General features: G+C 29.9%; 46 protein-coding genes (2 of these 46 only partly in view). 35 read left to right on the forward strand and 11 right to left on the reverse strand.

Going from position 1 to position 57671, the window contains the following annotated elements:
• Window positions 1-280, forward strand: the 3' end of a protein-coding gene (locus tag BVC87_RS03540) for a methionine aminotransferase (RefSeq protein ID WP_075340966.1). It extends 848 nt beyond the left edge of the window; the window shows 280 of its 1128 coding nt (coding positions 849-1128); its start codon lies off the left edge, out of view; the stop codon is at window positions 278-280.
• Between the two features lie 143 nt (window positions 281-423).
• Entirely contained in the window at window positions 424-2175 is a 1752-nt protein-coding gene (locus BVC87_RS03545) for an AraC family transcriptional regulator (protein ID WP_075340967.1), read from the forward strand.
• On the opposite strand, the gene BVC87_RS03550 is transcribed toward BVC87_RS03545, so the two are convergent.
• Window positions 2176-3015 (reverse strand): T9SS type A sorting domain-containing protein, encoded by an 840-nt coding sequence (locus tag BVC87_RS03550; protein ID WP_075340968.1) that lies wholly within the window; start codon window positions 3013-3015, stop codon window positions 2176-2178.
• A 291-nt stretch (window positions 3016-3306) separates the two neighbouring features.
• Here BVC87_RS03550 and BVC87_RS03555 point away from each other — a divergent pair, with 291 nt between their 5' ends.
• The 5 genes from BVC87_RS03555 to BVC87_RS03570 all read left to right on the forward strand — a co-directional run bounded on the left by BVC87_RS03555 (window position 3307) and on the right by BVC87_RS03570 (window position 9237).
• Window positions 3307-3990 (forward strand): hypothetical protein, encoded by a 684-nt coding sequence (locus BVC87_RS03555; RefSeq protein WP_143569705.1) that lies wholly within the window; start codon window positions 3307-3309, stop codon window positions 3988-3990.
• Between the two features lie 205 nt (window positions 3991-4195).
• A complete protein-coding gene (locus BVC87_RS23835) occupies window positions 4196-4321 on the forward strand; it encodes a hypothetical protein (RefSeq protein ID WP_262509518.1) in 126 nt (41 codons plus the stop codon).
• Between the two features lie 608 nt (window positions 4322-4929).
• Window positions 4930-6855 carry a prenyltransferase/squalene oxidase repeat-containing protein gene (locus BVC87_RS03560; protein ID WP_075340970.1) on the forward strand — a complete coding sequence of 642 codons (1926 nt, stop codon included), beginning with the start codon at window positions 4930-4932 and terminating at the stop codon, window positions 6853-6855.
• The gene (locus BVC87_RS03565; protein WP_143569707.1) at window positions 6848-8908 is read left to right on the forward strand and encodes a MauE/DoxX family redox-associated membrane protein; all 2061 of its coding nucleotides are present in this window, start codon (window positions 6848-6850) and stop codon (window positions 8906-8908) included. The genes BVC87_RS03560 and BVC87_RS03565 overlap by 8 nt, the downstream gene beginning before the upstream one ends.
• A 65-nt stretch (window positions 8909-8973) precedes the next feature.
• Entirely contained in the window at window positions 8974-9237 is a 264-nt protein-coding gene (locus BVC87_RS03570; RefSeq protein WP_075340972.1) for a heavy-metal-associated domain-containing protein, read from the forward strand.
• Window positions 9238-9615: 378 nt separating this feature from the next.
• Here BVC87_RS03570 and BVC87_RS03575 read toward each other — a convergent pair whose 3' ends face one another.
• Both BVC87_RS03575 and BVC87_RS03580 read right to left on the reverse strand, forming a co-directional pair.
• Entirely contained in the window at window positions 9616-9963 is a 348-nt protein-coding gene (locus BVC87_RS03575) for a hypothetical protein (protein WP_075340973.1), read from the reverse strand.
• Between the two features lie 108 nt (window positions 9964-10071).
• Window positions 10072-10482 carry a hypothetical protein gene (locus tag BVC87_RS03580; protein WP_075340974.1) on the reverse strand — a complete coding sequence of 137 codons (411 nt, stop codon included), beginning with the start codon at window positions 10480-10482 and terminating at the stop codon, window positions 10072-10074.
• A 111-nt stretch (window positions 10483-10593) separates the two neighbouring features.
• On the opposite strand from BVC87_RS03580, the gene BVC87_RS03585 reads away from it, so the two are divergent.
• The 13 genes from BVC87_RS03585 (at window position 10594) to BVC87_RS03645 (ending at window position 25840) form a co-directional block, all read left to right on the forward strand.
• Entirely contained in the window at window positions 10594-11841 is a 1248-nt protein-coding gene (locus BVC87_RS03585; RefSeq protein WP_075340975.1) for a PAS domain-containing sensor histidine kinase, read from the forward strand.
• Window positions 11838-12887, forward strand: coding sequence for a response regulator (locus BVC87_RS03590; protein WP_075340976.1), 1050 nt, complete (start codon window positions 11838-11840; stop codon window positions 12885-12887). The genes BVC87_RS03585 and BVC87_RS03590 overlap by 4 nt, the downstream gene beginning before the upstream one ends.
• A 61-nt stretch (window positions 12888-12948) precedes the next feature.
• Window positions 12949-13812 carry an RsiV family protein gene (locus BVC87_RS03595; RefSeq protein WP_075340977.1) on the forward strand — a complete coding sequence of 288 codons (864 nt, stop codon included), beginning with the start codon at window positions 12949-12951 and terminating at the stop codon, window positions 13810-13812.
• A gap of 71 nt (window positions 13813-13883) precedes the next feature.
• A complete protein-coding gene (locus BVC87_RS03600; RefSeq protein ID WP_075340978.1) occupies window positions 13884-16253 on the forward strand; it encodes a heavy metal translocating P-type ATPase in 2370 nt (789 codons plus the stop codon).
• A 1-nt stretch (window position 16254) separates the two neighbouring features.
• Complete coding sequence (gene hemN, locus BVC87_RS03605) at window positions 16255-17616, forward strand: oxygen-independent coproporphyrinogen III oxidase (protein ID WP_075340979.1); 1362 nt, start codon at window positions 16255-16257, stop codon at window positions 17614-17616.
• A gap of 779 nt (window positions 17617-18395) precedes the next feature.
• Window positions 18396-18563, forward strand: coding sequence for a cbb3-type cytochrome oxidase assembly protein CcoS (gene ccoS / locus BVC87_RS03610; protein WP_075340980.1), 168 nt, complete (start codon window positions 18396-18398; stop codon window positions 18561-18563).
• 20 nt (window positions 18564-18583) lie between these two features.
• Window positions 18584-20782: a cytochrome-c oxidase, cbb3-type subunit I gene (gene ccoN, locus BVC87_RS03615; RefSeq protein ID WP_075340981.1), complete on the forward strand. Its 2199-nt coding sequence runs from the start codon at window positions 18584-18586 to the stop codon at window positions 20780-20782.
• A gap of 4 nt (window positions 20783-20786) precedes the next feature.
• Window positions 20787-20954, forward strand: a complete 168-nt coding sequence (locus tag BVC87_RS23755; protein ID WP_075340982.1) for a cytochrome C oxidase subunit IV — start codon at window positions 20787-20789, stop codon at window positions 20952-20954.
• A gap of 10 nt (window positions 20955-20964) precedes the next feature.
• Window positions 20965-21834: a cbb3-type cytochrome c oxidase N-terminal domain-containing protein gene (locus BVC87_RS03625; RefSeq protein WP_075340983.1), complete on the forward strand. Its 870-nt coding sequence runs from the start codon at window positions 20965-20967 to the stop codon at window positions 21832-21834.
• Between the two features lie 471 nt (window positions 21835-22305).
• Window positions 22306-23727: a cytochrome c oxidase accessory protein CcoG gene (gene ccoG, locus BVC87_RS03630; protein WP_075340984.1), complete on the forward strand. Its 1422-nt coding sequence runs from the start codon at window positions 22306-22308 to the stop codon at window positions 23725-23727.
• A gap of 19 nt (window positions 23728-23746) precedes the next feature.
• A complete protein-coding gene (locus BVC87_RS03635) occupies window positions 23747-24193 on the forward strand; it encodes a FixH family protein (protein WP_075340985.1) in 447 nt (148 codons plus the stop codon).
• Window positions 24194-24895 (forward strand): sulfite exporter TauE/SafE family protein, encoded by a 702-nt coding sequence (locus tag BVC87_RS03640; protein ID WP_075340986.1) that lies wholly within the window; start codon window positions 24194-24196, stop codon window positions 24893-24895.
• A 111-nt stretch (window positions 24896-25006) separates the two neighbouring features.
• Entirely contained in the window at window positions 25007-25840 is an 834-nt protein-coding gene (locus BVC87_RS03645) for a universal stress protein (RefSeq protein WP_075340987.1), read from the forward strand.
• 186 nt (window positions 25841-26026) lie between these two features.
• Here BVC87_RS03645 and BVC87_RS03650 read toward each other — a convergent pair whose 3' ends face one another.
• Complete coding sequence (locus BVC87_RS03650; protein WP_075340988.1) at window positions 26027-26437, reverse strand: CBS domain-containing protein; 411 nt, start codon at window positions 26435-26437, stop codon at window positions 26027-26029.
• A gap of 160 nt (window positions 26438-26597) precedes the next feature.
• Between BVC87_RS03650 and BVC87_RS03655 the strand changes: the two genes are divergently transcribed.
• The 3 genes from BVC87_RS03655 (at window position 26598) to BVC87_RS03665 (ending at window position 28291) form a co-directional block, all read left to right on the forward strand.
• Window positions 26598-27443: a universal stress protein gene (locus tag BVC87_RS03655; protein ID WP_075340989.1), complete on the forward strand. Its 846-nt coding sequence runs from the start codon at window positions 26598-26600 to the stop codon at window positions 27441-27443.
• Between the two features lie 44 nt (window positions 27444-27487).
• A complete protein-coding gene (locus tag BVC87_RS03660; protein WP_075340990.1) occupies window positions 27488-27907 on the forward strand; it encodes a CBS domain-containing protein in 420 nt (139 codons plus the stop codon).
• 159 nt (window positions 27908-28066) lie between these two features.
• Window positions 28067-28291: a hypothetical protein gene (locus BVC87_RS03665; RefSeq protein WP_075340991.1), complete on the forward strand. Its 225-nt coding sequence runs from the start codon at window positions 28067-28069 to the stop codon at window positions 28289-28291.
• Between the two features lie 206 nt (window positions 28292-28497).
• Here the strand turns inward: BVC87_RS03665 and BVC87_RS03670 are convergent, their stop codons facing one another.
• Both BVC87_RS03670 and BVC87_RS03675 read right to left on the reverse strand, forming a co-directional pair.
• The gene (locus BVC87_RS03670; RefSeq protein ID WP_075340992.1) at window positions 28498-29463 is read right to left on the reverse strand and encodes a sodium-dependent bicarbonate transport family permease; all 966 of its coding nucleotides are present in this window, start codon (window positions 29461-29463) and stop codon (window positions 28498-28500) included.
• Between the two features lie 9 nt (window positions 29464-29472).
• Complete coding sequence (locus tag BVC87_RS03675; protein WP_075340993.1) at window positions 29473-29775, reverse strand: hypothetical protein; 303 nt, start codon at window positions 29773-29775, stop codon at window positions 29473-29475.
• Window positions 29776-30014: 239 nt separating this feature from the next.
• Here BVC87_RS03675 and BVC87_RS03680 point away from each other — a divergent pair, with 239 nt between their 5' ends.
• Window positions 30015-30938, forward strand: coding sequence for a LysR family transcriptional regulator (locus tag BVC87_RS03680; RefSeq protein ID WP_075340994.1), 924 nt, complete (start codon window positions 30015-30017; stop codon window positions 30936-30938).
• 83 nt (window positions 30939-31021) lie between these two features.
• Here BVC87_RS03680 and BVC87_RS23325 read toward each other — a convergent pair whose 3' ends face one another.
• Window positions 31022-31189, reverse strand: coding sequence for a hypothetical protein (locus BVC87_RS23325; protein WP_159439311.1), 168 nt, complete (start codon window positions 31187-31189; stop codon window positions 31022-31024).
• A 313-nt stretch (window positions 31190-31502) separates the two neighbouring features.
• On the opposite strand from BVC87_RS23325, the gene BVC87_RS03690 reads away from it, so the two are divergent.
• From BVC87_RS03690 to BVC87_RS03705, 4 genes are all read left to right on the forward strand, one after another.
• Window positions 31503-32906, forward strand: a complete 1404-nt coding sequence (locus tag BVC87_RS03690; protein ID WP_075340996.1) for a YfcC family protein — start codon at window positions 31503-31505, stop codon at window positions 32904-32906.
• A gap of 1 nt (window position 32907) precedes the next feature.
• Window positions 32908-34074, forward strand: coding sequence for an acetylornithine deacetylase (gene argE / locus BVC87_RS03695; protein WP_075340997.1), 1167 nt, complete (start codon window positions 32908-32910; stop codon window positions 34072-34074).
• A 169-nt stretch (window positions 34075-34243) separates the two neighbouring features.
• On the forward strand, window positions 34244-37474 hold the full coding sequence (locus tag BVC87_RS03700) for a WD40/YVTN/BNR-like repeat-containing protein (RefSeq protein WP_075340998.1): 3231 nt from the start codon (window positions 34244-34246) through the stop codon (window positions 37472-37474).
• Between the two features lie 218 nt (window positions 37475-37692).
• Window positions 37693-39570, forward strand: coding sequence for a hypothetical protein (locus BVC87_RS03705; RefSeq protein ID WP_075340999.1), 1878 nt, complete (start codon window positions 37693-37695; stop codon window positions 39568-39570).
• 198 nt (window positions 39571-39768) lie between these two features.
• Here the strand turns inward: BVC87_RS03705 and BVC87_RS03710 are convergent, their stop codons facing one another.
• On the reverse strand, window positions 39769-42909 hold the full coding sequence (locus BVC87_RS03710) for a VPS10 domain-containing protein (RefSeq protein ID WP_075341000.1): 3141 nt from the start codon (window positions 42907-42909) through the stop codon (window positions 39769-39771).
• 284 nt (window positions 42910-43193) lie between these two features.
• Between BVC87_RS03710 and BVC87_RS03715 the strand changes: the two genes are divergently transcribed.
• Window positions 43194-44378: a hypothetical protein gene (locus BVC87_RS03715; RefSeq protein ID WP_075341001.1), complete on the forward strand. Its 1185-nt coding sequence runs from the start codon at window positions 43194-43196 to the stop codon at window positions 44376-44378.
• A 177-nt stretch (window positions 44379-44555) separates the two neighbouring features.
• Here the strand turns inward: BVC87_RS03715 and BVC87_RS03720 are convergent, their stop codons facing one another.
• Both BVC87_RS03720 and BVC87_RS03725 read right to left on the reverse strand, forming a co-directional pair.
• Window positions 44556-45248 (reverse strand): LytR/AlgR family response regulator transcription factor, encoded by a 693-nt coding sequence (locus BVC87_RS03720; protein WP_075341002.1) that lies wholly within the window; start codon window positions 45246-45248, stop codon window positions 44556-44558.
• Window positions 45245-46033 (reverse strand): sensor histidine kinase, encoded by a 789-nt coding sequence (locus tag BVC87_RS03725; protein ID WP_075341003.1) that lies wholly within the window; start codon window positions 46031-46033, stop codon window positions 45245-45247. The genes BVC87_RS03720 and BVC87_RS03725 overlap by 4 nt, the downstream gene beginning before the upstream one ends.
• A gap of 208 nt (window positions 46034-46241) precedes the next feature.
• Between BVC87_RS03725 and BVC87_RS03730 the strand changes: the two genes are divergently transcribed.
• From BVC87_RS03730 to BVC87_RS03745, 4 genes are all read left to right on the forward strand, one after another.
• Complete coding sequence (locus BVC87_RS03730) at window positions 46242-47108, forward strand: ABC transporter ATP-binding protein (protein ID WP_075341004.1); 867 nt, start codon at window positions 46242-46244, stop codon at window positions 47106-47108.
• Window positions 47109-47120: 12 nt separating this feature from the next.
• Complete coding sequence (locus BVC87_RS03735; protein ID WP_075341005.1) at window positions 47121-50411, forward strand: ABC transporter permease/M1 family aminopeptidase; 3291 nt, start codon at window positions 47121-47123, stop codon at window positions 50409-50411.
• A gap of 503 nt (window positions 50412-50914) precedes the next feature.
• Window positions 50915-51862 (forward strand): hypothetical protein, encoded by a 948-nt coding sequence (locus BVC87_RS03740; protein WP_143569708.1) that lies wholly within the window; start codon window positions 50915-50917, stop codon window positions 51860-51862.
• A gap of 531 nt (window positions 51863-52393) precedes the next feature.
• Window positions 52394-54247, forward strand: a complete 1854-nt coding sequence (locus BVC87_RS03745) for a carboxypeptidase-like regulatory domain-containing protein (protein WP_075341007.1) — start codon at window positions 52394-52396, stop codon at window positions 54245-54247.
• Between the two features lie 87 nt (window positions 54248-54334).
• Here the strand turns inward: BVC87_RS03745 and BVC87_RS03750 are convergent, their stop codons facing one another.
• Window positions 54335-55540 (reverse strand): FG-GAP repeat domain-containing protein, encoded by a 1206-nt coding sequence (locus BVC87_RS03750; RefSeq protein WP_075341008.1) that lies wholly within the window; start codon window positions 55538-55540, stop codon window positions 54335-54337.
• A 153-nt stretch (window positions 55541-55693) separates the two neighbouring features.
• Here BVC87_RS03750 and BVC87_RS03755 point away from each other — a divergent pair, with 153 nt between their 5' ends.
• Window positions 55694-56293 carry a DUF6642 family protein gene (locus BVC87_RS03755; protein ID WP_075341009.1) on the forward strand — a complete coding sequence of 200 codons (600 nt, stop codon included), beginning with the start codon at window positions 55694-55696 and terminating at the stop codon, window positions 56291-56293.
• Window positions 56294-56516: 223 nt separating this feature from the next.
• A protein-coding gene (locus tag BVC87_RS03760; RefSeq protein WP_083629239.1) for a S41 family peptidase crosses the window boundary here: on the forward strand, window positions 56517-57671 show its 5' portion. Its footprint extends 168 nt past the window's final position; 1155 of the gene's 1323 nt are visible here — the first part of the coding sequence; its start codon is at window positions 56517-56519; its stop codon lies beyond the right edge, outside the window.

The following is a 57671-nucleotide window of genomic DNA, read 5'->3' on the forward strand; positions in this document are numbered from 1 at the left end:
GTACGCTCAAAAAAGAACTTTATTTCAGGAAGCTTTGGCAAATAGTCGCTTTGAAGTATTACCTTCAGAAGGTACGTATTTTCAAATTGTAAATTATAAAGAAATTAGTGATAAAAATGATTTAGATTTTGCTAAAGAACTCATTACTAAACACGGTGTAGCAGCAATTCCTATTTCTGTATTTTATAATGATGGCACTGATAGAAGAATGCTTAGGTTTTGCTTTGCTAAAACTGATGAAACTTTATTAAAAGCTTGTGAAAAATTAGCAGTAATATAAATTAAAACTTTAGGCATTTAATCTCCTTAGTGAATTGTATATACCATTTTCATTTCTAAAAAGTTATTGATTTATATAAATCTATAATGTATATTTACAATTGACCGCACACCTAAAAAAGCATTACTCTAAAATACAACCGATTGATAATCAAAAAAATAAACTTCAAATACTTTGTTATAATTATATGTAATCTTCTGTTTTTTCTTTCTAATAAAACAATATATAGTCAACAAAATATTGCAAATCAGATATCTATAATAACTAATGAAGAACGTAATTTTATTTTAAATACCGATACTAATAAAGTAGAAGATGTACTTTTTGATGTATGGTTAAAAGAACCAAACAAAGTAGTTACCTACAATACACTGTATTTAAAGAGAGGAAAAAATACAAATAACGAAAACATAAAATATGTTAGTTATTACTATTTAAGTCTTTATTATAAAAATCGGTTATCAAAATTTGAAACTGCTATTTCTTATGCAGATTCTGCATTTACTGCAGCAAAAAAAGTTGGAATTCCAAGTAAACTGATAAAAGTACTTAACCTAAAAGGAAATTCTGAGTTTCAACGAGGAAGCTACCAAAATGCATTGGAAGTATATTTACAAGCTCAAAAAATGGCTAAGGAATTTAACCTTTATGAGGAAGAAATTTATTCGATAGGACATATTGGACATATTAAAAAAGAATTAAAAGAATATAAGGAAGGAATTGAATTATATAATGAAATATTGCAGCTATTAACTTTAGAGAAGTATAAAAGTATTAACTCATATAATGGAGCTTACACTAATGCAATTAACGTGTTATCAATTTGTCATAGAGAATTAGGAAATACTCAAAAAGCAATTGAATTATGTAAAGAGGGACTATCATTTATTAACAAATTAGATATTACTACAACAACTAAAATGGATAAAGCGATGTTATTATCTAATATGGGAAGGGCATACACTTTTCAAGGAGATTATAAGACAGCTTTGAATAATTTATATTTGGCACAAACAATCTTTTCAAGTGAAAATATAACAAAAAATCATATTTACTTTCATAATCAATTGTTTATTGCTGAAGTGCTTAACAACCAACATCAGTATAAAGAAGCACTTGTTACACTTGAAGAGACGATTGCACAAGCTAAAGGTGAAATCTATTCGGATATTTTTTTAGACATATGCGACTTGGCTGTTGAATTGAGTAATAAAATTAAAAACAATGAAAAAGAACTGAATTACAGCAGATTAAGAAATAAGATTAGCGACTCTATACATACTGAAAACATACGTACTAGAAAACTTTTTAATAAAGAACTTAAAAAAAAGAATCATGAACTATCTTCTGACAATAGTTTACAATCAAAAAGGTTAGGAAGAACAAAAATTATAATCATTGTATTATTAATAAGTCTACTGGGGATAGTAATTGTTTATGTATACAACCATTTAAAAAATAAAAAGAAATTTACAGAATTGCTAGATAAAATAGAGCATATAGAGCAAAACAAATCATCCGCTCAACTTTCCATTTCTGATGAAAAGGCAGCCAAAATATTATTAAAATTAGAAAGTTTAGAGCAGAAAGGATTCTTTCTTCAGAAAGATTGTAGCTTACATAAAACGGCCACAAAATTGAAGACTAATACCACTTATTTATCTAAAATTATCAACTCCTATAAGCACAAAACATTCAAGGAATACATTAATGAAATAAGAATAGCATTTATTTTACATCAAATAAAAGAAAATCCACGCTTCCGCCATTATACTATCAAAGCTATAGCAGAGGAAACGGGATATAAAAGTATTAATACATTAAATCAAGCTTTTAAAAAACAAACACAATTAAGTCTCTCATATTATATCAAACAATTTAATGTAAAGTCCTAATTATTTACGGATTAATTTTCCCTCTTTAATAGTATTCTTAGCTATAAGTTTGTAATAATAAATCCCAGGATTTAATTGATTATTATAATAAGACAACTGTTTTATATTTTCGTTTTTAAAGGTTCGAATGTCTTGTAATTCTCCTTTATCATTATAAAGTTCTAAAGAAATAGGAAAACTAAGCTCTTGTTTACTTATGTCAAATAATACGTTGTCATTAAATGGATTAGGATAAGTATATACATCTTCTAAATTATTAGTTGTTTTTGATACATACTCACAGCCATATCTATCTTTTTCTTTTGAAAAAATTACGTTTAAATTCATTTCTTTTTGAGTTCTCAACTTACCCAGACTATTATCTGAATTAAGCTGGTAAACCTTTAAATTATATAAATGTTTACCCGGAGATATAAGGCTTAATCGACCATCAGCATTAGGTGTTATAGTTTCGCTATAATAATCTGTATCTCCAGGATCTAAAGGTCTGATGACAACTCCTCCAACTCCTCCTTTAATTTGTTCACAAGTAGTAGGATTAACATAATATCCATTGATGTGTTCAATACAAAAGATAAATATGTCTTTTCCCTTTGATATAGTATGACTACTTTCATTAGATACAAAAAACTCTAATTCAATAGTGCTTAATTGAGAAACAGTATTTGGATCATCTTTGATGTAAAAGGAAAAATTAGGAGTGTTGTTTTCTAGATGACTATCAGTAATTACAAGTTTAATTTGCTTACGGAAATTTACGCCTGTATGTGCATGTTTAGTTTGAGCATTCACAAAAAAAGTGATTAGTAATAGCAATAAAAAGCTTTTAATTTTTTTCATAATTATAGGTTTATTTGATTGAATTACTAAATGTAAAAAACCTAAAGAAATATTACTAAAACTATACTATCAATTTTATAAAATTGAAACTTGTAAAACACACACAAACAACTGTTTTAAAGTTATTTAAGTTCTGTTTTTTGTTTCTGAATCTAACTATTGTTTTTCACTTTTAATTTTATAAAAATGACTTTCCTTCTTTTTTATAATAGCCGATTTACATATAATTTTAATAACGTATTCTAGTCGACCAGAATCTAAAATCATTTTTTAACTATGAATTTAAAAATCATGAAAAATATATTTATAAAAGCTGTATTTACATTACTACTATTAACTATTATTAGTTGTCAAAATAACGAAGACGAAATCATTCCTGCTGAGAATACCACTACAGAAGAAACACTTATAGATACTGAAAAGCTTATCGAAGAGAATGAATTAAAAAAGGAGAATCTTTCACCAGAGTTAAAGAACGATATTCTACAAGAAAGAAGTAGTATCAGACGCTTTTGTTCTATTTTTAATCCTATTATTCCTATTGGCTATAGAGTACTTTATTACGAAAACAGTGTTCCTTGTGATTTTACTACTTTTCCTGCTAATTTGTATTTAGGACTTTATAATACGGCTGTCTGTATACATGATCCTATTATTATTCCTCCATCAACTACGCCATTAATTAAAAGAGCAGGATCTGGCTGTGATGATCACTATTGTATCTGGATCTTAGGAAAGAATTTTGATGATAATTCTTATGTAGATGTTCGAACTAAAAATGGTTCTGAAATTATTGCAAGCTATAGAGGAGCTGATCGTGTTTTAACCACAAGTGGTGCTGATCAACTAATTACAGTACGATTTAAAACTGAGTTTGAAAGAAGGGAGTTTGCCACTAGAGGACTACGTATTTGGGTAGTGAATCCTGATCCTAGAAAATGGGCAGATGGTAGACTGATTAAAAGATTTCAATAACCTTTTAACTTAAACTTATTTTCATCAATGCACACAAACAAAGAATTCGACATCGAGGTCTTAGAAACTAGACTAGAAATGGCATCATGGTTACAAACGAAATGTAATCTAGGAGACCAAGAAGCATGTGAAATGTTAGAAAGGTAATAATAGTTATTTAGATCTAAATCAAACAATAATAACATAAACATTTAAAAAAATATACATGAATAATCATAAAGAGTTTAACATGGAAATATTAGAAGCCAGACTAGAAATGGTTTCATGGTTACAAGCACAATGTAACATAGGAATCGGAGATGCTTGTGCAGCTTTAAGAGTAGAAAAATAATAACATATTATGAATACCAATAGAGAATTTAATATTGAGGAATTAGAAACTAGGCTGGAACTATGTACATGGGTTTTCCAAGGACAACAACTGGATTGTGACACTGAGCCTAAATAATAATTCAAACCAAAAGGCGGAAACTGAAAAGCCTATAATAGAGTAAGTATATACTAAAATAAAGTAAAAATGAAAAACAACGAATTTAAAATTGAAGAACTAGAAACTCGATTAGAAATGGCTTGTCATTGGCAAAATGGAAGACCAGCAGATGGTTTTTATTGTGAAAGAGAATAATGTATAACCATATAACAACGAAAAATAAGTATAACCTTAAATTTTATAATGATGAAAAACAACGAATTTAAAATTGAAGAACTAGAATCTAGATTAGAAATGCTAACATGTAGTGGTACTTGGAATAGAATTGATTGTCCACCACAACAACAAGAATAGGCATAGTGTAAAACCCAAAAGGTTGTCTAATAAGTGTTAACTACAGTAAGGAACTACACTTTTAGACAGCCTTTTATTATAAATGAGTTATGAATAACATACTTAAGACAAAAATTTACGAAAATAATTCTTCGGATTTAAAGAGGAAGTTCATTATGCTATTAAACAAGTATCTTGAAAATCAAAAATTTCCTAAAAAGATCATATATGCGTTAGTTGACGAGAATTTTATTAATAGTAACCCTTCGTACTACACGTATTATCCTTTTTTATTCCATAAGGCTTTCAGAGTTAATGATAAAGATATTCTAGAAACACTAACATTAGCAGGTTTTTTCTATTATAAAGGGATTATAAGTATTGATGATATCTTTGATCAAAAAGCACCTGAAAATGTATTTAATAAGTATGTTATTGCTAATGTTTGTCAAGAAGAGACTATTAAATTATTATCAAGCCTTTTTCCTAAGACTCATCCATTTTGGGAACTATGGAATTTGAGAAAAATTGAATATATAAAGGCTTATGATATGGATAGAAATCCTGAAAAAATTATAAATCATGAGCAATTTGAAACCTTAGCAGATTACAAGTGTGCTTTTGGAAAAATAGCAATTGATAGTCTTTTTCACTTATCTACATCTAAAAATGAAAATTTATATAAAAAAATCTTAGCATCACATAAATTTTTCTATGTAGGCTTTCAACTTATTGATGATATCACAGATTTTATCGAAGATATGGAGAATGAACAATTCAACATATTACATTTTGAGTTGAAAAAGCTAAAAAATAAAGCTGTTATAGAAAAAGAGGGATTAAAAGATTTAAAAACAGAAATGTACTTAAATGGAACCATAAATAAAGTACAAGAAATGGCCATAAAAAACCTTGAAAAGTCGCTTTCTTTTGTTAATGATATAGCATTAGATCAATGGAAACAAGAGGTTCAAGGTTTATATAATACAGCTATTAGTCAATATTTAAATACTAGCGCATATGTATCTGTTTTTGAAACAAAGCAAATATTAGCTACTGAAGTAATTAAGCATAATAATCTAAAAATTGCAATAACAAAATCCATTGATTTCATAAATAAATCACAACAAAAGGACGGAAGTTGGAATGACTATTTTAATGAAGCCGGTGTTAGTAATTCTTGGACTACAGCATTTATGCTTACTTATTATTCAAAAGATATAACTATCGATCAAACTAATATTCTCAATCATGCTATAGAGTTTCTTAAGAAAACAAGAGGTAGTAACAAGCTTTGGGGATATAATAGTTCCTGGATACCTGATGCAGATTCTACTAGTTTTGTAATGCTAAGCTCTCTTAACCATAAAAATGCTATAGATCCACAAACAATAGCTAATTGGTTAACATATCAAAATGAAGATGGTGGTTTTTCAACATATAACAATCCAAAAGAGGTACTCATTTCATTAAATTCTACTGCAATTCAAAATGTGGAAGGCTGGACACAATCTCACTTTTGTGTTAGTGCTACGGCATATTACGTATTATCTAAACTAGCTATAAAAAATGATGCATTACATAAATTAAGAACGTATTTAATTCAAAAAATAAAGCAAGAAAAATCAATCCATTCTTACTGGTGGACCGATGCTATCTATGCCATAACTTTCTTAGTGAAAGGAGCTGAAATATATAAAGACACTGAATTACTAACAATCTGTAATCAATTTATTGATAATTATTTACAAGAAAAAAAAGAGTTAAATTACTTCTATCAAGGTTTATTATTAGACTGTATATGTAGTTCTGAACATCTATTTAAAATATATGAAAATGAAGCTCATAAAATAGTTATAGCACTGTTACAAAATCAATTTTCAGATGGATCTTGGAAGGAAAGTTATGCACTTAGAATACCTGAACCTAGCGTGAAATCTCCAGAAAATCAAAATATACTTTGGACTAAAGCTGATCAAGGAACAAATATTTTAGTAAATGATTATCACCGTTTATTCACCACAGTGGTTTGTCTATCAGGATTAAGCAAGTATATAAAAGTTAAAAATGAAACTGAAAAACAAATTGTTTTACATGGATAAAAATATACCTAGAATATCAAATGAAGTTGAAATTATGCCATTTGATAATGGTGGTTATTTAGTTCACCATAAGAAGTTAGGATATCGAATCAACATTAATACCATAACCTATCAATTATTAAGTTTAATAGATGGTAAACTCACTATTGAAGAAATAATTAGAGCTTTTAAGCAACGCTATGAAATCAATTTAAAAAAAGAGAATGTTCTTGATATTTTGTATCAAAAGTTAGCTAAATATCATATCATAGAAAACGAACATTTTGAATTTAAGCCTAAAGAAAAACCATCTTACTTAAAATTAAGCTTTACAGTGGTCAAAAAAGATTGGATTGATGGAATAGTTTCTAAAATGGGATTCCTGTTTTCAAAGAAAATATTTTATCCTACATTATTTGCCATGGTCATTTTTATGGCATTTGTTATACTCTTAAATATAAATACCGTAAAATCAGATTTAGCAACAATAAACACAGCCGATGGGAGCCTTTATTTTTTAATTTTTGGAATTGTTGTTGTATTACACGAACTCGGGCATGCCGCTGCTTGTAATAAGTTTGGCGCAAAGCATGGAGATATTGGATTCGGGTTTTATTTACTATCTCCAGTGATGTATGCAGATGTTTCTGATGCTTGGAAACTAAAGAAAAGTGAACGAATTATTGTAAATCTAGGAGGAATCTACATACAGCTGATCATTGCAAGTATTTTTGCATGTATTTATTTAATTACCAACAATAATTTTTTATTAATCCCAGCATTTAGTATAGGTGGACTGAGTATTCTATATAATCTAAACCCCTTCTTTAGAACAGATGGATATTGGGTATTATCAGATTATGTAGGAATAGCAAATCTTAGGGAGAATTCTAATATTGCATTAAGTAGCTTTTTTAAAAGAAAAAAGAATACAGTAACTAACCTTTTTTCTTTAAAAAACATTTTATTGGCCTTATATGCATTGATTAGTATAGGCTTTATTTTTGTATTTCTTTTTGTCATTCTCATACAAAACCCAAATTCAATTTTTAATTATCCTTACAATTTTATTCAGTACATAAAATTAGTGTTTACAACACAAGAAATACATTTAAATGAACTGAAAACATTAATATTACCTACTTTGTTTTTTATTATTTTGTTTAGGTTTTTAGTACGGTTTTATAAAACTAAAATCAGTTCATTATCTAAAGTAGAGAAAAAAAAGAGTATTATACTCGGTGTTAAAATCATTTTAGCAACTGTATTTTTTCTTTCAGCAGTTGGTAAAACACTTAGTTTTAATTCTTTTTCAAGAAATATTAATGAATTTGTATTTATTCCATATCAAATAATTCCATACGGAATATTACTAATAGAATATAGTTTAGCTATCGGTTTCATGACATTTATTTTTTCTAGACAAATAGCTAAAATCTCTTTTGTGTTTTTAATCTTAATGACAATATCCTATAGTTACGGTCATTTTACTCTAGACATAAAAAAGTGTGGTTGTTTTGGATACTTCAAATTTTTAACCCCAAGTAATTATTTTATTTATATAGTTAAAAATGTCTCATTAATTATAGCTTGTCTATATATTTTAAAATATACTAAGAATATAACTATCAACAAGCGATTACTAAAGACAACTATTTCAATATTCACTGTATTTGTATTGAGTTTTTTCGCTTATAAAACAGAAGTTAAATTTATTCGTGATTTTGCTAAAACAAACATAGGTAAAGTACTAAGTAATATTTTACCCGAAAAGGACCATGTAGTAAAAGAATATCAATATGTATTTTTGTTTTCTCCAAAATGTCAACATTGCTTAGATGTAATTCCGAAAATTGAAAAAATTAAGCATACAGTTGATTTAATTGGAATAACTTCAGTTAAAAATGAAAAAGAATTGAAAAATTTATCTACTGATTTTCAAGTAAGAATGATCAGTTCTGAAGGCATATCAAAATTGTCTAAAACTGTTCCTAAAATATTCGAAATAAAAAACGATACCATTCAAAATGTATTAAGCGTACAACAGTTTCTAAAAAACGTTAAACTAAAATAGTTTTAAGATTCGGATTACTGTATAATCTCATTTTAAATACTATTTAAATGTTGTACTTTTATACTATGAAAAGTACAATTATCATACAGAACTTAAAATGTTCAGGATGTTCAAATACAATTACTAAAAAAGTATCTCAACTTCATAATATATCTAATGTAGAAGTTAATGTGGAAGATTCAATGGTTAGTTTTGATCATACTACTGATAATGATTTAGATGTAGTAAAAGCAACTTTATTTAATCTTGGATATCCTGAAGAAAATGACAAGAATTCTATCTCTAGGAAAGTAAAATCCTTTATTAGCTGTGCTAATGGTAGAATATAACTGATTTTAATATTATAAAAATAAATGCAGGAGAGTTATAATTAACTTCTTCCTGCATTTTTAAAAAGATAATCCCCATTATCTATTATTTATTTTGCAATTTCTTGAGTTATAAATTCACGAAAACATACTCATCACTATTACGTATCTTGTTGTAATAATATTCATTTACAATTACGGGTACATTCAAATACGGAAATTTAATTTTGTAGTTTGATTTATCTCTCCCTAAGAACTTTAGTTTTGTCTTTTTTTTCATAATTCAATAATCTATTTTAAATTGTTAAACCATAAAAAACTTCTATAAAGTAATCAGCGAATTTTGTACCAAACCTAACCATGATTTATGAAAATACTAAATGGATATAATCACTCTTTTTAATAATTTAATATTCTTTTTAACCCCAACGTTACATTTCTTTCGAGTATAGAAAACTCATCATCAGAGTCAAAAACTGTTTTCATTTCAGTAAATAAATCTTGGATTTGTACTTTGTTATAATTTAAATCCTCTACAGTGTTACGAATCTTCTGAATACTTTCATAATCATTATCATTTTCAAATTCCTTAGACATTTTGTCATATATTTCTTGTCCTACAGATTCAATTATGATTTTTATTTCCTGCTCAGCTTCCTTCATATCAGCATTCATACAGTAAATTAAAGTATATGCCTTTAACTCTGTCTGATTCCAGTTCGTTTTTGTTCTTGTTAGCGTTGCCATAGTATTAGATTTTTAAATTAATTCAAAATAAAATTAACTAGTTAAAAGTTAGAATACTATGACAAAAGTCATGTTCGGAAAATATGTGGATTTATACAGATCTACTTATTAAGAGGTAATACTATTAAGTTCTAATTCCAATTTTTCAAGAATTAACTGTTCAGTTGTATTTGTTCCTCTAAATGCATTTGCAATACGTTTAGAAGTCTCCGTGATTAAATTTTTAATTTGATCTGTAAAGAAGTAATGATGGTTATGGTAATATTCAACAAAGTCTAAAAAGCAATCCTCAGAAGTTGCATTTTTACTGTATAACCAATCAAAAACAATTTCTATCTGATAAGCTGTATCTGTACCAAAAACATCAAAAGTTTCATCAATCATCAACCATTTGTCTTTAACTACTTTTTTTAAGGCCTTTATTTCATTAATATTAATGACATTATCAGATTTAGCAACTGCATAAAAAATCTTGGCAATATTCTGATAAAACTTTATGTTTAGCTTTTTTGTTTTCATTATAAATACTATTCAATTACAAAAATAAGATAGACCTCTGGGGTAAGAAATGATAAATATCAGCTGCAGTTTTTTTAATAAAATATATCTTTATCTCAAATTTCTAATTGAATGTTCGATAAAGAAGAGAGAATAATTTTTGACACCCTTTTTGAAGCTGTTTCTGAAGGCATAATTGTAGTGGATGATCATCAAAAAATTATGGTTGTCAACTCATCTGCTGAAGTAATGTTTGGATATAATAAAGGTGAATTGTTACACCAACAATTAAAGACTTTAATTCCTCAAAAATATAAAGGAACTCACGATGCACATTTTAATTCGTTTTTAAAAGTACAACAGAAAAGACAAATGGGGCATGGTAGAGACTTATATGCAGCACATAAGAATGGAAGTGTATTTCCTATAGAAGTGGGCTTAAATCCTTTCGAAATGCAAGGAAAAATGTATACAATGGCTCTAGTTGTAGACATTTCTTTACGAAAGCATCAAGAACTAGAAATTTTAGAGCTGAATACCAAACTAGAAAATAAAGTAAAAGAAAGGACTAAAAGTTTAAGTGAAACCGTTGATGAGTTAGAAAAAATGAATCAGCAACTAGATGAAGAAAACAAAAAAAGAATTGTAGCTGAAAATAAAGCTAATATTGCTTTAAAAAAAGAACGAGAACTAAATGAATTAAAAACCAAGTTTTTATCACTAGTCTCACATGAGTTTAAAACACCGTTAAGTGGAATTTTAACATCCACTATGTTGCTAACCAAATACAAACTCACAGAACAACAAGAAAAAAGAGAAAAACACTTGTCTATTATAAAGAACAAAGTTCATTATTTAAATAATATCCTAAACGACTTCCTATCTGTCGAAAAACTTGAAAAAGGAGAAATTAAATATAACCTGACATCTTTTCAGATTAAGAAAACAATAAAGGAAGCTATAAGCGGAGCAAATTTACTGTTGAAAAAAGGGCAGGAGATCATTTGTAATTCTGATATGGAAGATATTACGATTTATCAGGATGAAAAAATTATGGAGCTGACTTTTCTAAACCTTATGAGTAACGCAGTAAAATATTCTCCTGAAAACACAACAATAACTATTTCTGTCCGCCAAAATCACTCAGAAACTACAGTTCAAGTAGAAGATCAAGGGTTTGGAATTCCTGAGAAGGATCAAAAAAATATATTCCAACGTTATTTTAGAGCTGAAAATGTATTATTAAATGAAGGAACAGGAATCGGTTTAAACATTGTAAAAAGTCATTTAGAAAATTTAGGAGGAACAATAACTTTTACGAGTAAAGAAAATATAGGCTCAACATTTATAGTCACTATACCAAACAAAGCTGAATTATGAGAAAAATTCTATTAATTGAAGACGATATCACCTTAAGAGAAAACACAGCAGAATTACTAGAGTTAACAGATTACTACGAGGTAATTATGGCTGAAAATGGTAAAGTTGGTATAGAAAAAGCGTTGAGTGAATTACCTGATTTGATTGTTTGTGATATCATGATGCCAGAAATAGATGGTTATGGCGTGTTAGAAATCTTATCTAAAAACCCGAAAACACAATTTATACCTTTTATATTTTTATCAGCAAAAACGGAGCGTAGTGATGTACGAAAAGGAATGAATCTAGGTGCTGACGACTATATTACTAAACCTTTTACAGAAGAAGAATTAATTAGTGCAATTGAAAGTAGATTAGCAAAATCTTCGATATTAAAAGAACAAAAAACTGTTGTAATTGAAGAGCCTAATGAAAATGAAGTTAGAGATTTAAACGATCTAAAGAATTTCTTTGATGACAATGGAACTATTTTTTCATTTCAAGGAGAAGAGAAAGTGTATGAGGAAGGAGATAATTCCAATTACATTTATTTGGTAACTAAAGGCGGAGTAAAATGTTCCAAACTTAATGAACAAGGCAAAGTATTAACGACTTCATTATATAAAGAAGACGATTTATTCGGATACACTTCTTTCTCTCAAAATATTCCTTATCAAGAAACAGCTGTGGCCATGGAAGCAACAGAACTTGTCGGAATTCACAAATCGGAGTTGATTTCAGTTTTACATAAAAATCATAAGGTTGTATTAGATTTAGTTGATCTTTTAGCAGATAATTTAAAAGATGTAAAAGAACAATTATTGGATATGGCCTATAATTCTGTACATAAAAAAACGGCGGCAACACTACTAAAGTTTGCTGAACGCATGAATAGAAATCCAGATGATAGTATTAGAATAGCACGACATGATTTAGCTAGTGTAGCGGGTATTGCTACCGAAACTTTAATTCGAAGCATCTCTAAACTAAAAAAGAACGGAATTATAGAAATTGAAGGGAGAAATATTAAAATTGTTGATATGGAAGCTTTAAAATTAGTAGAATGATTTTTATCATTTTTTAGGAGTACTACGATACATACTTTTATCATAATTAAACATGTCGATTATGAGAATTGTATCTTTTTTAATAGTGGTATTGGTAATTACTAGTTGCAAGTTAGACAAAGAACCAATTCATACTACTACTGAAATTAGGAGTAAAGATTCATTAATTATTAATGATACTGTTATCATTCAACTTAATACGGAAGAATTACAACAAAATGTAAAAATTAACCCTATAAAATCAGATGAAGATGATAGTAACTTTATCAAAGATTATGTGGTGCATAAACAGCTGTATAAAGAAACAGATAATTATATAATTGATTTCTGTTATCCTCAGTTAGATGAAAATTACAATCCCAAATTTGAACTTTTCAATGATTTTATTGAAAATGAATTAATACAACTTTCTAGAGTAGAGCAAGATCTTTTAGAAAGTCAAGAACTATTGTGTGATACATTACATTATAAACCAATACGAGAACATAGAATAGCGGAATATAAAATTTATCAGCAAAAAGAAACCCACATAAGCATACTGTTTTATTTAGAAAATCACTATGCGCAAACCAAAGCAGCTTACTACACTTTTAAAACAGTAAATTTTGATAAGATAAAAGGAAAATTACTTCACTTCGAAGATTACTTTTTACCTGGAAGTTTATCAGAAGTTCATAACATTTTAAATTCAGAAATTAGAACACAGATAGCTGAAGGAGATTTATTTTACGAATGTTTCGAAGTAAGTTTAGATGATTTTAAAATAGCTAAAAATGACTTTGTAATCAATGATGATCATGTCATATTTTATTTTAATGATTGTATAATGTGTCCTTCATTTGTGGGAGCATACAGTATTGAAATTCCTTTAGAAAAATTAACACCAGTATTACAACAAAATTGGTCAGATCGCTTCATTTTATAATATCAAAACTGATTAATATCATAGTTTACTTTTCTTTTCATATGGAAATTTGCTTTACGTAAATCGTGTATATGAAAACAACATGTTATCACTGTGGAGATGAATGTAACGAACATCAAAAAATAGAATTTGATGATAAATCATTTTGTTGCAATGGTTGTAAAACAGTATATGAGATTTTTTCGCTAAACAATTTAACATGTTATTACGATCTGCAAGAAAGTCCGGGAGCTACACCATTAGACATTCAAGGAAAATACGATTATTTAGATGACGAAAGTATTATTGAAAAATTACTTTCGTTTAACGATGAAAATGTTCAGATTGTAGATTTATATATTCCACATATTCATTGTAGCTCATGTATTTGGGTGTTAGAAAATCTTCAGAAACTTCAAAAAGGAATCGTAACTACACAAGTCAATTTTCCTAAAAAAAGCATACGTATTACATACAAAGTTGATCAAATTAGTCTAAAGGAAATAGTAGTACTGTTGAGTTCCATAGGTTACGAACCTTATATTTCTTTAGAAGATTATGAATCAGGAAGTAAAAATGTCGATCGTAGTTTAATTTATAAGTTAGGTTTGGCTGGTTTTGCTTTTGGAAATGTAATGTTACTTTCTTTTCCAGAATACTTTGAAGTGAATGAATTTTGGTTAGAGAAGTATAAGCACACATTTCGTTGGTTAATGTTTGCTTTTTCCATTCCTGTAGTTGTGTATGCTGCACAGGATTATTTAATTTCTGCATATAAAGGTTTACGATCTAAATTATTGAATATAGATGTTCCTATAGCATTGGGGATTTTAGTGCTTTTTATTAGAAGTGCTGTAGAAGTACTCTTTGATTTAGGAAGTGGTTTTTTCGACAGCTTAACAGGTTTGATTTTCTTTTTATTATTAGGCAAATTCTTTCAGCAAAAAACATACAATTATCTATCCTTTGAACGTGATTATAAATCCTATTTTCCTATTGCTGTCACAAAAGTGAGTAAAAACGGAAATGAAGAAACGATTCAGATTTATAAGATTGAAAAAGGAGATCGCATTTTAATTCGAAATCAAGAATTAATTCCTGTAGATGGAATTCTAATCAATGGAAATGCTCAAATCGATTACAGTTTTGTTACTGGTGAAGCAAATCCGGTTCAGAAAAAATCAGGAGATAAATTATTTGCTGGAGGAAAACAATTGTCAGGAGCCATAGAAATTGAAGCAATCAATTCTGTAGAACAAAGTTATTTAACGCAATTGTGGAGTAACGCCGTTTTTGAGAAAGATAAAACCAGCAGATTTACAACCATTACCAATAAAATAAGCAAAAATTTTACTATTGCTATTCTTTCCATCGCTGCTCTAGCAAGTATGTTTTGGTTTTTTACAGATGCAACTAAAGTTTTAAATGTTTTTACAGCTGTGCTTATTATCGCTTGTCCGTGTGCAATTGCGTTAGCAGCTCCATTTACTTTAGGTAATATGTTACGAATTTTTGGTAAGCAAAAGTTCTATTTAAAAAACGCTACAGTTATAGAGCAGTTAGCAAAAGTAGATGCGTTGGTTTTCGATAAAACAGGAACCTTAACAACTAGAACAAATAGTGAAGTAAAATACACAGGTTCAGTCTTAAGTTTTAATGAAGAAAAAGCTTTAAAAGCAACATTACGGGCTTCTAATCATCCTTTAAGTAGAACAATTTATGAAACTATGACGAATATTCCTTTGGAAAAAGAAAGTCAGGTTTATGAGTATACTGGAAAAGGTTTACAAGCTACAGTGGCAGCTCTTGATGTCAAAGTTGGATCTGCTTCATTTGTAAAAAATGAAAAAGAACAATTCAGTTCTGACACTTCTGTTCATTTGAGTATTCAAAACGATTATAAAGGAAAATTCACGTTAAAAAATACCTATCGTAGACATGTAGATGAAGTATTTCAAACTTTTTCAGATTATGATCTTTCTGTTGTTTCAGGAGACAATGAAGGAGAAAAAACGTATTTGAAAAAAAGATTACCCGAAAACACGACATTATTATTTAATCAAAAACCAGAAGACAAATTAGCTTATGTTTCTCAACTTCAAAAGAAGCATAAAAATGTCGCTATGATTGGAGACGGATTAAATGATGCTGGGGCTTTAATGCAAAGTGAAGTTGGTATTGCAGTATCTGAAGATATCAACGTGTTTTCACCAGCTTGTGATGCAATTTTAGATGCAAATCAGTTTGAAAAACTACCAAAATTCATAAAAGCTACAAAACAAACCATGCGTATTATCGAATACTGTTTTGTCATTTCTCTGATATATAATAGTGTTGGATTGTATTTCGCTGTAACCGGACAATTATCACCTGTAATTGCTGCGATTTTAATGCCTTTAAGCTCAATAAGTATCGTCGTGTTTACCACGATAGCAACTACTATTTTAGGAAAAAAACTATAATATGAAATCACTAATTCAAAAATATAATATTCCAGGTCCAAGATATACGAGTTATCCCACTGTTCCATACTGGGATGCCGCTACTTTTTCAAAAGAAAAATGGCTTAAGAGTTTTAAAAAATCATTTGAAGAAAGTAATCAAACCGAAGGAATAAGTTTGTATATACATCTACCTTTTTGCGAAAGCTTATGCACATTTTGTGCTTGTCATAAACACATTACAAAACGTCATGAAGTTGAGATTCCATATATCAAAACTCTAATTAAAGAATGGGAGTTATATAGAGAAAAAATGACTCAAACTCCTATTATTAAAGAAATTCATTTAGGAGGAGGAACACCAACTTTTTTTGCTTCAGAACAATTAAAAGAATTGATCAATTCAATTTTAACAAGAAGTCAAAAACATCCTGATTTTGAATTTAGTTTTGAAGGACATCCAAACAATACAACAAAAGAACAATTAAAAGCCTTATATAATCTAGGATTTACACGTGTAAGTTTTGGTATTCAAGATTATGATACAACAGTTCAGAAAGCAATTCATAGAATTCAATCTTTCGAAAACGTAAAACAAGTCACAGAATGGGCTCGTGAAATTGGATATACATCTGTGAGTCACGATTTAATTTTCGGATTACCGTTTCAAACTAAAGAAAGTATTACTGACACAATTTTAAAGACAAAAGAATTACTTCCTGATCGAATTTCATTTTACAGTTATGCGCATGTGCCTTGGGTAAAAGGAGTTGGTCAGCGTGGTTTTAGTGAAGAACATTTACCTAAGTCAGATGAGAAAAGAACTTTATATGAATTAGGAAAAGAAATGCTAACCAATATCGGATACCATGAAATAGGAATGGATCATTTTGCATTGCCTTCTGATAGTCTATATAAAGCCACGGAATCACAAAAACTCCACAGAAATTTTATGGGTTATACATCGAACAAAACCAAACTTATGATCGGTTTAGGAATGTCGGCAATTAGTGATTCTTGGTATGGATTTGCACAAAATGTAAAAACCGTAAAAGAATATCAAGAACTAGTCAATAATGGTGAAATCCCTGTATTTAGAGGCCATATTTTAACTGAGGAAGATTTGGTGATCAGAAAACACATTCTAAATATTATGTGTCATTTTTCTACCAATTGGAAAACGAAAGAAATGTATTTTGAAGCATTACCTAAATCATTGGCATTACTTCAAGAAATAGCTTCTGATAATTTAATCAAAATTAACAGAAACTCTTTAAGTGTTACTCAAGAAGCTCGACCATTTATTCGAAATATTTGTATGGCTTTTGATGTTCGATTGCAACGTAAAAAGCCAGAGACAAAGTTGTTCTCAATGACAATATAATTTAACAAACATTCGATATTAGAATTTAAAATTATCAAAATTGTCAAATTCGATACTCCCAACAAAAATTTTGTGAAACGGCTGTAATATGATATTACTAAAAAAATGACCTATTGATAAGAATTTTTAAAAATCAAGGTAGCAGCGTTAGCTGTAAGATGAAAAGTTGTTTGAGCGTCAGCGAGTTCTTTTCATCTGTGGCTGGAGATACCGTAGTATTTTTTAAATTCTTATCATTTCAGTCTTGATTTTTGCTCCTTTGTATCAAGGCAAAGGAGAGGAAACATAAGTTATTACATATTTATAAACATTTGTTTTTCAGTGTTTAAAAAAGATGCTAATGATAGTGATTTTCTTTAGAAAATTGTACTTCGACTTCGCTATTAGTAGAGCTATCTAGAAAGGCAATTTTGATAACTAAAAGCTAGTTCTCGATACAATCCCGATTAGCATCGGGATCACTCGAACTGACATCTTTTTAGTCATTGCGAAGAAGTGTAACGAATGAAGCAATCTTTGTCTTAAAAAAACAAGATTTTTATTCTTAAATGAACAGATTACTTCATTACTTCACTATGTTTTGTTCATCGTAATGACCGTTTAAATTTGATGTCATCAAAATCCGTTTCACAAAATTTTTGTTGGGGATCTCGAACTGACATCTTTTTAGTCATGTATAACTCATATTACATAAAGAATAAAAACTTCAAACATGACCAATGTCATAGTATAAAAATCTTCTCAAAACTACTTTTGACTTATAATTAAAAAACAACAAGATGGGGGTAATTTATTTGTTGCTTACGGTAAGTGTGTTAGTAGCTATAGTCTTCTTTATTGCATTTATAATTTCAGTAAAAAAAGGGCAGTATGATGATACCTATACACCATCAATTCGAATGTTGTTTGATGACGAATTAGTAACCAAGAATACAAATAAAAAATAGATTTTAATTCAATTTAAATTATGGAAATGCAACAATTTTATTACGATAATAAAATCGTGAAAAAATTTATTTACGCTACCTTATTATGGGGAATCGTAGGTTTTTCAGTAGGGCTTCTCTTAGCTTTCATGTTTTTATTCCCAAATATAACCGATGGGATTTCATGGCTTAGTTTTGGACGTTTGAGACCGTTACATACTAATGCTGTAATTTTTGCTTTTGTTGGAAATGCAATATACGCAGGTGTATATTATTCGCTTCAGCGCTTGTTAAAAACAAGAATGGCTAGTGATCTTTTAAGTAATATAAATTTTTGGGGATGGCAGTTAATCATTGTAGCAGCTGCAATTACACTCCCTTTAGGGTATACAACATCTAAAGAATATGCCGAGTTAGAATGGCCTATTGATATTGCTATCGCTTTAGTATGGGTGGTGTTTGGAGTGAATATGATTTGGACAATCTTAAAACGTCGTCAACGTCATTTGTATGTTGCTGTTTGGTTTTACTTAGCAACCTTTGTTACTGTTGCTGTTTTACACATTTTTAATAGCTTAGAACTACCTGTAAGTGGATTAAAGAGTTATTCTGTATATGCTGGTGTTCAAGATGCTTTGGTGCAATGGTGGTACGGACATAATGCTGTGGCATTTTTCTTAACGACTCCTTTTTTAGGATTAATGTATTATTTCATTCCTAAAGCCGCAAACAGACCTGTATATTCTTATCGTTTATCGATCATTCACTTTTGGTCTTTAATCTTTATTTATATCTGGGCAGGACCACATCACTTATTATATTCAGCGTTACCTAATTGGGCTCAGAACTTAGGGGTAGTTTTTTCGATCATGTTAATTGCTCCGTCTTGGGGAGGAATGATCAACGGATTATTAACCTTAAGAGGAAACTGGGATAAAGTGCGCCAAGATCCTGTTTTAAAATTCATGGTAGTTGCAATTACAGGATATGGTATGGCAACTTTTGAAGGACCAATGTTATCGCTAAAAAATGTAAATGCAATAGCACACTTTACCGATTGGATTATTGCTCACGTTCACGTAGGAGCTTTAGCTTGGAATGGATTTATGACTTTCGGTATGATTTATTGGTTGGTCCCAAAATTATTTAAAACAAAATTATACTCTAGAACTTTAGCTAATTTCCATTTCTGGATAGGAACTTTAGGAATCATCATCTACACATTACCTATGTATGTTGCAGGTTTTGTTCAAGCTTTTATGTGGAAACAATTCAACCCAGATGGAACATTAACTTATGCAAACTTTTTAGAAACTGTTCAAGAAATTTTACCAATGTATTGGTTACGTGCTATTGGAGGTAGTTTATATATCGTAGGTGCTCTTGTAATGGTTTACATAATTGTACAAACAATCAGACAGGGTGAAAAAGTAACTGATGATTTGGCAGAAGCAGCTCCTTTAGCTAAAGTATCAAAATATAGAACAAAAGGAGAAACATGGCATACTTGGCTAGAGCGTAAACCAGTGAAATTAACCTTATATGCTACCATAGCAATTTTAATTGGTGGAGTAGTACAGATTGTACCAACGTTAATGGTTGAATCTAATATTCCATATATCGAAGCTGTAAAACCGTATACACCATTAGAGTTAGAAGGTAGAGATATTTATATCTCAAATGGTTGTGTATCGTGTCACTCACAAATGATTCGTCCATTTAGAAGCGAAGTAGAACGTTATGGAGAATACTCTAAAGCAGGAGAATTTGTGTACGATCATCCTTTCTTATGGGGAAGTAAACGTACAGGACCAGATTTACATCGCGTCGGAGGTAAATATAATGATAGTTGGCATTTTAATCATATGTACGATCCACAAAGTACTTCACCAGGTTCAATTATGCCTGCTTATCAATGGATCATTAAAAATAAGCTGGATAAATCTCAAACAGAGAAGAAAATGCGTGCTATGATCACTTTAGGAGTTCCTTATACTGAAGAAGATGTAAAGAATGCTCAAAAGAGTATGAATGAACAAGGAATGCAGATTCAACAAAACTTATATGAAGACCCTGATTTTGCGAGCAATTATGATGAAAGTAAAAAATATGCTTTAGCAAATGATATTCCTTTTATAGAAATGAAAGATAGAGAAATTGTAGCTCTTATAGCGTATTTACAACGTTTAGGAGTGGATATTAAAGTAAACGATGTAAAAGACAAGTTATCAAAAAAGTAAAGTCATGTTAAAGTTTGTAAAAAATCATTTAGAGAGTATCACAGGAATAGAAATCTATCCATTGATTTCGTTAAGTATATTTTTCACCTTTTTTCTATTACTTTTTTGGTGGGTCTTTACGGCAAAGAAATCATACATAAAAAAAGTAAGTAACATACCATTAGATAATTAAACTGAACATCATGAAAAGAATTTTTCAATCAATCATATACCTTCTGTTTGTTTTTGTAAGTTTTTGGATTTTAATCAAAGCTATTACTTCATATGAAAATCCATTTAGTTTGTACGAAAACCCATTAGTGTGGATACTTCTAATCTTTTTAATTCTAGTGATTATAGCTAAAGAATATTTTAGTTACACAGTGTATAAAATGACAGAAGAATTGCAGCTAGAAAAAAAAGGTATTGTTCCTAGTGAGGTAGAAGACGAATGGGAGTTATGGATTAAAAACGTATTCAAAAAATTTACGCGATCTAAAACCATCGAAGAGGAAGAAGAAATCATTTTAGATCATAATTATGATGGTATAAAAGAGCTAGACAATGTACTTCCGCCTTGGTGGGTATATTTATTCTATGCCACTATAGTTTTCGGAGTTATCTATTTAATTAGATTCCATATTGCAGGAGGTGATACGCAAGAAATGGAGTTCGAAAAAGCCATGACAAAAGCTAGGTATGAAATAGAACAATATAAAGCAGCAACACCTAATACTTTTGATATTGAAAATGTAGCTTTATTAACAGAAGATGATGCTATAGCCAGAGGAAAAGCAGTGTTTAACTTAAACTGTGCTTCTTGTCATGCTCCAGATGGAGGGGGAGGTATTGGTCCTAATCTTACTGATGAATATTGGATTTTAGGTGGCGGATTTGATAATGTATTCAACACCGTATACAATGGAGGTAGAGCAGGTAAAGGAATGGTACCTTGGAAAGGTGTACTAAAACCACAAGATATACAAAAGGTAGCGAGCTTTATTATTTCTTTAGAAGGAACTACTCCTGCGAAACCTAAAAAGTCACAAGGAGAAATCTGGGTTAAAGAATAATAATTAATGTTAGTTCGAAACCCTCAACAAAAATTTTGAGAAACGACTGTAATGACATGTTGCTAAAAAAAAGGACCTATTGATAAGAATTTTTAAAAATCAAGGCAGCAGGGTTGGCTGAAAGATGAAAAGCTGTTTGAGCGATAGCGAGTTCTTTTCATCTGTGGCTGTAGATGCCGTAGTATTTTTAAATTCTTATCATTCCAGTCTTGATTTTTGCTCCTTTGCATCAAGGCAAAGGAGAGGAAATATAGACTATTTTACAATTTTAGTGAATGTTTGTTTTTCAGTTTTTAACAAAAAGATGTCAATGATAGTGAATTTTATGAATGTAATAAGTAAAATTTTTATCAAGAATATTGAATAAGTTACATCTCGATACACTCTTAAACTTTATCTAATAAAGCTTAAAAGCACTCGAAGTGACAACAAATAAAAGAAAAGTTAGTAATTAGTTTTTAATAGTTGATCATGGAAACACCCAAAAACGAAAAATTTAGGGATAGTATTGGAACCATAAATGCTGATGGAAAACGTGCTTGGGTGTTTCCTAAAAAACCAAAGGGTAAACTTTATAAATACAGAAGCTATGTAAGTTATGGACTACTACTTTTCTTATTTTCAGCGCCATTTATAAAGATTAAAGGAAATCAGTTTTTACTATTTAATGTTTTAGAGCGTAAATTCAATATTTTCGGATTTCCATTTTGGCCTCAAGATTTCCACTTAGTAGTCATTTCTATGATCATAGGAGTGGTGTTTGTAACACTTTTTACCGTCGTCTTTGGTCGTGTTTTTTGTGGATGGATATGTCCTCAGACTATTTTCCTTGAAATGGTTTTCAGAAAGATAGAATATTGGATTGAAGGAGATCGAGGAAAACAAATTCGTTTGGCTAAACAACCATGGAATGCTGAAAAGATTAGAAAAAAAGTTTTGAAATGGTTTGTATTCTTCTTGATTTCATTTGGTATCGCAAATGTTTTTTTAGCATACATCATCGGAAGTGATGAGTTGTTGCTATATATAAGTAATGGGCCAGCAAATCATATATCAACGTTTATAGCTTTATTAATTTTTACAGGTGTATTTTATTTTGTTTTTACTTGGTTTAGAGAGCAGGTATGTATCATCGCCTGTCCCTATGGCCGATTACAAGGTGTTTTATTAGACAATCAATCAGTAGTAGTTGCATACGATTATAAACGGGGAGAGAAAGAAAAGGGGAGAGCTAAATTTAATAAAAGGGAAGATAGAATTGCATCTGGAAAAGGAGATTGCATCGATTGTAAGCAATGTGTACATGTTTGCCCTACTGGAATTGATATTAGAAATGGAACGCAATTAGAATGTGTGAATTGTACAGCTTGCATTGATGAATGTGATACTATAATGGAAAATATTGGGTATCCTAAAGGGTTAATTCGTTTTGCAAGTATCGAAAATATAGAAAAAAAGAGTCCATTTAAACTTACAGCCAGAATGAAAGGGTACGCTGCTGTGCTTACTATTTTATTCGGAGTATTAACTGGAATGTTATTCTTAAGAAATGATGTTGAAGCTAAAGTATTTCGATTACCAGGTCAGCTGTATGAACGAAAAGCTGAAGGAATTATCAGTAATGTGTATTCTTTTAAAATAGTCAATAAAACTACTGAAGAAATTAACGATATACATTACGAACTATTATCTCATAAAGGAAAAATAGAAACTGTTACACACCAAGATTTTAAGATACCAAAACAAGGTATGGCGGAAGGTTCTCTTTTTATTGAATTACATCAAAGTCAGTTAAAAAAAGACAGAGTTAAACTCAAAATAGGAGTGTACAGTAAAGACAAATTAATAGAAACTACCACAACAAATTTTTTAGGACCTAGAAAATTTTGGTAACACTTAAAATACAAGTAATATGAAAATAAATTGGGGTACAGGAATAGTAATATCTATCATAGCTTTTATCGGTTTTATTATGTTTATGGTAACTACAATGATTACAGATCACAAATACAATCATGATTTGGTAACCGATCGATATTATCAAAAAGAATTAAAATATCAAGATAATATCAATGCGGAACGAAATATAAAAGAAATCAAAAATGCAGTAGTAGTTGAATCAACACAAAAAGGTTTAGAAATCATATTCTCAAAAGAATTTCAAACCGAACTTATCAAAGGAAAACTATTCTTATACAGACCGTCAGATAAAACTTTAGATAGTGAATTTCCTTTAGTACTAAAAGATCATAAATTACATATCTCTGAAAACTATTTAGTTGAAGGTCGTTGGAATATTACTATTGATTTTACGTATAAAAACATTCCATATTTATATCATAAAGAACTAATTTATTAAATGTTATATACCGCTTTTATATTAGGTTTTTTAGGGAGTTTACATTGCTTAGGTATGTGTGGACCTATAGCATTTATGTTACCTTTAAATAGACAAAATCAAGTAACTCAATTTTTTCAATTGATGAGTTATCATTTAGGCCGCCTAACTACTTATACATTAATAGGAGTCTTTTTTGGTCTTTTAGGAAGGGGATTTGAATTATTTACATTTCAACAACACTTATCTATTTTTACAGGCGTTTTAATGATTAGTATTATCATTTTTCCAAAGCTATTTGCTAAACTCCCTTTTTCAAAAGCGATACATCAATTTTTAATTAAAATTAAATCAGAGTTAGGAAAGGAATTACAACAAAAAAAGAAAAATACATTTTTTCTTATTGGTTTTTTAAATGGTTTTTTACCCTGTGGGCTTTTATATATGGCCATATTAGGCGCCATAGCTACTCATAATATATTTTACGGAAGTTTATACATGTTGCTATTTGGTTTAGGTACAATTCCATTAATGAGTTCTATTGTATACTTAGGAAAGTTTACACATTTTACATTTTACAATTATTTCAGAAAAATAGTCCCTATTGCGGTAATTATTATTGGCGTATTATTTATTCTTCGAGGTTTAGCTCTAGATATTCCATACATTTCTCCTGCGAATTCTATAAGTAACTTGGCAGAACATCAAACAGTTTGCAAGTAGTTTTAACACATGATTTTAGTCATGTTTTTAATAAGTATAACTGATTCATATCATAGTTTTTACTTGAGAGTTACGGTAGTTTTACAGTATTAATTTTTAAGTCTCTCAATTATGAAAAAAATTATGGTCCCAGTAGATTTCTCATTACATTCTGAGAATGCACTAAGAACAGCTGCTTTTTTTGCTAAAGAAAACCAATCAGAAATTATTGTAGTTCATATGTTAGAATTATCGAATGCTGTAATGTCTGTTTCTCAAGCCTATTTGAATGAACAAACAGTATTTGAATTAAAACTAGCTGAAAAAAAATTCAAAGAATTTTTAGACAAATCATACCTTTCAGATATCAAAATTACTTCTATAATTCAGCATTATAAGAGCTTTAGTGATCTTCATAAGATTGCTATCGATGAAAAGATTGATTTGATTATTATGTCTTCTCAAGGAGTTTCAGGAATTAAAGAGATTTTCTTTGGTTCTAATACTGAAGTAGTGGTTAGAAATTCTACAATACCAGTATTGGTAATTAAAGGGCTTCCTATAGCTAATACATTTAAAAAAGCAGTATTTGCTTGTGATTTTTCGAATGATTTTATTGAACCTTATAAAAAAGCAAAGGAAATTTTAGATTTTTTCCAATGTGATCTGCAATTATTGTACGTAAATACACCTGGAGCAAAGTTTAAAACAACTAAGGAAAAACAAGAACGAATAGAGAGATTTTTAGCACAAATAGATACTAATGATGGTAATTTACCAAATACTGTAGAGGTATCTGATTATAGAATTGAAGATGGTATATTAGAATATGCCCAATCAAATGAAAGTGATTTGATAGTGATGCCAACTCACGGAAAACATGGTATTGAACATTTTTTTGAAGGTAGTATTGCTGAAGACGTAGCAAACCACTCTAAACTTCCTGTACTTACAGTTAGAATATAAAAAGAGATGTCTAAAAAGTAATTGTAAGATGTTATTCTGATTTTTTTAGTGTTGAAGGAATCTTAATTATTAAGAAATTAATTTTAAAGATTCCTTCATTTCTTTTGTCTTAAACACCAATCTAAAACGACTCTGAATGATAATTTTTAGACAGTTTTTTTCTGCTAACAATTTTTTTTAAATGTTTTAAGATATAAAGAATTGTATCAAATCTGTAGTAGTTAAAATTCCTACTAAAACTTTAGCTTCAACTACAGGTAGTGCATGAAATTCTTTAGTACTTAAAATTTTTGCAGCATCTCTAATTGAGGTTTTAGAATCTACAACCACTACATTTTTTGTCATTAACTCTTTGACTGTAAGTGTACTTTCTAATTTAATATCCGCATTAATAAAATCCCTGAAATTTTCATCATACTGATCCTCCAATACATCAATTTTACTTAAAATTCCCACAATATTTTGTCCACTAATTACAGGTAAATGTCGGATTTTATGGAGTTCAAATAAATTTTTAATAGATGATACTCTATCCGTAGGTTTAACAGTAACTAAGTTAGTACTCATAATTGATGATACGAATTCATTTCCCTTCATTTTAATGCTATTTGAATACTTTCAAATTTCTAAAACTTATGATTTTTTCACTATGACTTTTGTCATGTTTAATTGCACAAAAAAGTGCTGTTTTACTGATAAGTATCATAGTAAAACAGCTGTATTAACCCTAGTTTTATCCTATAAAATTTCAATAGTGATGAGAAACATATTAATACCTACAGATTTTTCTAAAAATGCACATGAAGCTTTATTTTATACTATAAAACTATTTAAAAATGAACCTTGTACATTTCATATTCTACATACGTTTGAAGTAAATACTCCAATTTTTACAAGTAGGCTGAATACTGTAAAAGGAAAGTTGTTGTACAATGAAAAACTAACTGCTGCTCAAAACCAAATGAATGAGATTTTAGTTAGTGTATCAATTATTTCTGAGGAGGAGGCACATTCGTTTGAGACATTGATTTTTTCTAAACCTTTAATAGAAACTATTCATAAAACAATTCAAAATAAGAAAATAGACCTTGTAGTTATGGGAACTAAAGGAACTTCAGGATTAAAGGAAAAGCTTTTTGGAAGCAATACTGTAAAAGTGCTTAAATCAATTCAAAATACTCCTTTATTAATCGTACCATTAGCCATTGATAAATTTACATTAGACCGAATTGCTTTTGCCACCGATTTTAAAAATGGATATACAAAACGATCACTAGCTACTTTAAAAGAATTCTGTGAATTACATGATGGAGAAGTTGAAACTATTCATGTTGACAATTTAGAACCCTACACTATAACAGAACGTAATAATATTCAAGTACTTGAAAAAGGATTACAAAATACAGAATACAATGTTAGCTTTATTAGCAAAACTAAATCTACTGAAAAACATATCCTAGAATATATTGATGAAGTACAAGATTTTGATTTGTTAGCCATGATAAAGTATCAACATGATGATTTCTATAACTGGATGAATGAACCTGTAATCAATAAACTTGGGTATCATACTAAAATTCCTTTTCTAGTAATACCTGAATAGAAGAACAAATTTCACATAAAAAACAATAAATAAATTAATATATCATGAAAAAAAGAGAACCTGTATCAAAAATAATGAGTGAAAACTTAGTTACATTAAATTCAAAAGACGATTTAACTACTGCGGAAGAACTTTTTAAAACACATCAAATTCGACACATCCCAATTGTACAAGGACAAGAAATTATAGGTATGCTAAGTCATACAGATTTATTAAGAGTGAGTTATGCAGAAACTATCCAAGAATATGAAACCGAATTTGATATTGTATTGAATAGTATTTTTACAATAGAGCAAGTAATGACACAAAATGTAGTTACAGTACAAGCAAACAGTACAATCAGAGAAGTAGCTGAAATTTTAGCTGAAAGAGAATTCCATGCCTTACCTGTTGTAGAGAATAATGATCTAGTTGGTATAGTTACAACTACTGATTTAATTACATATTTGTTAGAGCAATATTAATTTTGTAATCGTTTTTTAAGTTAGTTTTCATGCTATAAATCATGGTGAAGTTTGCAACTGATTTTTAGACTTATAAAATTATGTTAAATGAATTCATAACTATTTTAAAAAACATTTTGTTTATATATTTTTATTATAACTTAAACAAAACAGGTTATTATGGATATTATAAACGAAGCATTAGCATTTGAGCAAGCAAAAATGAAAAACATGTCCACTAGTGACAGGGTGGTAGCATCTAGAGAAGCTAAGAGATTAGTATTGGCTATAAATGAAATCTACAAAAAAACTAAAGATTCTAAATTAATGGATATCATGAAAAGAATCACAGTTAAAAAAAGAAAAATAGAATCAAGATTAAAAGGGAAACCTTTAACAATTTAGCATTACGCTAGTTAATTTAGTTGTATTCTAAGTAGATCGGATGATCTACTTTTAAAACTAAAAATTACAATTAGTTACTACACATTAAAACTTCTGATTTTCAGAAGTTTTTTTATTTAGTATATGAAAAAAAGGCCTAGTTAATAAACTAGACCTTCAGAGAGAAATATAGAAAAGAATAACAATGAAAAAAGTTATATTTTCATTTAAAAAGTATGTTGAACCACATACATATAAATAGGCATTCCGAAAGTAATATTAAAAGGAAACGTTATTGCCAAGGCCATAGGGAGGTACAAACCTGGGTTAGCTTTCGGTGCAGCTATTCGCATTGCAGCTGGAACAGCTATATAAGAAGCACTAGCAGCAAGAATAGCTATCAAAAATCTATTTCCTAATTCTTCTAACCATATTCCTGAAACGTAAGCAACTAATAGTCCATTTAAACACGGTATGACAATAGAAAATAAAAAGGCAAACTTTCCTTTTTTTAATAAAGGCTTTATTTTTCTTCCACTAGTAATTCCCATATCTAATAAAAACACTGCTAAAAAGCCTTTAAAAATATCAGTTGTAAAAGGTTTTATACCAGCAGCTTGTACATCACTAGTGAAATATCCAATGAAAAGACTACCTATGATTAGTAAAACACTACCATTAGTTACAGCATGTTTTACTAATCCAACTAACTCTTTAGTAGATTTTTTGCCATTTGAAAATATTTGCATTAATAATACCCCTATGATTATTGATGGTGCTTCCATAAGAGCCATAACAGCTACCATATGTCCACCATAGTTTATATTTTCCATCTCTAAAAAGCTGACGGAGGTAATAAAAGTTACAGCACTAACAGACCCATAGGCTGCTGCTATTGCACCTGCGTTTTCTGTAGAGAATTTTTTCCTAAGAATAAAAAATGTATAAAAAGGCACAAAAATAGCCAATAGAAACCCCATAAAAATACCTCCATAAATCTCAGAAGTAAAAGTACTATGTGCTAATTCTTGCCCCCCTTTAAATCCAATAGACAGCAACAAATACAAGGAAATAAACTTAGATGAATTTTTAGGTATTTCTAAATCACTTTTTACTTGAGATGCTAAAATTCCTAAAAAGAAAAATAAAAGTGCTGGATTTGTTAAATTATCTATTAATAAGTGAATATCCATTTGATAAATTTATTGATCAGTGTATTCTACAGTTATAGTTCCGTTGAGCTTTAACTTTTTATTATTTTCTAAAGCGTATTGAATCATTTTTGATAAATTATTTTTTTCTGCTTCTAATTCTTTAATCCTGCTACTATCAAAAATGGTTTCATCATTATGGTTTCCTTCTAAAACAATTAATCGGTGTAGTTTATGATAATTCATTTTTGTATTAATAAGGTTTTTAATCACTTCAGCTGCTTGTGATGGAGTAAAGCTTCCTTCAACTAGCTTCAAGTTCTGAGTTAACTTTTGTGTTTTTGTAGCTTCCATAAATTTTAATTTTAGATACTATATTTTTAATCGATGGGGTAAAATTCATACTTTTATTTCATTTATTATTATATATATATTATTTAATAATCATAAACATATTTTATAAAAAGTAGTTGACACTAGAAAAATGGCGGTTTAATAAATAAAATCTTAATAATAAGATTTTATTTATGCATGAAATTTTAATCATAAATAATAATAAATGATTAAATTTGAGATGTCAATCAGGTTAGATTATGAATTATACATTACATCAATTACGTGTTTTTATAGAAATAGTTGAAAAAAAGAGTATTACCAGAGCTTCTGAGGCACTCCATTTAACGCAGCCTGCGGTGTCTATACAATTAAAAAATTTTCAAGATCAATTTCCAATACCGTTGACAGAAGTAGTAGGGAAGAAGTTGTATGTAACAGATTTTGGCCTAGAAATAGCTGAAACTGCCAAGAGAATTTTAATAGAAGTAGATACTATAAATCATAAAACACATGCATTCCAAGGTAAATTAGCAGGAGTCTTAAAACTATCTATAGTATCCACAGGGAAATATGTAATGCCTTATTATCTAGCTCAATTTCTAGATGAACATCCTGCGATTGACTTTTCAATGGATGTTACTAATAAACAAAAAGTAATTAGTCATTTAGAGAATAATGAAGTAGATTTTGCTTTAGTTTCTGTATTGCCAACACATATCGACTTAAAAGCGATTCCTTTACTTAAAAATAGTTTATACCTAGTAGGAGGAAAAGAAAGAGTTGAGCAGCGAAAGGGGAAAAAATCATTAATTTTTACTGACGAGCCTTTGCTATTTAGAGAAAAGGGATCTGCCACAAGAAATGCTATGGAAAACTTTATGGATAAGAAGAAATATCCTACTTCAAAAAAAATAGAGCTAACTTCTAATGAAGCATTAAAACAAGCTGTAATTGCAGGTATGGGATATTCAATAATGCCTTTAATTGGAATTAAAAATGCATTAAAACATCAAGAAATTTCAATTATACCTTATCCTGGCTTGCCTATAGAAACAGAATGGAATATTATATGGAGAAAAGATAAGAAGCTAACACCTGTGGCCAAAGCTTTTATAGATTATATTGCTTTAAACAAAAAAGCAATTCAAGAAAAATATTTCTCATGGATTGATAAATTTTAATCAAAAATAAGGTATTGATTTTTTCAATACCTTATTCTCAAATCAATAGCTAATTAAATGTTGTATTAATTCTAATAAAAACTCTAATCACACAAAGCTTTACAATCATCTATAAGAAAATCATTGCCATGTAATTTAGCAGTTTGTATACATTTTCTTCTATAATATCCACAGCCTCTTAAGCCTCCATTTATTCTTTTCAAAGAAGATTTTTCTAATTCATACCTTTTAAGCATTTCTAGTGTACTCATAATTAATAGTATTTTGGTTAAAAAATTATTTATCCAAATATGATAAAAACAAGAAGTTAATTCGTGTAAATACAACTTAAAGATGTTCGTCTGGATACAAACGGACTTAGTTTTTTAAAACAAATATTTTGATTCGGTTTTTTTCAACAAAACCTATCAAAACACCAGTTAAATCCTATTACATATGTTAAAAAATTACTAAAAAAAAGGATTACTTATCAGTTATATACAATAGTGGTATATTTAGTTTTTTATTAAAGTTAACTATAAATAGTGCTATTTATAGTATTTTCTGTCATCCTCGAATCAACAAATGAGTCATACATCAAAAACTAGATCATCCTTTTTTAGTCATATTCCACATGCAATTACCATGTTATTTGGTATTATCATTTTTGTTTCGCTGTTAACTTATATATTACCTGCTGGAATGTATGAACGCGTATTAGTGAATGGGAGAAAGACAGTTATTCCAAATTCTTATCGAACCATTATATCAACTCCTATTGGAATATTAGACATGTTTAAAGCTATTCCTTTAGGTTTTAAAGCTGCTGTAGAAATCATTTTTATTGTACTGGCAGGAGGAATTATGTTCGGCTTTATGGATAAAACTAAAGCTGTTGAAAATGCTGTAGGTACACTCGTTAAAAAATTAGGGTTAAGAAATAAATATCTCATCATTGTTATTATGACTTTCATCTATGGGATTCTTGGTATTGCTGTAGGATATGAAAATAATATAGCTATGGTACCAATAGCTGCAGTATTAAGCCTTGCTTTAGGAGGCGATTTAATTTTAGCCACAGGTATATCTGTTGGAGCAATGACCGTTGGTTTTGGACTATCACCAATCAATCCTTATACGGTAGGTACTGGACATAAACTGGCAGAATTGCCAATGTTTTCAGGTGCTTTACTCCGTAGTTTACTTTGCTTTGCAGCTTTATCTATTATGGCATTCTATAATGTGCGTTACTTTAAGAAAATTACTTTAGATCCCACCAAGAGTCTGGGAAAAGATCTTGACGTTAGTGAATTATCGTTATCCCAACCTATAGAAACATATCGCTTAACAATCAGAAATTGGATAGTCATTTCTATTTTTTTCCTAGGACTTGCGATAATTTTATATGGTGTTTTTAATCTAAATTGGTACATCAATGAGTTGTCAGCCATATTTTTAATGATTGCATTACTTTCTGGTTTAGTGTCCAATATGAGTGCCACTAAAATGAGTGAAACAGTATTAAAATCAGTAAGTTTAGCAGCACCAGGTGCATTTATGGTTGGTTTTGCTACTTCTATTAAAGTATTAATGGAAATGGGAAATATTGGAGATACTATTTCACATCAACTGTCAACCATATTACAAGGTTTACCATTACATGCATCAGCTATTTGTATGTCAATTTCACAATCTGTAATTAACTTTTTTATACCATCTGGAAGCGGACAAGCCTTAGCCACACTACCTGTAATGCTTCCTTTAGGGGAATCACTTGGTTTAACAAGGCAAATTACTATTCTGGCCTTTCAAATAGGTGATGGTGTTTCAAACCTTATTAATCCTACTTTAGGAGGATTAATAGCAATGTTAAGTATGTGTCGTGTACCTATAGATAGATGGTTAAGATTCATATTCCCAGTTTTATTAAGTATTGTAGCTATATCTTTTTTAACATTGATTATAGCAGTAACTATAAATTACAATTAAAATGACCGTAGAAAATATTCTTGAAAAACTTGTCGCATTCCCAGTGTTAGGTGGTGAAAGTAACTTAACTATCATCCATTGGATAAAAGAATATATTGAATCGTATGGAATACAAACAAATTTGGTTCCTAATGCAGAAGGAAACAAAGCTTCTTTACATTGTAGAATCGGACCAGAAATTGATGGTGGTGTAATTCTTTCAGGTCATACAGATGTGGTACCTGTTGCTGGACAAAAATGGGATACAGATCCTTTTATATTGACCGATAAAAACGACGGAAAATTATATGGAAGAGGTTCTTGTGATATGAAAGGTTTTGTAGCGTGTTGTTTAGCTGTATTACCTGAAATGATAAAAGCTGACTTAAAAAAGCCTATTTATTTTGCGTTTTCTTATGATGAAGAAATAGGTTGTTTAGCAGGAACTGAATTAGCGCAAACTATCAAAAGCTTTTATACAGAAACACCAAAATATGCCATAATTGGGGAGCCTTCTTTAATGGAACCTATTGTTGGACAAAAAGGAATCCACATTTTAGAAACTTATGTAAATGGTTCTGAAGGACATAGTAGTCGAATAAAACAAGAGGTTAGTGCTATTCATGAATCTATGCGTTTGATTCTTTGGTTGGAAAATAAAATGAATCAATTAATTGCTGATAAGCAATTTGATGATCGTTTTCATCCACCACATTCTACTATACACATTGGGCAAGTAAGTGGCGGAATTGCTCCTAATATCATTGCAGACAAAGCCCATTTTTATTGGGATTTACGTACTATACCTATGGACGATGTAACGGCTATAGTTGCTGAGTTTGAAAACTATTGTAGTGAACGAGAGGATCAATTAAGAAAAACATTCCCAGGTTTTAGTATTAAGTCCATTGAAAATCATCCAGCTGTTCCACATTTAGATACTAAAGATAATGCAGATGTGGTTGACTTTATCAAAAGAATTTGTGGTAAATCAAAATTAAATACAGTTGCTTATGCTTCGGAAGCTGGTCAGTTCGCTAATGAAGGTTTTCAATCTGTTATCTGCGGACCAGGATCTATTGCTCAAGCACATAGAGCTAATGAATTTATTACTAAAGAACAATTAGAAAAGGGAAAACAAATGATTCAGAAACTCATTCAAGAATTATCTTCTGATAATTTCATGTAGCTAATGAAAGTTTATAATTAAAAAGCGTACTAAGGAGAATAAAATGCTTTGTATTATATGATAATGATAAAATGTAAGAGAGAAAGAAATCATTTATTGTGAATTAGAAATTTGAAAACCAATAACAGGAAATTATTCAACTTAACTAAATACATATAAATCTTAAAACATGAATTCATTTTCAAAATTATTATTTGCATTGGGATTAATGCTCTTAATAATTCCACTACAAGCTCAAAAAACGGATAGTAAAACCTTTGCAGGTTTAAAACTTAGAAACATCGGACCCGCTTTTACTTCAGGAAGAATTGCAGACATTGCGATTCATCCTACCAATGAAAACATTTGGTATGTTGCTGTAGGATCTGGTGGGGTATGGAAAACAACCAATTCAGGAACTACATGGAAGCCTATTTTTGATAAAAAAACAACATTTTCTATAGGTTGTGTAGCTATAGATCCTAATAATCCACATACGATTTGGGTAGGTACAGGAGAAAATGTAGGAGGGCGTCACGTAGCTTTTGGTGATGGTATCTACGTAAGCCATGATGATGGTGCGAGTTGGAAAAATATGGGTTTAAAAAAATCAGAGCATCTTTCTAAAATTATAGTTCATCCGGAAGATTCTAATATTATTTGGGCAGTTTCACAAGGCCCATTATGGACTTCTGGAGGAGAAAGAGGTGTATATAAATCTACAGATGGAGGAAAGTCTTGGAAAAGAACTCTAGGAGATAACAAATGGATAGGAGCTACTGATTTAGTTATGGATCCTAGAAATGCAGATGTTTTATATGCAGCTACTTGGCAACGTCATCGTACTGTTGCAGGATACTTAGGTGGAGGACCGGGTTCAGGAATTCATAAAAGTACTGACGGTGGTGAAACATGGACATCCTTAAAAAAAGGAATTCCTAGCTCGAACTTAGGTAAAATAGGTTTAGCAATTTCACCATTCAATCCAGATGTAATTTATGCTGCTATTGAGTTGGATAGAAGAAAAGGAGGCGTATTTATGTCTACAAATAGGGGAGCATCTTGGAAAAAACAATCTAATGCTGTTTCTGGAGGTACTGGACCACATTACTATCAAGAATTATATGCATCTCCTCATCATGAAGGTAAATTGTTTTTAATGAACAATTATGTACAGATTTCAGACGATCATGGTAAGACATTCTATACCATGAACGAGAAAAATAAGCATGTTGATAGTCATGCAATGGCATTTAAAGCTTCAGATCCAAATTATGTATTATTTGGAACAGACGGGGGTTTATATGAAAGTTTCGATTTAACTAAGAGTTGGAAGTTTATTAGGAACTTACCCATTACACAGTATTTTAAATTAGCTGTAGATGATTCTAAACCATTTTATAAAATTTATGGAGGAACGCAAGATAATGGATCGCACGGTGGACCTTCTCAAACTATGTATTCTGATGGAATTACTAATTCTGATTGGTGGAAAACATTAGGTGCAGATGGACATCAATCTGCTATAGAACCTGGTAATCCAAATATTACATATGGAGAGTTCCAACAAGGAGCACTATGGCGAATTGACCAAACTACTAAGGAAATTGTGTTTATTCAGCCACAAGCTATGGAAGGAGATCCTTTTGAGCGTTTCAACTGGGATGCGCCTATTTTAGTGAGTCCTCACAATCCAAAGCGTTTATATTTTGCATCACAACGTGTGTGGAAATCAGAAAATAGAGGAGATGATTGGACTCCTATTTCTAAGGATTTAACACTAAATCAAGATCGTATTACATTGCCTTTCTATGGAAAACAACAAAGTTGGGACAATGCATGGGATGTATATGCCATGTCTAATTACAATACGATTACATCATTAGCAGAATCACCTAAACAAGAAGGTTTAGTGTATGCAGGTACAGATGATGGAATTATCCAAACTACTGAGGATGGTGGTACAACATGGAGAAAATCTTCATTAAACACTGTTAAGGGACTTGGTTTTGTTCCTTTTGTAAATGATGTTCGTACAGATTTATTTGATGCTAATACTGTTTATGCAGCAGTTGATAATCATAAATATGGCGATTATAAACCTTATATACTTAAAAGTACAGACAAAGGAAGAAGTTGGTCTATAATTAGTGGCGATTTACCTGATCGTCTTTTAATTTGGAGATTAGTTCAAGATCATGTCAATAAAAACTTATTATTTGCTGCCACAGAATATGGTATATATTTCACAAATAATGGTGGTAAAAACTGGATACAATTAAAAGGAGGAGTTCCTACTATACCATTTAGAGACATTACCATACAAAGAAGAGAAAATGATTTAGTTGGCGCTTCTTTTGGAAGAGGTTTCTTTGTATTAGATGACATTACACCATTACGTAACTTTACTACATCAATGTTATCTAAAGAAGCTACGTTATTCCCTATCAAAGATGCATATTGGTATAGAGAATGGAGTAGAGTTGGGAGTCAAGGAGATGCTGAATATAAAGCACCAAATGCACCATTTGGAGCACGATTTACGTACTTTATGGCCGATAAAGTGAAATCATTAAAAGATGTACGTAAAGAAAAAGAAAAAACAAATACAGATTTTCCAGGTTGGGAAGCTATTGAAAAGGAGAAAAACCAAGAGTCTCCTGCTATTTTGTTGATTATAAAAGATACTAAAGGAAATATAGTAAATACTGTTAAAGGAACCAATAAAAAAGGGTTCAATAGGGTAAATTGGAAATTAGATTATCCAGACAAAAGAGGAGAAAGGTTAACGCCTAGAAAACGCAGTGGTTTCGGCGGAGGTGGAGGTATGTTGGTCACTCCTGGAACATATACAGCTACTTTAGTTAAACGTGTAGATGGAGTTACTACAGTACTCCAAGGACCTGAAGAATTTAAAGTAGTTCCTATGTATGATGGTGCTTTACCAAGAAAGTCTTTTGATGAAATGAATCAGTTTAGAGAGAGTTTTGTTGCTTTTCAACAAGATTTGACAGCTACAAATATGATGATGGACCAGCAACTTAAAAAAGTTGGAGCAATGAAAAGAGCTGCTGATAAAACAATAGCACCTAATGATGCACTGATAAAAGATATTAATACAGCTAGATTACGACTATTAGCTATTCAAAAAGAGTTAAGAGGTGATGCTGTTAAAAATGAAGTTGGAGAAAAATCAAATCCAACTGCTAATGATGGTGGACGTCTTGGATGGGCTGGATTTACTAGTACTTATGGACCAACTGGCACACATAAAGCGCTATTACAACGTGTAAAAAATCAGTTGAAATCGGTTAAAAGTAAACTAAACACTATTACTATTAACGAATTACCTGCTATTGAAAGACGTTTAAAAGAAGCTGGAGCTCCTTGGATAGAAGGGCAAGGATTAATCAAAAATTAGTACTAGTATTGGTATAAAAAATTAAAGTGATTGTATGTCTACAATCACTTTTTTTGTGTTTAATAGATACTAAAATGATTTAGAGCATTTATTTAATGAGTATTACATCGAATTAAATAGGTTTGTTCAGTTTTTATCATGTTAACAATTCATGTTTTTTAGGTTAAATCTTGTTTATTTATGAAATACATAAAATTTACAATGTAAAATCATCAATAATGAAAAAAAACATACTGCTTTTAATCAATTTACTTATAATTAACTTTCTGTATTCACAATCTATAGAAGTAACTCTTGATTTTAGTCATAAACATGTAGTAGGTACAGTAGATACATTTGAAAGATCTAAATTTATCACCATTCATTCTGCTAATCACGAAGAATTAACAGCTGGTCAACAAAAATTAATGGAATATCTAATCAATGACTTAGAAGTTTATTACGGTAGAGAAGCTGGAACATTAACTAATTTTGGTCCTTTATATCCTGAAAAACATATCAAGGGGTTACAAGATTATAATACCTACTATAAACAAAATCACTTTGCTCATCAACTTGAAAAAGCTCAAGAATTGGTATTAGCAGGACAATACAGCTTATATGATGTATTTGTATCAGCAGCAAAAGACAATCATGCTTTAGCAGGTAAAAATTATGGGGCATATGTATGTGATTATTTACGTAATGTAAATGGAACGGGAGGAATAAACGGACTACCTAGAGCTAAATATATTGAACTACTTAACGAACCTTTATGGGAACAAATTGATCAGTATATAGTTTGGAAAGGTGGAGGTCCAAATAAGGAAGAAGAAAAAGTAATTTTAAGTGAAATTTTCACTTTCCATAAAGAAGCTGCTAAAGAAATTCATAGACAATTACCAGGTACTAAAGTTGGAGGATTTGCAGAAGCATGGCCAGATCCAGAATCTAGAGATTTTTTCAATTGGGAAACACGTTGGAAAACCTTTATTGATGACAATGGAGCAGATATGGATTATTTTTCATTTCATTTATATGATAAACACTGTTTAGGAACTAAAAAGACCTATCGTATGGGAGGGAATTTAGAGGCTTTCATGGATTTACTTTCACATTACAGTCATTTGACTTTAGGAAAAGAAAAACCTTTCTTAATAACAGAATATGGAGGTAGATCTCATTGTTATGAAAATAGTGGTACAAGAAGTGACATTCATGATTGGCTATTCACAAGTTCTATGAATGCTATGATGATGCAATTTATGGACCGAACAGATATGATAGAAAAAGCTATTCCATATATCATGGCTATTTGGACACCTGAATGGAATATTTTTAGATTAGATCTTCCTATTAATAAACAAGATGTATTTTCAGAATATATAAAGTTCTATGAATTATGGAAAGGTGTAAATGGGACTAGAAAAGTAACAACATCTACTGATCTAGATTTACAAGTAGATGCTTATAGTGATGGAAATAAAACCTATCTAATTCTAAACAATATTGATAATAAAGCTGTAACCGTAAATGTAAAAGAATTAGGTCTTTTAAAAAATGAGATTTCAAATATAACATCGAGACATTTTCATTATAAAAACTCAGATTTTAAATTAGATACCAATACCTATAAAAACTTACCCAAAAAACTAAAAATAGGAGGATTTGGTACTAGAATTTTAGTTTATGAGACTAAGAATACTCCAGATATTGAATTTACATCAACAGAAACAAGAAATTATGCTACTGAATACAAAAAAAAGATAACAAAGAATACCGCTATTCATTTTGACATTAATAGCATAAATAAAGGAATGAATGGCGCTGCATTGTTGAAATTAGGATTGGGAAGAGATCATGGTTTATCTTTACAACCGAAGGTTAAAATCAACGAGGAATTATTAAGCGTACCTAGAGATCTTCGTGGAGATGCACAAACTGATAAAGCTTCCTTTTTTGGAATGTTAGAAATTAAAGTTCCTCATAATTTAATAAAAGAAAATAATATTGTTACAGTTGAATTCCCTGACACAGGAGGATATATAACAAGTGTAGTACTGCGTTCATTCAATATGAACAAAGGAAATGTAAAAGTAACGAAGAAAAGTCTTTAAATTATTTAAAACTATCTCAAAAAAGAAAATCGAAGATCTGTTTTAATCAACAAATCTTCGATTTTTTTATTTCTAAATAATAAGTAAATTTCCTCGGGGCAAGCCTAAGAGGTATTTATAATTGACTAACCATTTTTATTTCGAGACAAGTCTCGGGGTATTATACCCTTTGGCGGTGCCAATAAAAGAATTATTTATCTATTTTGTCTTAATAGCTCCAATTCCAGCATTCCATAGTTGTTTATTGTAATTAGGAATCTTAATGTTGATCAAATTTTCTGCTGTTGCTTTTAAGCTTATCCACTGTTTATCCAATTCAGCTTTTCTATCTATTGACGCTTGTGTAACTTTGGGTAAACTACTATTCGTTTGGTTCATTAGGAACAAATACTCCGCGGTAAATTTATTCTCAAAATTTTCTACATCATCATAAGCTTGTGATCTGCGTTGTACCATTTGCTCATCCCATACTTTTATCTCTTTTAAAAGTGCTTTCCCTTTTTCAATTAATGCAGTTTCTTTATTTTGTTTTTTCAATTGTTTTAGAGCTTCTTTGATATCTTTAGACATGGCACTCAATAAATTAACTTTAGTATGCATTTCTGTCGCACTAGCTTCAAGTTGGCTCATAATCAAATCATAAGCATTATAGTCCTCTTTAGTGATTGTATACTTAGGATTTTCTTTAATTATCGCTTTAGTAGTATATGTTTTTCCATCGTATTTTAAATTCATAGTATATGTACCTGGAACAACTTTATGTCCTCTGAAATTTGCTTCAATATAAACCTTAGGAACACCTGGAACAATTTTATGTTGCATATTCCATACAAAACGATTCAATCCTTTTTTCTTAGGTAACCTAGGTGCTCTCGGTGCGCCACCTCCATTATGAGGCACATAATTTTCATCCTTTTTAGACGTATATGAATTGATAAGTTTACCAGAACTATCTGTGATTGTTAATTCAACAGGTTTTGATTTGTCAATCTTAGGAAGTTCATAATATAATTCAATTCCATTCGTAGGATTTACTCCTACAAAGTTTTGCATTCCCTTGAATTTATCTACATTACCATTCATTCTACTTCCCCAAAAACCATAATAAATTGGCTCTGGATTGTAAACCTTTACTTTTTCACTCTTAGAACCATCATATTGAGATAATAACGATAAATTATCTAAAATCCAGAAAGACCTTCCAGAAGTAGCCACAATTAAATCATTACGATGCACCTTTAAATCTAAAATAGGTGTGGTAGGTAAGTTTCTTTGAAAAGGTTCCCAGGTTTTCCCATCATTAAAAGAAATATAAATTCCTAACTCTGTACCTGCATATAATAATCCTTTTTTAGTCTTATCTTCACGAATAACTCGTGTATGAGCTCCGTTAGGAATTCCAGTATTAATTGATTTCCATGTTTTTCCATAGTTATCACTTTTGAAAAGGGCAGGAGTGTAGTCACCTAATTTATACTTGGTAGTAGCAATATATACTACTGCAGGATTATGAGGCGACACTTCAATTGCATTAACTAATGTTTCTCCTAAATTTTTAGGTGTAATATCTTTCCAGTTTTTTCCATTATCCTTAGTAACATGCACTAAACCATCATCACTTCCAGAATAAAAAACGCCTTTTTCGTGAGGAGATTCTATTAAATAACTAATCGTTCCATAATTTTCTGCACCAACAGCTTCATTGGTATATGGTCCTCCACCTTTACCTTGTTTTTCATCTATATCTCTCGTTAGGTCAGGAGAGAAATGTGTCCAGTTTTTACCCAAATCTGTTGATTTTAACACCAATTGAGCAGCATGATAAATTGTATTCGGTTCGTGCTGAGACCAAATAATTGGAGCGTTCCAATTGTATAGATACTTCATATCTCTAGCAGCTTTACCTAAATATTGAATAGGCGCACTCATTATTTTTGTGCTAATCTTACTATTCATATCCAATGCGTTGATAGTTCCTAAGTAACTACCACCTACAGTAATGTTAGGATTGTTTTTATCAAACGCTAAAAATGCACTTTCACCACCAGCAGCTGGAGTCCAATTACGTTCAGAAATACTACTTCCAGTCATATTCATACTGGCAATTTTTAAAGATGTATTGTCTTGTTGACCCGCATAAATATTATATGGAAATAAGTTATCTACATTAATTCTGTAAAATTGTGCGGTTGGCATGATACTTTGAGTAGACCAGGTTTTCCCAAAATTGTAAGAAATAGCTGCTCCACCGTCATTCGCAATTACCATATTCTTTGGATTATTAGGATTGATCCATAAATCATGGAAATCACCATGTGTTCCAGTAATTCTTGACCATTTCTTCCCTCCATTTAAAGAGCGTAAAGCAGGAGCACTTAATACATACACAATTTGATCATTTTTTGGATCAGTGAAAACTTCTGCATAATACCATGCACGTTGAGTTAATCGATTATCTCCACTTACTTGTGACCAGCTTTTACCAGCATTATTCGATACATATAAGCCACTTTTATCTGTTTGCGTATCACTTTCTATTAAAGCATATACTTTATTACTATTACTTCTACATACTGAAACTGCTAGTTTTCCTAATTTTTTAGGTAATCCTTTTTCTAATTTTGTCCATGTTTCTCCAGCATCTACAGATTTATACAAGCCACTACCAGAACCACCACTAATCATTTTCCATGGTGTTCTTTGATGATGCCATAAAGCCGCATATAATACTTGTGGATTGTTCATATCTATAGACAATTCTGAAGCACCTGAATACTCATTACCATATAATGTCTTTTTCCATGTTTTTCCCCCATCAATAGATTTATAAACCCCTCTTTCCTTTGTTGGCAAACTATATTTACCTTGAGCAGCAACATATACAATATCTGGATTTGTAGGATGAACTACAATCCTTGAAATTTGTTCTGTTTTAGTTAAACCAATATGTTTCCATGTTTTACCAGCATCAGTAGATTTATATACACCATCTCCGTAAGAAGTCATTACACCACGAATAGCGTGCTCTCCCATTCCTACATAAACAACATTAGGATTACTCTCTGAAACAGCTACAGCTCCTACAGAGCCTGTTTTAAAAAAACCATCACTTATATTATTCCAGCGTTGACCAGCATCTTCTGTTTTCCACAATCCTCCACCTGTAGTTCCCATATAATAGGTGAGTGGATTATTTACAGTTCCTGAAGCCCCCACAGAACGTCCACCTCGAAATGGTCCAATATTTCTATACTTCATGGAAGAAAAATATTGATCTGCTTTTTGAGCTAGCATCAATATTGGTAATAACAATACAATCAAAGTAACCTTAGATCTCATAAGTTCAGTATTTATTCGGTATTTATTAAGTGTCCTAAATTAAAAAGAATTATTGGGTTTGTAGCGTGTATCATAAAGGAAATAAAGACGATAAAATCGTAAAAGTGTTATTTATTTAACAAAATAATGCAAAAGCACAATTAAAATTAGTGCACTTATACCTTATTTAAGGTCTTTTATGTATTGATTTCATGATGTTTATGTTATTAAATAAGAGTTTAAACTTCTTTCTGTGTATCTTAAAAGTAGTTAAATCTGTCTATTAATACTTAAAAATAAAAAACATGAGTAATCAAACACAAAAAGCCGTATTAGTACCTGTTGCAGTGAATTCAGAACAAGAGTTAAACTCTGCAATTCAACAAATTAATTCAGGCATAGGAGCCACTACTATAGATGTGCAAACTAGTTTTACCCTAACAAAAAATGTAGAAACTATTACTGAAAGTTTACAATTGACAAGTTCTAATAATAGTAAAATTAATGATGGAGGTTTTGCTTTTATTACTATAGAGGATAATAGTGTAGAAGGCATTAAAGTATTTCTTTCTATGGATGCAGGAGGCACAGGTACATCTAAAAACCTTACTTCTGGTAATGGAACTACTTTAATTGGTTTAACTGGAGGAGTATTAGCAAACCTTTCTAATAGTGGTAGTTTTTTTATACCAGAAGGGCACGTGTTTAAGGTAGGAGAAGTTATAGGAAGTGCTAATGTATGTGGAACATTAGATAACAGCAAACCTATAACATGTCCGCAACCTTATACAGGTATTATGAATGTTACAAGTGATGGTACTACTGCTAATGGGAAAATGAATGATGTTATACTTCCTCCTGTAAGTGAAGGAATGGTAATAGTAACAGAAGAAACCAATCTATCTATCAAATCAATTAAATTAGGAGAATTGTGTTCTGTAAATTCATCAGGAAATAATTGTGGTACTATTACTACTTCTGATGGAATTATAGCTCATGGTAATAACAGTATACAAACGCCAGGCTCTGTTAATGGGGTTAATATAAATGGTACTTTGACGCTAAAAGATGGAGGCATTTATCAGTATCAATCTAATGAAACATTGACTAAAGAAATAGGTTGTAAAGCTACAGAGGTTTTAAATGAAAGTGGTTTAGTTGAGCTTGGTAGTTCTGGAAACTGGAATTTTGATACTTATATTCAAACTACTGGTACATTACGATTTACCATACCTAATTATAAAGGAGGTGCTGCATTTTTAAGTTTAAATACAGGGACTTTTAATGGAGGAGATATAGAGATAAATGCAGGTAAATATTATGATCCCAAAGGATTTAATGGAGAGAAAATAAAGTTAATGCAAGCTTCAAAAGAGTTCAAAGGAGATGTAACAAGCTTAGTAAAATTTAATTATTTTCCTGAAGGAATATCCCCTTCTGTTGAAGTAAAAGATAATACTCTTTTTCTTATTTTAAGTGTTAATTCATAACAGAGATAATTTAATATAACCCAGAATGTAAAAATCTAAAGAACATAGTTTTTTATATAAATTCAAAAAATATTATTTCCTGAACTTTGTTCGGAATAAGACAGTAATTACTATAAAAACAATTCATAGATATAGATAATAACAGGTAAAGAAAATAATATTTGTTTTTCAAGTATTTTATTGTTTCAATAAACTATTCAAGTTATTCTTATACATTTTGCCAATTGGGATAATAAAATCTTGGATTAAAATTCTATTTCCTTCGATTTCATTGATATGTTTTTTAGCAATAATAAATGATTTATGAACCTGAAAAAACTGATCATTAGGTAATACGTATAACATATCTGATATTTTTTCTCGTACTTGTATCTCGTTGTCAACCGTTATAACTTTAATATAATTACCAATAGCTTCTACAAATAAAATATCATCTGTTTTAACTTGAATATGTTTTGTACTTGATTTTAAAAACAAACTTTTAGGTTCACTTTTAATAGTAATAGCTTCTTTAGTGAATGTTTTATCATCAATTTTATTAATTGCTTTTACAAAGCGTTCAAAACTAAATGGTTTTAATAAGTAATCAACAATATTAAGTTCATAGCCTTCTAAAGCATATTCCTGATACGCTGTTGTAACAATTACTTTTGGTGCATTTTGTAGTGTTTTTAAAAAATCGAAACCTTTGAGTTTAGGCATATTTAAATCTAAAAATATAAGATCTACTGTATTGTTTTGTATGCATTGCATGGCTTCAATAGCATCATAACAATTCTCTACAAACGAGAGGTTAGGTAATAAATCACAATATCCCTTTATAATATCATGAGCAATATGTTCGTCATCAACAATTATATACTTAATCATAGCTGTAAAGTTAATTTAGAGGTGTAAATATTCATGTGTATAGAAGTTGTAAACTCGTGTTTTTTAGGATACGCTAAGGCTAAGCGTCTTTCTAAATTTTTCAAACCGATACCATTTTCTCCTTGTATTTCCTCATCAAAATTATTTTCAATTATTAACGTAATTCTATTTTCTTTAGCTGTTAGTATAATTGAAATAAAAGCATTCTTTCTTAATACTTCAATACCATGTTTAAAAGCATTTTCCACCAAAATAATAAACAGTAAAGGCATTATTTTTAAATCTTTATTAGCTACATTAATATCAAATTTCACATTAATATCTTTATGATAACGCATTTTATGTAATTCAATATAGTTACTGATAAAATCAATTTCTTGTTGTAATGAAACATATTCTTTTTGTCCTTCATAAATACTATAACGCATCATATCAGACAGTTTTAAAATCAGTTTTTTAGCCTTTTCACTGTCTTTATCTACCAATCCATATAGGTTATTCAACATATTAAAGAAAAAATGTGGATTTACCTGAGATTGTAAATGCATTAACTCTGTTTTTGTTTTTTCATTTTTCAGATTGATAATGAACTTAATATTTATAAACACCCAATGAAAAACAGCAATGCATACAGTAATGAAGTACATAAAAATGAACTCGATAAAACCCTCTAATTTTCCAAAAGTATCATTAAATAAGACAATGATTAAACCAATAATGACAAGTGCTATACGAAGGTTACGCATTGAAAATACAGCTCTACGATTCAAAAATTTCAAATTCATAGGTCAATATTACTCAAATAAAATTCAGAGTACAAATTAGTTGATAAACGACTTAAAATGTAACATAAACATTCTAATATATGTGATAAACATCTTTGATCCCTTTTACCAATAAGAATATCACTACTTAATAGCTATACATCCCAATTTCTTTTTATTGAAACGCTTGATAATTAGGTTTGTCCATATCAAAATAAAAAAGAATCGTATGCAGCTAACTATTAATAATTTGAGTAAAACTTATGATAATGGTGTGAAAGCACTCCAAAATATATCGTTAGAAATGTCAAACGGAATGTTTGGGTTGTTAGGACCAAATGGTGCAGGAAAATCAACATTAATGAGAACCATTGCAACACTACAAGATGCTGATCAAGGAAACATAATGTTAAATGACCTAGAAGTACAAACCAATAAAAACGCTGTTAGAAGATTGCTAGGGTATTTACCACAACAGTTTGGAGTATATCCTAAAATGTCGGCAGAAGTATTGTTACATCATCTAGCTGTATTAAAAGGGATTACAAATAAAAAAGAGCGAACTAATATTGTAAATGCCTTATTGCATAAAACAAACTTATACGATGTTAAAAAACAAAGTTTGGATGGTTTTTCTGGCGGAATGAAACAACGTTTTGGAATAGCTCAAGCACTTTTAAATAATCCTAAATTACTAATTGTAGATGAGCCTACAGCAGGGTTAGATCCTAAAGAACGTAATCGTTTTTATAATCTTTTAAGTGAAATTGCTGAAAACACCATTGTTATTTTTTCTACACATATAGTAGATGATATTAAAGAATTGTGCACCAATATGGCAATTATTAATAAAGGAAAAGTAGTGTTAAAAGGAAATCCATTAGAATTGATCCATCAATTAGAAGGCAAAGTATATCAAAAAGTAATTCATAGAAATGATTTAAATAGATATAAGGATTCCTATAAAGTGATTAATGAAAAATTATTTTTAGGTAAACCTGTCATTCATATTGTAAGTGATACGAATCCCGATAATGGATTTACTCCTGTGAAAGCTAGTTTAGAAGATGTGTATTTCTCTCAAATTAATAACTAAAATAGTATAATTATGTGGTACGAAATATTCAAATTTGAGTTAAAATATAGAGTTAAAAGACCTGAAACTTACGTGTTTTTTGTGTTTTTATTATTGTTTTCAATTGTTGGTGTTGATTTTGTTTTTCAGGGTGTTGAAATTGGTATTGTAAAGAAAAATGCTCCGTTGATTGTAGCGAAAACAATGGGAGCCATAACAGGAATTTTTATGATTATGGTATCTATGATTATGGGAATTCCAATTTTACGAGACTTTCAGTATGATACTGAAGCTTTGTTATTTATCAATCCATTAACCAAGCGAGATTATCTATTAGGTCGATTTTTAGGTTCTTTTGTAGTATTACTATTCATTTTTAGTGGTCTATTATTTGGTATGATGCTAGGTTCACAAATGCCCTGGCATAAAGAAGAAGAAATGCTTGTTTTTAATGTGTTTTCTTATATTCAAACATTTAGTGTGGTGGTGGTGCCGACCTTGTTTTTTGGTGCATGTACTTTTTTTGTTACAGGAATGCTAAGTAAAAAACTATTGGTAGTCTATACACAGGGAATTGTATTGTTTGTGTTGTTTTTATTGACTAAAGCCATTACAAATGAATACTTACAAGGTCTTTTTGATCCGTTTTCTTTAACTACACTAACACAGTTTTCTAAAAACTGGAGTGTTGAAGAACGTAATTTATTAAGCATTTCATTAAGCAATATTCTTTTACATAATAAGCTTTTATGGATTGGATTAGGATTGTTTGTATTGTATTTAGGGTATCATAAGTTTTCATTTACTGTACTTACTAAACAGCATAAAAAAAAGAAAAAAATCAGACAAGAACTCCCAAAAACAATAAATGAAAGTATAAATGTACAAATCCCAAAAGTACTGGTTAAAAGCGATTTAAAATCTAAATGTATTCAATTGTTAGAGCTTACAAAATTTTATACATTTTCTCTTTTAAAAGAAACTTCTTTTTGGGCAATTATTATTTGCGGTATTATTATTATAGCTATTAATTCTGTGAGTTTAGGAACCGTTTATGGGGTTGATAGCTATCCTGCAACGCATTTTATAATAGCTGAATTGCAAGAAATGTCAATGTATTTTTTCATTATTTTATTACTTTTTTATTCAGGAGAACTTGTTTGGAAAGAGCGAAATATAAAGCAGTATGTTTTAAATGACAGTACTGCCATACATAACTTAATTCCATTAACAAGTAAATTTTTAGCATTAGTGAATATTTACATCGTTTTAATGTTAAGTTTAATTGTTACTGGCATACTATTTCAGTTAGCAAACGGGTATTATGAATTAAATTTAGGAGTCTATTTTTCTGGTTTTTTTATCGAAGTCCTACCTTTTCTAATACTCTATACCTTTATTGCTTTTTTCTTTCAGGCAGTGAGTAAAAACAAATTTATTGGAATTTTTTTAACGCTTATTTTTATAATCATTAATGTAAGTTCAGCGTATTTTGGCTTTAAAAATAGCTTGTACAAATTCGGAGGAAAATCACTTGGAATATATTCTGAGATGAATGGTTATGGGCATTTTTTACAACCCTATTTATGGATAAAAATGTATTGGATAGTATTCGGAATCCTAATTTTAACAATAAGCTCGTTACTTATACAAAGAGGTACAGCAACAAATTTATGGCTACGATTGAAACGTTTAAAATATCAAATAACAAAACCTGTTTTAAAAATAGTTATAAGCTTTTTTACACTATTTGTGTTAACAGGGATTTATATTTTTTACAATACGAATATTTTAAATACGTATTGGTCAGACGCTAAAGAACTAGAGTTTAGAGCTAATTATGAGAAAAAGTTGAAGTCTTTAGAATATCTTCCACAACCAAAAATTACCGATGTTAATTTAATTGTTGACTTATATCCTACAAAAAGGAGCTACCAAATTAAGGGGACTTACATATTAAAAAACACTACAAAAAAAACTATAAATGAGATTCATATTCAAAAATTAATAGCGTCTCATGTTTTATTAAAAAGTATTGTTTTTGATAGGGAAGTGGTAAAAAACTCACAGTATAGTGAGTTTGATTATACAATTTATAAGCTGAAAACTCCCTTACAACCAAATGCTATTGTAAAAATGACTTTTGAACAATCGTATACACCTAAAGGTTTTGAAGATGATAATTCGGATACTCAATTTGTTTATAACGGAACTTTTTTTAATAATAACATTTTACCAACGTTAGGGTACAATCTAAAATATGAATTAAAAGATGAAGATGAACGTTTACAATTCAACTTGTTACCTAGAAAAAATAAAGCAAGTATTCAGGATGAAAATGAATTGATAAATGCCAGATCTGGTGGTGATTCTGAAGGAATTAATTTAGAAACAATTATTAGTACTAGTAAAGCTCAAACAGCTATTACATCGGGTAAACTACTGAAGAAATGGACTGAAAATGATCGTAATTATTTTCATTATAAAACACAAGAACAGATTATAAATTTTTACTCTATTGTTTCTGCTGATTATAAAGTCGCTAAGGACTTCTGGAAATCATCAAATTCAAACACGAAAAGCGTTGATTTAGAGGTGTTTTATCACAAAAATCATGTTTATAATATTGATAGAATGCTATTGGGTATGAAGGAATCCTTATCATACTTTTCTACTCATTTCAGTTCGTATCAATATGAACAATTGCGTATTATGGAATTTCCTCGTTACAGAGAATTTGCGCAATCATTCCCAAATGCAATTCCGTTTTCTGAAGCTATGGGATTTGTTTTAGATATTGATAATGAAGAAGATATAGATATGGTGTTTTTTATAACAGCACATGAAGTTGCACATCAATGGTTTGGCATGCAAATAGAAGCAGCTAATGTTCAAGGACGTAATTTTGTTTTAGAAACCTTATCTCAATATACTGCTTTAATGGTATTTAAAGAACAGTATTCTAAAGAAAAAGTACAGCAGTTATTAGATTTACAAAAAGAGATATATGAAGAAAAACGAAGAAAGGCTACACATGAACCTTCTTTAGTATTAGTCGAAAATCAAGATTTTGTTTATTATTATAAAGGAATACTAGCCATGCATAAATTAACTGAATTGATAGGAGAGGAGCGAGTAAACAAAGCCATACAGCGTTTTATTAATGACTGGAATAGTTGTGACGGAAAAATAAAAATGAATACAAAACATTATGCCACATCTAAAGATGTATTAAAATACATCAAAGAAGAAAGTCCTAAAGATATGCATGCTATAATTCATGATTTGTTTGAAACTACAAAAGAGATAAAAAATCAGTATTAGGTTATTATTATAATTTTAGCGTCATTCTGAGATTATAGATAAAATTTTGTGCTACCGATTCTGATGATATTGAATTTAAACGGTCATTACGATGAACGAAACATAGTGAAGTGAAGAAGTAATCTGTTCATTTGATAACTAAAACCTCTTTTAAGACAAAGATTGCTTCATTTCTACTTCGATAAACTCAGAGCCCGTTCGCAAAGACTTCCTTATTTTACAAGGAGCTCAAGGTAAAATTACATCGAACTCCTATTATTTATTAGTAATGACTAAAGAGAATATTCAAAGTAAAAAGTATTCATATTTGTGTTCATACAAATCGAATATATATCTACATAGATTACTGATCTAATTTATTAATAGATTTACAGAAGTTCTAAGATATAATTCAAAAACATCTATATTAGGGAAATGGTTAAATGTTTTTCTATAATAATCTTTCCCTAATTAGATATTTTACCTCAAAACGGAATCCTAATTTTAAAGATATAAGCTAAGAAATGAAGGTTATTAAACGAATACTAAAAGCAATTGGTATTATTCTCACCATTTTTATAGTGATGAATGGATCTTATATATATCGTCAGATGAGTATTTTATTTTCTAAACTACCTGATAAATATAAAGACTATAGTTACACTGGACGATTAGATAGTTTATTATTACATTCTAATTTGAAAGTAAAAATCTTTAAAAGTTTATATCAAGAGCAAATAGTTACTCTAAACGATAGTACTCGCTATATGAGAATTAATCAGCTAGACAGCACTACTGTTTCTTGGTATAAAATTAATTCAAATGGTAAGATAATAGATTCATTACATTTTTATAATGATGAACACGTAGAGGATGTAGATTTTTACTTAATAAGCCCAAAAAAAGAATATTATCTGACTTGGTTACGGGATGGAGACACTATAAAAAAGCCTGTAAAAATTCTGAATAATAAAATCATTAAAAATAATGATACGTTTAAAAATTATTTCAGTGATGTAGCATATACCAATATAGAATACGTAAATGATAGGAATTCAGAAGAAAGAATAAAAAAAGTTATTTTTTATAAAGACGCTACTTTTTATAAGTGTTATACAACAGAAAATGCTTGGGTTCCATATGAAAATTTTTATCATTTCGATAATACAATTAAATATAATAGCTTCGGTAATGTAGTATTTTACGAACGTACTGATTGGAGAGCGGCAACATGGCCTGATTTCAGTCTATATTTAAACGGAAAAAGACCAGACCATTGGTATGGTTATACTTATATTGACTTTACAATTTTAGGAGAGACATTTAAAATTAAAGACTATAGAAAGGCATATGAAGATTATGATACTACTAAAATGTATGGTATTGATCTTTATGAAAATCCAAATAAGAAATATTATCTGTTAAGGGAACTTTCTCATTTCGAGAATGTGTATTATCTAATCACAAAGTAAATAAAGTCTATTTTCAAAAATTTCTGTAGCTAAAAAACTTCTTCTTATTTAGATTTTAGATTGAATGCTAAGAACTTACCCTTAACCTTATGCAAAGTTAATTCACTGATATTTAATTTTTTTAACAAAAAAAACACTATCTTGTAATAGACCAAATTATAATTTATAAACTAATGAAAAATCTATTAATAAGGAGCGTAAATTATACGTTAAAATCACCACACTAAGAGATAATTAAACTTTAAAAATTAATAAAGAATAGCTCTCCATGAGAAAAGTCATTAAACTTCTCTCAAACTTGCTTTTCTTACATCTTACTCTACTAACAACAAATACTCTTGTAAATACTGATAAGCAACTAATTTATACAGGTAAAGAGTTAACGTGTTTTTAACTTTCTAAATATAAATCCTCATAATCAAAGTATTATTTCAAAAATATATTTGATCACTATAAACGACTTCCTATAAAAACTTGGTGGAACCCGAAAAACCAATACTAAAAGAGTAGGGAAATTTTAAACCTTCTATTATGAAAAAAACATTTTTTAAACAATTAATTTATGCACTCGCTATCATTTTCTCTTTAATGGCTTGTGAACAGGAGACAAGTCTAATAGATAATAATACTGAAAACATAAGTGTAAACAACTTACAAAGAAAAGCTAAACCTAAGAATGAGGTTGATGATAAATTACTCGAATACATCAAAGAGTATAGTGGAAAACAGGTCAAATCTAATTTTTTAGGTAGGATAATAGACGAAAATGACCAACCTATTAAAGGAGCCAAAGTAATCATCGGAAATCAAGTAAAAGAGACCGATGAAAATGGAATGGTATCTTTTACAAGCGTAATAGTACAAGAATATTTTGCTTATATACAAGCCTTTGCTGAAGGATACTTAGATGGTTCTCGAGTTATTGTACCTAATTTTGATAAGGGAAACCAAAATAATTTTACTATCAAATTATTTAAGTTTAAATCTGTAGGACGTATAGATTCAAAAAAAGGAGGAAAGGTAAGTTTTAAGTCTGAAAAAGGAGAAGGGGCTATTTATTTTAATTCTGGATTTACTGATGAATCCGGTAATGTATATACTGGAGATGTTGCTGTAAGTGTAAACTACTTAAATCCTCTTAATCCAGATACGGCAAATACTATGCCTGGAGATTTATACGGTATCACAGAAAATTTTGAACAAGTTGCATTAGGATCTTATGGTATGGTACAAGTAGAATTAAGAGGAACATCTGGAGAAAAACTACAAATCATAGATCCTGCAAAATTAATTATGCCTATTCATCCAGATCAAGTTGCTACTGCTACAAATCAAGTCCCTATGTGGTCGTTTAATGAAACAGCAGGAGTATGGTACGAAGAAACAATTGCTGAAAAAGATGGAAATCATTATGTAGCTGAAGTATCGCATTTTTCATTTTGGAATTGTGATGCACCATTTCCTGTAGTTAACTTTTCAGCCACTGTGGTTGATGCTTCTACTTTAAACCCTATAACTGGGTTACGAGTTGAAATTACATATAGTGGATTTACAAGGTACGCTACTACAAATGCTAACGGAATAGTAAGTGGTAAAGTTCCACAAAATCAAACTATGGAAATTAAAATACTCGACAGTTGTGGAAATGTATTATACATTGATCCTTCTTTTGGTCCATTTGCAACCACAACTAATATTACCATTCCCGTTACGTTAAGTCCACTTCAAACTTTTACACTTTCAGGAACTGTTAATGACTGTTTAGGATCTCCTGTTACCAATGGTTACGTTACGTTATCTTCTGCTTCTGGTCAGCATATTGCAGGTATTTTAGTTACTGCAGGTACGTATAGCTATACAGGTATTGGTTGTGTTTTACCTTCAAATATTACTATTACTGGAGTGGATTTAACAACAGCACAAAGTTTAACAACAGTAACAACGGTAAACTCTGGAACTAACACTGAAAATTTAATTCTTTGTGGAGGATTGGCAAGTGAATATATACGATATCGTGTGAATACGACTACAGGACCGTATGAATATGATTTAATACAACCTTATGGAGGTATAAGAAGTAGTCGTTTTTATTTAAGCGCTTCTAATACTACAAGTGGTACATTTATATTTGGAAATACCTTAACTGTAGGTTTCGGATATCCATTTGGAACTATAGGAATAGAAAAACTAGGGCATGTTAATGGTATAAACCCAAGTGCAACTATGGCATTGGCAAATCCTATGACTTTTGATTTAGTAGCTATTACTACAGGACCAGGAGGAATTGGTCAATATATATCAGTAGACTTTTCGGGTAATTACGTAGATAATAATGGAAATACCAATACTATTGAAGGAGAAGCTCGTATTTTCAGAGATTTTTAATAATTAAAAGTTTATCATAAACTTAATTGACTTTAGAGACTTAAAATATATGTCATATTTTAAGTCTCTATTTTTTAATGTAAATAATTACTTTTTTCCAAAAAGAAGAAAATCTTGTGAGCCTCTATTACTTAAGAATATATCTTTAATCCCATCTCCATTTACATCCATAAAATCAATATCAAAGCCTTTACCCTTAATACTTTCTGGCATAAAAGTACCTGTGGCATCAGAAAATATTCCCTTTCCATTATTTACGTAAACACTAAAAGGAGTATTTCCATCAAATTGTTTTCCATTGGTATTTCCTGTCATAATATCCATATCTCCATCACTATCTATATCTAAAAAAGCTACACCAAAACAACGATTGTCATCTTTAGGTAAATGTTGAGTTCCATCAGAAAAAATACCTTTTCCATCATTTAATAACAATCTATTTTGTCGTAATGCATTAGGTACAAAAGCTTGTACATTTCCATACAAAACATCCAAATCTCCATCTGCGTCAACATCAGCAGTAACTACTTCTCTAGTTTCTTCAGGTTCCTCTCGATAGGGTAATCTATCTAAAGATTCATCTTTAAAAAATCCTTTTCCATCATTAATCAACAATCGATTCTTTCCTTCATTACCGACTAATAAATCTTGATCACCATCATTATCGATATCACATAGGGTAAGATCTTGTGTTACGTCCATAAATTTACCAAATCGTTCAATGGTTTCATCCTTAAAATATCCTTTTCCATTGTTAATTAGTATATTATTTTGACCGTTATTTCCAATAAGTATATCAGAAGCTCCATCATTGTTAATGTCGTAAACTACTACAGAATTAGAAGTACCAGTCACAGGAATTCTGCTTCCTCCATCTGAGAATGTACCATCTCCATTATTTACATATAGTTCATTAATTTTATCATCCTCACTAACAATTATAATATCTGGATCTCCATCCAAATCGAAATCTGCAATACCTATATCTTCACTATCATGAGCTATTTGAGGAATACGAGTACTACTTTCATTGGTGAATAGTCCCTTTCCATTATTCATGAGTAAAATATTAGGTCGATGCTCGTTGGCAATTATAATATCTGGATATCCGTCTAAATTAAGATCTCCAATTGCTGCATCCATAGAAAGCGATTGTAAGTCTTTATATGGCAAATGGGTTAGAGTTACATCATCATAAAAAAGGCTTCCATTTTTTTTATGAGTGTTCTTTTTTTGACCATATCCAGCAACAATAATACCAATAAGAAGTAGTGATATACAGTTATTTTTCATTGATCCATTCAGTTTGTGCTAATTTAAGTCTTTTCAAAACTAAACTTGTAGTATTTTATATCAGATTGGTTAAAAATAAGTCTTTCTTATGCTAAGCTTTTAGTTGTGTATCCTATTGTATTATTTTTGTGCTTTATTTTTAAATTCTGAAATTTGTTAGAGAAAAGACAACAGTTACCTCAAACACCTCTTATAGATGCAGGTTATTTTATATTCTGTTTGGAAGCAGTTCATGATATAGAAATGAACGAGACTACCGAAACGCAAAAGAAATTAGAACAATTAAGCTTACAATATGGAATAGCCAGTATTCACAAAACATGTGACACTATTGAAGGTTTAGAAGATAGCTTAAACGCTTTGGTTTTAGATGATCACCATTTCAAAAATTATGAAATTATTTATCTGGTTATGACAGGCGAAGCGAATAGTATTTGCTTAAATGATTACTACTATACTCTACAAGAAGTTGCTGAGATTTTTGAAGGACGATTAAACGACAAAATCTTACATTTTTCAAACGCAAAAGCCCTTGATTTAGAAGAGGAAGAATTTCAATATTTCTTAGATATTACAGGTGCAAAAGCTATTTCTGGCTACGGTAATGAGTTTAATGGAATTTCTAGTTCAAATCTTGATAGCGTGTTTTTTAACTTATTTAAAGAAGACGATAATATGTTAGATGTTGTGGAAGAACTCTATCAAAAGCATTATAAACTTTGTAAACTACTTGATTTTAGGTTGTATTATTAATCTGACTTCAATAAACTTACTCAACTAAATTTTATTGAATACATTTTCTTTTTAAGAAAGGGTAGAGGATTACAGTCAAAATGTATAAATTGGATAATTAGTTCTCTTTAACTTCACTTACATAATTCCCTTTCTATTTGCGCTTAATAGCGATCCGTCTACTTTTAAATTTTCTCATTTCATTTCGTTATACATTCACACTGCACCAATAAAATAACGAATTATGAAACACGTAAAAAATGTATTTTTTATACTACTAATTTTCTTACCCTTTTCTAACATCGCACAATCAAAAAACGATATTATTAATGTCATAAAAAAACGCATGCTAGAGAATTATATTTTTCTTGACAAAGCAAAAGAAACTAATGAGTATTTAGATCGCTTAATGACTATCAATTATTTTGAAAAATTTACAAATCCAAGAGATTTTGCCAGAGCATTATCGAAAGAAATGCAAAAAATAACAAAAGATAAACACCTAAATATAGCGCCACCAAGACAACGTCCACAAACACCAAATAACTCTGATTTTATATCAAGACACCTAGCTAATTTAACTCGATTCCGTTCTGGTGGTTTTGGAAAAATTGACGTACTTGATGGTAATATCGGTTATGTTGAATTAAACGATTTTAGAAGGGAAGATATCTCTAAAGTTGATGACATTATGAAGTATTTATCCACCGCAGATGCTATAATTATTGACTTACGAAAAAATGGTGGTGGGAATAGTCTAGGGCAATATTGGAGTAGTTATTTCTTGAAAGAAAACACACAGTTATCAGGAATGTATGAAAGAAGAACTGATACAAAAACAGAGATAAAAACAACTTCAATTAAAGGAGAGCAACGGTTATCAGTTCCCTTATTTATTTTAACGAGTAATCAAACTTTTTCTGCGGCAGAAGCTTTTTCTTACGATTTACAAAGTAGAAAAAGAGCAACCATTATAGGAGAAATTACTGGCGGTGGAGCACACCCTGTCAATTATATGTCTTTATCTAAAGGCTACGGAATCATTATGCCTTATGCCAGATCTATAAGTCCGGTTACTAATTCTAATTGGGAAGGTATAGGGGTAATTCCAGATGTAAAAACCACAAAAGAAAAGGCATTAAACAAAGCCATAGCCTTAGCCTTAATTTCATCTAAAAAATATAGACAAAAACCTTTTACAAAGTTAAAATTGATTTTAGAAAAAGATACTATTACACAAGCTGATGAAAACAAAATTCATGACCTATTTACAATATTACTTAAAAGAGGACATGTAGAATATTTTGTTATTAATGATTTAGGATATTCATATTTGGATAAAAATAAAATAGCAACAGCACATATAATTTTTAAATTAAACCTTAAATTTTTTCCTAAA

It is taken from the genome of Tenacibaculum agarivorans (assembly GCF_001936575.1).
GTDB classification, from domain to species: Bacteria; Bacteroidota; Bacteroidia; order Flavobacteriales; family Flavobacteriaceae; genus Polaribacter; species Polaribacter agarivorans.

Coding starts and splice junctions, on each gene's coding strand:
- BVC87_RS03550 (WP_075340968.1), bottom strand. CDS start 3,015: ATGAAAAAAATTAAAAGCTTTTTATTGCTATTACTAATCACTTTTTTT.
- BVC87_RS03555 (WP_143569705.1), top strand. CDS start 3,307: ATGAAAAATATATTTATAAAAGCTGTATTTACATTACTACTATTAACT.
- BVC87_RS23835 (WP_262509518.1), top strand. CDS start 4,196: ATGAATAATCATAAAGAGTTTAACATGGAAATATTAGAAGCCAGACTA.
- BVC87_RS03560 (WP_075340970.1), top strand. CDS start 4,930: ATGCTATTAAACAAGTATCTTGAAAATCAAAAATTTCCTAAAAAGATC.
- BVC87_RS03565 (WP_143569707.1), top strand. CDS start 6,848: ATGGATAAAAATATACCTAGAATATCAAATGAAGTTGAAATTATGCCA.
- BVC87_RS03570 (WP_075340972.1), top strand. CDS start 8,974: ATGAAAAGTACAATTATCATACAGAACTTAAAATGTTCAGGATGTTCA.
- BVC87_RS03575 (WP_075340973.1), bottom strand. CDS start 9,963: ATGGCAACGCTAACAAGAACAAAAACGAACTGGAATCAGACAGAGTTA.
- BVC87_RS03580 (WP_075340974.1), bottom strand. CDS start 10,482: ATGAAAACAAAAAAGCTAAACATAAAGTTTTATCAGAATATTGCCAAG.
- BVC87_RS03585 (WP_075340975.1), top strand. CDS start 10,594: ATGTTCGATAAAGAAGAGAGAATAATTTTTGACACCCTTTTTGAAGCT.
- BVC87_RS03590 (WP_075340976.1), top strand. CDS start 11,838: ATGAGAAAAATTCTATTAATTGAAGACGATATCACCTTAAGAGAAAAC.
- BVC87_RS03595 (WP_075340977.1), top strand. CDS start 12,949: ATGAGAATTGTATCTTTTTTAATAGTGGTATTGGTAATTACTAGTTGC.
- BVC87_RS03600 (WP_075340978.1), top strand. CDS start 13,884: ATGAAAACAACATGTTATCACTGTGGAGATGAATGTAACGAACATCAA.
- hemN (WP_075340979.1), top strand. CDS start 16,255: ATGAAATCACTAATTCAAAAATATAATATTCCAGGTCCAAGATATACG.
- ccoS (WP_075340980.1), top strand. CDS start 18,396: ATGGGGGTAATTTATTTGTTGCTTACGGTAAGTGTGTTAGTAGCTATA.
- ccoN (WP_075340981.1), top strand. CDS start 18,584: ATGGAAATGCAACAATTTTATTACGATAATAAAATCGTGAAAAAATTT.
- BVC87_RS23755 (WP_075340982.1), top strand. CDS start 20,787: ATGTTAAAGTTTGTAAAAAATCATTTAGAGAGTATCACAGGAATAGAA.
- BVC87_RS03625 (WP_075340983.1), top strand. CDS start 20,965: ATGAAAAGAATTTTTCAATCAATCATATACCTTCTGTTTGTTTTTGTA.
- ccoG (WP_075340984.1), top strand. CDS start 22,306: ATGGAAACACCCAAAAACGAAAAATTTAGGGATAGTATTGGAACCATA.
- BVC87_RS03635 (WP_075340985.1), top strand. CDS start 23,747: ATGAAAATAAATTGGGGTACAGGAATAGTAATATCTATCATAGCTTTT.
- BVC87_RS03640 (WP_075340986.1), top strand. CDS start 24,194: ATGTTATATACCGCTTTTATATTAGGTTTTTTAGGGAGTTTACATTGC.
- BVC87_RS03645 (WP_075340987.1), top strand. CDS start 25,007: ATGAAAAAAATTATGGTCCCAGTAGATTTCTCATTACATTCTGAGAAT.
- BVC87_RS03650 (WP_075340988.1), bottom strand. CDS start 26,437: ATGAAGGGAAATGAATTCGTATCATCAATTATGAGTACTAACTTAGTT.
- BVC87_RS03655 (WP_075340989.1), top strand. CDS start 26,598: ATGAGAAACATATTAATACCTACAGATTTTTCTAAAAATGCACATGAA.
- BVC87_RS03660 (WP_075340990.1), top strand. CDS start 27,488: ATGAAAAAAAGAGAACCTGTATCAAAAATAATGAGTGAAAACTTAGTT.
- BVC87_RS03665 (WP_075340991.1), top strand. CDS start 28,067: ATGGATATTATAAACGAAGCATTAGCATTTGAGCAAGCAAAAATGAAA.
- BVC87_RS03670 (WP_075340992.1), bottom strand. CDS start 29,463: ATGGATATTCACTTATTAATAGATAATTTAACAAATCCAGCACTTTTA.
- BVC87_RS03675 (WP_075340993.1), bottom strand. CDS start 29,775: ATGGAAGCTACAAAAACACAAAAGTTAACTCAGAACTTGAAGCTAGTT.
- BVC87_RS03680 (WP_075340994.1), top strand. CDS start 30,015: ATGAATTATACATTACATCAATTACGTGTTTTTATAGAAATAGTTGAA.
- BVC87_RS23325 (WP_159439311.1), bottom strand. CDS start 31,189: ATGAGTACACTAGAAATGCTTAAAAGGTATGAATTAGAAAAATCTTCT.
- BVC87_RS03690 (WP_075340996.1), top strand. CDS start 31,503: ATGAGTCATACATCAAAAACTAGATCATCCTTTTTTAGTCATATTCCA.
- argE (WP_075340997.1), top strand. CDS start 32,908: ATGACCGTAGAAAATATTCTTGAAAAACTTGTCGCATTCCCAGTGTTA.
- BVC87_RS03700 (WP_075340998.1), top strand. CDS start 34,244: ATGAATTCATTTTCAAAATTATTATTTGCATTGGGATTAATGCTCTTA.
- BVC87_RS03705 (WP_075340999.1), top strand. CDS start 37,693: ATGAAAAAAAACATACTGCTTTTAATCAATTTACTTATAATTAACTTT.
- BVC87_RS03710 (WP_075341000.1), bottom strand. CDS start 42,909: ATGAGATCTAAGGTTACTTTGATTGTATTGTTATTACCAATATTGATG.
- BVC87_RS03715 (WP_075341001.1), top strand. CDS start 43,194: ATGAGTAATCAAACACAAAAAGCCGTATTAGTACCTGTTGCAGTGAAT.
- BVC87_RS03720 (WP_075341002.1), bottom strand. CDS start 45,248: ATGATTAAGTATATAATTGTTGATGACGAACATATTGCTCATGATATT.
- BVC87_RS03725 (WP_075341003.1), bottom strand. CDS start 46,033: ATGAATTTGAAATTTTTGAATCGTAGAGCTGTATTTTCAATGCGTAAC.
- BVC87_RS03730 (WP_075341004.1), top strand. CDS start 46,242: ATGCAGCTAACTATTAATAATTTGAGTAAAACTTATGATAATGGTGTG.
- BVC87_RS03735 (WP_075341005.1), top strand. CDS start 47,121: ATGTGGTACGAAATATTCAAATTTGAGTTAAAATATAGAGTTAAAAGA.
- BVC87_RS03740 (WP_143569708.1), top strand. CDS start 50,915: ATGAAGGTTATTAAACGAATACTAAAAGCAATTGGTATTATTCTCACC.
- BVC87_RS03745 (WP_075341007.1), top strand. CDS start 52,394: ATGAAAAAAACATTTTTTAAACAATTAATTTATGCACTCGCTATCATT.
- BVC87_RS03750 (WP_075341008.1), bottom strand. CDS start 55,540: ATGAAAAATAACTGTATATCACTACTTCTTATTGGTATTATTGTTGCT.